The sequence below is a fragment of the Wolbachia endosymbiont of Onchocerca ochengi genome, assembly GCF_000306885.1.
Classification (GTDB): domain Bacteria; phylum Pseudomonadota; class Alphaproteobacteria; order Rickettsiales; family Anaplasmataceae; genus Wolbachia.
Genome location: NC_018267.1, coordinates 576713 through 634383, shown reverse-complemented (window position 1 = coordinate 634383; position 57671 = coordinate 576713). Strand labels below are relative to the sequence as shown.

Genomic DNA, 57671 nt, shown 5'->3' with positions numbered 1-57671 from the left:
TATATTTTTAGATGCTTATAACAGAAAAGGTTATACAGCTGATAATTTTATTGGCATCTTAGAATCAAGGTTAAGTGCTGTTTTATATCATTCTGGTCTTGTGCCAACAATTTACTCAGCAAAGCAACTTATATCTCATAAGCATGTTACAGTTAATGATAGAGTGGTTAACATATCAAGTTATCGAGTAAAACCTGGTGATATAGTGAAAATAAGAGAAAGCGCAGTAAAAATCCCTGTAGTAATAGAGACCATAGAAAAACAAGAACGCAAAGCTCCAGGTTATTTAGAAATAAATAGTAAAGAGCATTCAGTAAAGTATTTAAGAGTACCTCAGTATTCTGAAGTTCCTTACTCAGCAGATATGGAAGTTAATTTAGTAGTAGAATTTTACTCTAGGTAAAATAAAAGGGCCTGTGTGGCGGAATTGGTAGACGCAGCGGACTTAAAATCCGTGGGTTTTGCGGCCTTGGGAGTTCAAGTCTCCCCATGGGCACCAGTTTAGTTTATGAAAAGATACAAGAAATATGAAATGGCTCAATATAGAAAGCATCGTAGAAGCTTTAGAAAAAAAATTTCCAAACGAGGACATAATTAATATCAGATTTACTGAGCTTAAGAAAAAAGTCTTAGGTTTAGAAAAGTTTGATGATGATGAAAAACGCTGCAATGAAAAAATACTTGAAGCTATTCAAGCAGCTTGGATTGAGGAGAGATCTTACAAATAGAAATGGCAGCTACTATTAAATGATCTTGTTTACCATTTTAACATATAATCCATAGCTATACAAACATTGTGATTTGAACCTACCAGCAGGATATCGTGCAAGTAGCTAACACTAGTAGTCAGTTTGCTGTGCAAGCTTGTCAAAAAAATTTCTCTTAGTATAGTATAAAAAGCTGCTTTTATATTTAGCAGCAGCTCAGTGTGCTTACTTATAAGTAAAATTCCTGGATTTTAGTATAAAGTGTTGAATAACAACGAGAGGAAAAAATTCACTCCGGTAGTAATGATTAAACTAATTCTAATTAGAAGCAGAAAAGTTAATCAATTATGAAATGAGAGTGGCAGCATAGCATAACAAGTTTAGTAAATGGAATGATTGTAATATGCCTGACAGATTCTGTATCAGCATAGACTTTTCATAAAATATTATCTTTTACGGTATGAAGACAAGGAGTAAAGCTGCATTCCAGCACACCACTATAATGCAAGATTTTTAACCTATTGTAAGACGAAAGGATAATAAAAAGCTATTTTATAGTACAAAATATTTTACTACTATATTTATATAATCTTTGGATTAAGGAATACCTTTTTAATATTATTGATAACTAATTTACTTACTGGTTATTTTATAACAATTTTTTCAGTTCTACACAAACAATTTAAATAAAGTTAGTAAATGATGAAGGTGATTTAATAGAAAAGCTTAAATATATTGTACGTGATCTACCTTAAATAAGTCATCCTATCACACTTGATTCTAAGGTAGTAGTTTATTCAACGAGGTTGATTCTATTAAACTTACCGTGATGGACTAGTTTTATTATTGACGCGATCACTGAGGCTTGTGAATAATATTCATTACTACTATATTGTAACTATAGGAAGGAATTTAGTTTGTAATAAAAAGATGCTTAGACAAAGTGGTCCAAGGAAATTAAGATCTATAGTAGAAAGTTATACATTAAAATGCATGAAGGGCAGGATGAGCAAAAATGAAATATGTCTTATTTTAAACTGGAGGAACATAGTTGGAGCAGAAATAGCAGAGTGTACAAAGCCAAGAAAGATTTCCTATGCACAAAATATAAATACAGGTGTGTTACATCTCACAGTAGCAAATGGTAGTAAGGCACTGGAAATTCAACATATGATCTCTCTTATAATAGAGAGAATCACAATATTCTTTGGCTACAAAGTAGTATATAGTATAAAAATTAAGCAGGAAAGTGTTGATTATTTCAACATATAAGATAATCTTGGCACATAGAATAACTTGGTATATCAAAGTGAGTAGAGTTTGCGAACTAACAAACAGAAGGAAGTCTTTTGGTAATAAGGTATCACATTCAAACCGTAAAACAAAACGCACCTTTCTCTTAAATTTGCATAGTGTTACGTTGATGAGCAACATCTTAAATAAGAAATTTAAGTTTCGTGTGGCGGCGAGAACTTTAAGGACTATAGATTATAAAGGCGGCCTTGATGCTTTTTTGCTCAACACAAAAACAATTAAGCTAAGTGAGAAAGCACAGAAAATAAAAAGAAGGTTAAAAAAAGTTTTAGCAAGGCAAGAGGTAAAATTAGCCACTTCAGATGCATAGTAAGCCTCCATGGCTCAGGACAAAAGCTCCAGCTAGTAAAATATTTAATGAAACCTTAAACACTGTTAAACAGTATAACTTACATACAGTGTGCGAGAAAGCCGCTTGCCCAAACATTGGTGAATGCTGGAACAAACATCACGCTGCTATGATGATTCTTGGTTCTGTTTGCACTCGTGCTTGTGCGTTTTGTAACGTTGCAACTGGTACCCCTGATAAATTAGACCCTCACGAACCAGAAAATTTAGCAAGGGCAATAAAAAAATTAAACTTGAAATATGTTGTCATTACCTCCGTTGACCGTGATGATTTATTAGATGGTGGCGTAAGTCAATTCGTAAAGTGTATAGAAGAAATTAGAAAGATTACTCCAGAAACAACAATAGAAATTTTAACTCCCGATTTTTTAAATAAAAAAGGTGCATTTGAAGCAATTGCTGTTGCATCACCTGATGTCTATAACCACAATATTGAAACAGTGCCAAGGTTATATGCAAAGATAAGGCCAAGGGCACGTTATTTTCATTCATTGTATTTGTTGAAAATGGTAAAGCAGACTAATCCTAAACTTTTCACAAAATCAGGGCTCATGGTTGGTCTTGGAGAAACAAAAGAAGAGGTACTTCAGGTCATGGATGATTTACGAAATGCTGAAGTTGATTTTATAACAATAGGTCAATACCTGCAGCCAACTCCAAAACATGCAAAAGTTGATAGATATATTACCCCAGAAGAATTTGAGCATTATAAATATATTGCTTATTCTAAAGGATTTCTAATGGTTGCATCAAGTCCATTAACCAGGTCATCATATCATGCTGAAGAAAGTTTTAGTAAGCTCAAAGCTTATTATTTTCCAACATAGAAAATACTTGACGAGCTTTAGCCACAACATATAATATTAATCTTGGGTTTTATGTGATTTCCAGGAGTTTAGTAGTAGTATTATACGTATAAAGTTTAAGTTGTGTACATTAGGATAAATTTTTACCTAGTTAGCTGTTTTCAGTTTAAAATTAAGGAAGGAGTTACTATATATATTAGTAAATGTTAGCTAAACTTATATTATGGATTTGAATAAATTTACCGAAAAAGCAAAGAGCTTAATCCAAAGTGCTCAAATGAAAGCGTTGGGAGCTGGACATCAAGTTTTTATGCCTGAGCATCTACTAAAAGCAATGCTTGAAGATGAATCAGATTTAGTTCAGGATTTAATAGTAGCTTGTGGTGGGGATGTACAAAGTATTTCTGATGCTACAAATAGTGCACTAAAAAAGTTTCCAGTAGTTGAAGGTCCAGGAAGCAGTGGCCTTCAACTTTCAAGAGAAATGGCAAGAGTTTTTGAGGATTCAGTAAGTATTGCTAGGAGGAATAAAGATACATTTGTTACTGTTGAGCAATTACTGCAGAGTTTAGCTGCACAGAGGAGTGATACTGTGGGTAAAATTCTAACAGAAAACGGTGTTACACAGCAGAAATTGAACTCAGTTATTACAGAAACAAGGAGAGATAACAGTACGGGCGCGCCAAGAATAAGGGGAAAGTTGACTGTAGCAAAGAAATATACAAAGGATGTTACAGAGCTTGCTATGCAAGGCAAGCTTGATCCTGTAATTGGTCGTGATGATGAAATTAGAAGAACTATACAGGTATCGCTTAGGCGAACAAAGAATAATCCAGTGCTAATAGGTGAGCCTGGTGTTGGGAAAACTGCGATAGTTGAGGGATTAGCAAACAGAATTGTTACAAACGATGTGCCACTTGGTTTACGCGATGCAAAGGTCTTAGCATTAGATCTTGGCGCATTAATTGCTGGAACAAAGTTTAGAGGAGAGTTTGAAGAAAGACTAAAAGCAGTTATTAATGAGCTTTTGAAAACGGATGAGAAAGTTATTTTGTTTATAGATGAGCTTCATACTTTAGCCGGAGCAGGAGCAACAAGTGGTGCAATGGATGCTTCAAATTTACTGAAGCCTGCTCTTGCACGTGGAGAAATTCACTGTATAGGAGCTACAACATTAGATGAGTATCGTGAGCATATAGAGAAAGATCCTGCACTTGCAAGACGTTTTCAGCCTGTGTTTATCTCTCAACCAACTGAAGCTAATACTATTTCAATACTCAGAGGTTTAAAAGAAAAGTATGAAGTGCATCATGGTATAAGAATCACAGATGGTGCAATAATTGCTGCTGCAACGTTGTCCAATAGATATATAACAGACAGGTTTTTACCTGATAAGGCGATCGACTTAATTGATGAAGCAGCAAGCAGAGTAAGAATTGAAATGGATAGCAAGCCTGAAGTAATTGACGAACTTGAGAGGAAAATAATACAGTTGAAAATTGAGTCAGAAGCTCTAAAAAGAGAACACGATGAAAACTCTAAGCAGCGTTTAAAGAAGATAAATGAAGAAATTGAAAACCTAAACAGTAAATTTGCTGATTTGAACAGCAAATGGCAGATGGAGAAGAGTAAAATAGCTAGAATACAAGAGACAGCTGGAAAATTAGATAGCGCTAGAAAAGAGTTAGAATTGGCTCAGCGCAGTGGAAATTTAGGGAGAGCAGGGGAGTTGATGTATGGTATAATTCCTCAGCTTGAAAATGAGTTGAAAGATCAGGAGAAAGTTACTGATAGTTTCCTAAAAAAAGAAGTTGCTGAGAACGACATTGCAAATATTGTTTCGAAATGGACAGGTATTCCAGTTGATAGTATGATGCACAGTGAAAAAGAAAAGCTTCTTAGCATGGAAAATGAAATAGGGAAAAGGGTGGTAGGACAAAAAGATGCAATAGAAGCAATAAGTAATGCGGTTAGGCGCTCTCGCTCTGGCGTACAGGATACTAATCGTCCCTTTGGTTCATTTTTATTTTTGGGCCCAACCGGAGTTGGAAAAACTGAACTAGCGAAAGTTCTTGCTGAGTTCTTATTTGACAACCAAGGAACACCCCTGCGCTTTGATATGTCTGAGTATATGGAAAAACACTCCATCTCGAAGCTAATTGGTGCACCTCCAGGATACGTTGGCTATGAACAAGGCGGAAGATTGACCGAAGCAGTAAGAAGGAGACCATATCAAGTAATTCTATTTGATGAAATAGAGAAGGCAAATCCTGACATATTTAACCTATTGTTACAGGTTTTAGATGAAGGTAGGCTAACCGATAGCCATGGCAAATTGATTGATTTTCGCAATACTATACTAATTTTAACTTCTAACCTTGGCGCTGAGATAATGCTAAAGGGAGTTGCTGACTCTATAAAAAGTGAAGTAATGCAAATAGTTAAGTCAGCATTTCGTCCAGAATTTTTAAACAGACTGGATGAAATTATTATATTCCATAGTTTAACCAAGGACGACATTTATCAAATAATAGATGTTCAATTTTCTCATTTACAAAAAACGCTTGCTAAGCTTAAACTAAGTATAAGTTTGTCACAGGAGGCTAAAGAACTAATAGCACAAACTGGCTATGACCCTGAATATGGAGCAAGACCTCTAAAAAGAGTAATACAGGAATGTATTCAAAATAATCTAGCCAAGCTAGTTTTATCGGAAGAAGTAACAGAAGGTAGTGAGCTAATAGTGTACGCTCTTAATAATGAAATCTTAATTAAAAAGGTTTAAAGTGGCTGTGTGTTGCATAAAAAAATGCATATAGATAATAATGTTGACACTGAATCTTTATTCAAGCTGATTAATCAAGAGAACAAAAAAGAAAAAGAAAAAATTAAAGAATTTATAAAATACTTTTATAGTTTTATTTACAATAGTGATTTAAAGGTTAATGATAGGTTCCTTTTGTACATTGCAAAGGACGCATACAACTTCATCCTCAAAAAGGAAAAAGAAAAAAGCAAATTGAAGATAAATAATATAAATGATATACCAGGAATAAAAGGCAATTTTACTGTAGTTAAAATAACGAGTGACGACATGCCTTTTCTAGTTGATTCTATTGTTGCTACTATTAAATCGCACGATTTAACTATATGTTATTATAGTAATAGTATAATTAATATTAAAAGAAAAAGTGGACTGATTGATGAGATTTACGATTTAGAAGAGAATAATGGTGTAAAGGAGTCAGTAATATACGTAATTATTAAGGGTATAAGTGATAGTTTTGTTAACACTCTAAAAGAATCTCTACGAAAAACACTGAAAGCGGTTAATTGTGTTGTAAAAGATTGGCTTCTGATGCTCCAGAAGATAGACGAAGTGAAAAATGAACTTTGTTCTGTCGTTCAGGCAACAGGTATCAAGGTCCATATTCGATCGTCACACACTACTAATCAAGTTGTAGATTTTCTAAATTGGTTGCAAAATAATAATTTTTTATTTTTAGGTTACCAAGAGCGCATTGCTGATAAAGATGGCAAACTTGTTTCTAGTGATGAGAAAAATCTTGGTTTAATGAGAGTAAGCAAAGAATACCAAAGTTCTTCTGTTTCTTCTGAGAATTTGAATTTGTACATAGTAAGGTCAGATCTGATCTCAATAGTTCATCGACGTACATACATGAATTGTATAGGAATGAAAGAATTAGATGATCATGGTAACGTGGTAAAAGAGCGATATTTTTTTGGGTTATTTACTTCAGTAGCAGAGGTTCAAGACATTCGCATTATTCCGATAGTAAAAAGTAAAGTCAAAGCAATAGAGAAAAAAACAGGATTTGTGCCTGGTGGGCACAATAATAAGGCTTTAGTTTCTATTTTACAAGCATTCTCTTGTGACGAATTATTCCAGTTAAATGAAGACGAGTTATTTAAGATTTGTACTTCAATTATGTCCCTTGCAATTAGGCCAAGAGTTAAACTCTTTTTAAGAAAAGTAGGAAATTTTATTAGTTGTATAATACTAATACCAATGCGATATGCTAGTGCCAGGTTAATGTTCAAAATACGTGATATATTGAAAAATGAGACAAGTGCGGAAAGTTCAGATATTTACAACAACCACATTATCAATGAATATGATTTAATGAAATTACATGTAGTCCTAAAGACTAAAAATGTTAGTGTCCTTGACGATAAAATTTTGCACATCGAAAACAAATTAAGAAACATCACAGAAAAGTGGGAAGATCGTTTTATAGATAATCTATATAGCACTTTCAATACTGTCGAAGATATATTCATCCGTTACTGCAAAGCATTTCCAATAAGCTATCAGGAGAGTTTTGAACCTCACAGTGCATATTATGATATGAAGAAATTGGAAACAGTAAGAAGGAAAGGAATAAGTGAGGTTGATCTAAGGCTTACTCATGACAATCTTAATTATCAATTAAAGGTTTACACTCCAAGCAACGGGGGACTTGAATTATCGAAAATATTAAAAATTACTAAGAATTTGGGAACAAAGATCCTATCTCATAATAGTTATTACGTAGAAATTAATGATGGAATGTGGATACACCATTTTGTGTTATCAAGAGTCGATGAATTAATAAATAATATCACTCTAAAAGAGCAGTTCGAGGTGACACTTACAAAAGTATTCAGTAGAGAAATCAAAAATGACTATTTTAATAGCTTAATTATTATTGCTGGGCTGAAGTGGAAAGAAGTGCTTCTAATTAGAGCGTTAAGCGCTTACCTAAAGCAAATATCATTTAACTATAACCCTGGATATATTCAAAAAGTGGTCTCAGAGCATCCAAAAATAGTAAAGTATTTGATACAACTGTTTCATGTAAGATTTGACCCTAACATAGATATCGATAGAGTAGAAACTACTAATATCTTCAAAGAAAAAATTGAAGAACTTCTAAAGAAAGTCAGCAATGTTTCACATGATTATGTTTTACGTTCCATATTTAACTTGATAATGTCTATTTTGAGAACCAGTTATTATCAGAACGATAAACCTTACTTATCTACAAAGTTTGATTCAAATAAAATAAACGGTTTACCTAATCCGCACCCATACCGTGAATTATATGTTTACTCAAACCTCTTTGAGGGAATCCATTTAAGAGGAGGAAAATTAGCACGTGGTGGTCTAAGATGGTCAGATAGAACAGAAGATTTTCGCACTGAAGTTTTAGGGCTTATGAAAGCTCAAATGACAAAAAATGCAGTTATTGTTCCTGTTGGTGCAAAAGGTGGGTTTATAATAAAGAAAGTCTATAAAGACAGAAATTCTTTAAGAAAAAAAGGTATTGAGTGTTATAAGGATTTTATCAAAGGAATGCTTGATATTACTGATAATATAGTTGATGATAAAATAATTCCACCAAAAAATGTGATTAGGTATGATGAAGATGATCCATACTTAGTAGTTGCGGCAGATAAAGGTACTGCTTCATTTTCTGATTATGCTAACCAAATAGCCTCTGAATATCATTTTTGGCTTGGTGATGCATTTGCATCCGGTGGATCAGCTGGTTATGATCATAAAAAGATGGGTATCACAGCCAGAGGTGCGTGGATTGCAGCACAAAGGCATTTTTGGAAGATGAACAAAAATATTTATCAAGATGTCTCTGTTATTGGGATTGGAGATATGGCTGGCGATCTATTTGGAAATGGCATGCTGCTTTCAAGAAATGTGCGTTTGATTGGCGCATTCAACCATATGCACATTTTCATCGATCCAAACCCTGATGTAAAAAATAGTTTCACAGAGCGTAAGCGTCTTTTTAAGTTACCATTTTCAACTTGGATGGATTATAACAAAGGTTTGATCTCTCAAGGTGGAGGAGTGTTTGAGCGTAGCAGTAAACAGATAAACGTTTCTCAAGAAATGAAAAAATGCTTTGGTATAACAGAAAATGTATTATCCCCAAACAGCTTAATCCGATATTTGTTAAAGGCAGAGGTAGATTTGATATGGAATGGAGGAATTGGTACATTTGTTAAAGCAAAAAGTGAAAGCCATAACGTAGTTGGTGATAAAACAAACGATGAATTAAGAGTAAATGGCAGAGATATTAGAGCTTCTATGTTCATAGAAGGTGGTAATCTTGGTTGCACACAGCTTGGAAGAATAGAATATGCTAAAAGCGGTGGGTACATCAATGCAGATTTTATTGATAATTCAGCAGGAGTAATATGTTCCGACCTTGAAGTTAACATCAAAATTGCATTTGTTTCAATTATGAAAGAAGGTGGTATTTCTTTGAAAAAAAGAAATGAAATACTGGCTAGCATGGTAGATGAAGTTGCATCTAAGGTGCTTGAAGACCACAATAGAATTGAAACAAAAGCATTACTCCTTGAATGCTTGCAAGCTAAGGAAAGGTTGGAACAGCACCATAGGTTATTGCTCAATTTGGAAAAATCTGGATTGTTAGAAAGAAGTATAGAATTCCTTCCAGCTGATGAGGAAATAGCAAAAATGTTGACTGAAGCAGAGGGCTTTAGCTCTCCTCAACTTGCTATTCTCATGTCTTATACTAGAACAGCAATAAAAAGTGAAATTATACACTCTGACCTACCTGAAAAGGATTCCTTTTGTCATGATTACTTACTAAGTTATTTTCCACAAAAAATAGTAACAGAGTTCAGGAATTTCATATTGAAACACCAATTACGCAGAGAAATTGTTTCTACTTGCATTGCAAATGATGTAGTGAATAGGATGGGGTGTATATTTATTAATAATCTAGTTGAGAAAACTGGAATTAAGGTGTACGAAGCAGTTAATTTATATATTATTGTTAATCACCTATATGATTTAAGTAGCTTATGGCGAAAAATTGATGAATTAGATGAAAAAATTGATGTTAACTCATACTTGCAAGTGGTAAGAAGTGTGCAAAAGTTCATTGGCAGGGTATCATTTTGGTTAGTAAAAAATCTAGATAAACTTAGCTTTATAAATTTGGATGATGTTACAAAGTTTAAGAATGCAATTGAAACTTTAAGCCAAAACTTAACTCATGTTTTAGATGAACATCTGTTGGAAAACTATCGTTATGGATCCGTTTCTTTAATAGAACTTAATATAGATAAAGATCTAGCTAAGAAAGTTGCTGACTTATGCATTTTAGCCTATGCATTGGACATTATACTCATTTCTGAACAAACATCTTTATCTATTCTTGATGTTGGTAAAATATACTTTGAGCTAAAATCGCTACTAAGATTCGATCTGATTAGAACAATTGCCATTAAGATGAAAAATCGTTCTTCTTATTGGGATCGTAGCTTAATCAATGACTTATTGGATGATTTAAGCAATTATCACTATAAGTTAGCTATTAAAGTTATAAAATTTACTAATGACTGTGAAAATAAGGTTCAAACTTGGGCCCGTGATGATATAGGTTACATAGAACGTTACAATAGCTTCCTAGACGAAATGGTTGCTTCTAAACTTGATTTAAGCAGATTAATATTTATAATTAAAAGAATCAAAGTACTTGCCTCATAGGAAAAATGTTTAGCATAGGTCTTCCAGAAATTTTAGTTGTAGCTTTAGTGGGTATAATTGTTCTTGATAAAAGTAAAGTACCTGTATTTATTAGTTTTATTAGAAGTATATATAGATATTTTATAATTATAAAGTCAAGAACTAGAAATTTGTTAAAAAATACTGGAATCGAAGACTTATATTATAAAAAGCATGATATTGAAAAAGTGAATTACATAGTTGGTAAAAATGGCAAGTTTTATCCTAGTTACAATATAGATAATATATCTAAAGATAATGACAGCGAAGATACTGGTAGTAGATGATATACTATCCAATGTTCAGCTTTTAGAAGCTCGACTAAAAGCTGAGTACTATGCAGTTATTGTAGCTCATGATGGTAAAGAAGCTATAGACTTAGTAGCAAAGCAACAACCAGATATTATATTGCTTAATACCATGATGCCAAAAATAAATGGCTTTGAAGTTTGTAAGAACCTAAAGAGTAATCTCTTAATAACTCATATTCCAATAATTACGGTAACTGCACTGCATAATACTCACGATAGAGTGAAAGGTACTAACACTGGTGCAGATAACTTTCTAACTAAACCAATAGATGAAATTGCTCTGTCTGCACGAATTAAGTCTCTTACACACCTAAAGATAATAATAGATGAATTGCGTTTAAGAGAGAGAAACTAATGCTAAGATTAATCTGGCAGAAGGGAATAGTATCATGAGTTATTCCAACCTAATTTTTGATGCTAACATACTTGTTATAGATGAGGATATCTTTCAGACAGAGCAGATATATAATGTACTGAAACAACGCTTTAGGTTGATTAAAATACTAAATGATCCAACTGAAGCATTAAAGGTTAGTATTAAAGATAATTATGATCTAATCATTTCGGACATGCAATTTTCGAGAACCAATGGCCTACGTTTATGTTCCGAGTTTCGCAGTAAAGTAGAAACACGTTATACACCTATTCTGATTCTTTCTGAAGATCACGATAAAAGTAACTTAGTAAAAGCGCTCGACGTTGGTGCTAATGATTACTTAACAGTGCCTTTAGATGAAAGTGAATTGATAGCAAGAATTAATTTACAAGTGAAACACAAGAGGTATCAAGACGCTTTAAGAATGAACTTATTCAATAACGTGGAAATGTCCATAAAGGACCCATTAACTAACTGTTATAACAGGAGATATTTCGATACACACTTAAGAAACCTTGTTAAGAACTCTATAGAAAAGAATAAAAGGCTATCCCTTATGATACTTGATATAGACTATTTCAAGGTAGTAAATGACAATTTCGGGCATAGTGCTGGCGATGAACTTTTAAAGCAAATACAAAAAAGAATTTCTGAAAACATAAGAGTAACAGATTTGCTAGTTAGGTTTGGTGGCGAGGAATTTGTTGTTGTAATGCCAGATGCTAGCATATCAGATGCGTATGTTGTTGCTGAGAGGATACGTAAAATCATTGCTATGGAACCTTTTACGTTTTCAGACAAAAATAAAATTCATAATGTAACTGTAAGCATTGGAATTACAGAAATGCAAAAATCTGACCTTGATAATATCAAAAAATTTATAGTACGTGCTGACAGGTATTTATATAAGGCAAAAAATAATGGCAGAAATAAGGTAGTTACTGACTAATTCCTAAATGAGACATATGATTAAGGTAATGTAATGTACATTCACAGGTAGTGCTAATATTGTGATTTCAGTTTGTCAGGAAGAATGTCATCCAGGTGACTTCTTTCATCCCAGCGTTAAGCACTAAGATTTAATTCTACTTAATGTTTTTTTATATAAATTAGCTTAATATAGTTTTCCTTTCACAATTAAATCAATTTTTAATTCTCTTCTCCAGCTTTTTAGTAGTTTTCTCTATTAAAAGCTGAGTTCACGTTTTGAAATTCCTTAAAGGAAACTAATTTCCACACATCATACTTTAATGTAAAGCTGAAAATAACCTTGCTCTTATGTTCCCAAACTCCGTTGTGTAGAACTTTTTATTATGTTCATTTATAAATTATATAAATATAATAACTTTTCATACTAGACATCATCATCAGCTACTTAGATGATTCCATAAGAACAACTGAGATGACGTGATAGAAGTGCTAAAATGACTTCTCATTAGTAGGAATTGATTTTATGATTGCAACATTTATACAATTTTCAACTCTAAATATTAAGAATTTACTAAATAGAGAAAGAAGACAAAAGAAATCCCGTAATAGCTAGTTATTTCTTCTTACCCTATAAGGTGATGTTCTATACTGTCTTGAATACTTTATAGGCGTGCTTTAACTTATATAGTAATAAAATCATGAAACTTAATGAAGACATAAAGTATACATAGCATACAAAATTAAATGTAAGATACCAGCTATATAATACTTTCGTTGCTCAACTTATATAGATTGAAGATAATTAAATACTCTTATTCTCATAATAAAGAGAATGGCAGAGTTTGTTGAGCAGTTTTTAATCCTGCTCTTTATAACTGAAGCCCAACGAACGGTTACTTAAATGATACAACCTATAACTCTTCACTCGCACCTAAAAAGGTGCGAAGTAGGAAGCTATTACACCTAGTAGGTACATACTATTTGGCTAACAAAAGATTTGCAAATGTTTTTTAATTAACTAAGGAAAAATTTATTCGCATAAGAATTTTTCATAATATTCAATGTATCGTAATCTGTAAAATCTAGTTTTATTGGCGTAATAGTAATAAATCCTTCTTTGATTTTACCTACACTACCACTACCTGAATACTCTCGAGACCAATCTAAACTTAAAGAACCATCTGAATTTTCAGTAAAAGTCAAATCTCCATCAATATTATATTCGCCTTGTTCGGCAAATTCTACTCCTTTCACTTTTTCTGTAGCAGGAAAATTTACACTCATTGCTATATTTTTAGGCCAGCCAATTTCGACTAATCTAGCAGTAACTTTTGGTGCAAAAACCTTTGTATTATACCAATCTATCCCATTATGATAATATACTTGACTTAATGCAATAGAAGGTATAGATCTTGCAGCGCTTTCCATTACAGCACCAATTGTTCCTGAATAACAGACATCATCTCCAACGTTTGATCCAATATTTACTCCAGACAGTACTAAATCTGGTTTTTTATCCATAATCTTATTCAGTGCAATGATAACACAATCCGCAGGGGTACCAGATATACTGAACTCCTTTTCGCCATGTCGATTTACTCTAATAGACTGCCTTATTGGATAATCAAGAGACCTTGCTGCTCCACTCCTGTTAGTATCTGGTGCCACTACCCATATTTCTGAAGCAAGATCTCGTGCAACCTCTTTGAGTAATTTTATTCCTTCACTTTCAAAACCATCATCATTCGTTATTAATATAATCATACAAAATTTTATATAGCTCTAAAGTTATAATAAGTAATTCTGATCATTAGTTGCAAATAAATCTATTTTTCTTATCTACTTTTAGTATTTGCGGTTTTTCTTGATTCTCTAGCATTTTATTTTTACCATATATTAAACACGTGAAAATTTACAGCTGACAAAAACCTAATATAACACATTTTTGTGCACTAGTTTTAATATTTAAAGAGTAGTTTGAATATGATTAATTTAAAAAATTTAAGACGAGAGCTTGCTGAATTGCAAATTCAAGTAAATTATCATGATGTTTTATACCATCAAAAAAATAAGCCAGAAATCACTGATGCTGAATACGACGAGCTAAAGCGAAAAGTAACTAAAATAGAAGTACAACTTCCAGAAATTTATACAATACGAGAGAGTGTTGGTGCCGCACCTGATGAAAGATTTTCCAAGATAAAACATCAAGAACCTATGCTTTCTCTAGAAAATGCCTATGGCGAGCAAGGTGTAGAGAGATTTTTATCTAAGGTAAAGAGGTTTTTAATCGAGAATGAAATAAAAATATTATGTGAGCCAAAAATTGACGGATTATCGTTTTCTGTAGTTTATGAGGATGGGAAATTTGTTAAGGCTGCAACTCGAGGTAACGGCTTCGTAGGAGAAGATGTCACTCACAACGTTGCAACAATAAAAAGCTTCCCTAAACTTTTGCAAGGTGTACAAGGTAGGTTAGAAGTGAGAGGTGAAATATACATTAGTAACAGTGACTTTTTAAGGCTAAATAAAAATAATGAATTCGCCAACCCTCGAAATGCAGCTGCTGGTTCTCTAAAGCAGTTAGATGCAAACGTTACAGCAAGTAGACCACTTAAATATTTTGCTTATTCTTTAATCGGTGGAGCAGAAAAAAGCCAAAGTGAAGTACTAGAAAGGCTTGAAGCACTTGGTTTTTGTGTAAATGAACATCGATCTTTAACAAGTAGTTTGGATGGAATGTTAAAGTTTTATAACGAGATCTACGATTGTCGCTATAACTTGGATTATGATATTGATGGAATAGTTTATAAAGTTAATGATTTGATACTGCAAAATCGTCTAGGAAGAACTAATAAAGCACCGCGTTCAGCACTTGCATATAAATTTTCTGCAGTTTATGCAAAGACAAAATTGAAAAAAATATTTATACAGGTAGGTAGAACAGGAGTTTTAACTCCAGTTGCAAGTTTAGTACCAGTTAATATCGGTGGAGTGCTAGTTAGTAGGGCAAGCCTGCATAACCAAGATGAGATAAAACGCAAAGATATAAGAGAAGGAGATGTCGTAACAATCAAAAGAGCAGGAGACGTGATCCCTCAAATTGCTAGAGTAGATAGAAGTTCTCGTCATGTAGATACGCCTGAATTTGTGTTTCCTAAAGAATGCCCTGAATGTGGTAGTAAGGTACAGATTGAGAGAGTAGCAGTAAGATGCCCTGAAGAGTTTACCTGTAGAGCTCAAGTAATAGAAAAACTGAAGCATTTTGTATCAAAAGATGCGTTTGATATTGTTGGCTTTGGTGAAAAGCAGATAAAGTTTTTTTATAACCTTGGCCTAGTAAAGCAAATTCCAGATATTTTTGCCCTAGAAGAAAAATTAAATAAATTTAATCTGAAAGGTCAGTCTGGCTGGGGTAAGAAATCACTAACTAATTTATTAAATTCTATACGAAGCAGAAAGGTAGTCACTCTAGATAGATTTATATTTTCTTTGGGTATTAGATTTATTGGACAAGTTGCAGCAAGATTGCTTGCAAATTATTATATCTCTTATGAGACCTGGTACAACTCAATGATCAAACTGTCATCAAGTAGCGCTGAAATAGGTATAGGTGCTACAGAGAAGAAAACAGACAAGCCTTCTAGTGATGAGCTGATAGGTATAGATGGAATAGGAAAAAAAGCATTAGAGTCTTTGAAATCGTTCTTTTCCAAGAAATATAATATCAAAATGGTAAATGATCTGATCTCCTGTTTCCAAATCCTTCCTGTTACTTCTAATTCTAGCAATTCTATTTTGAACAATAAAATTATAGTATTTACTGGTAAGCTACTCACCATGAGTAGAGAAGAGGCAAAAGCAAGAGCCAAAGCTCTAGGAGCGAAAATCAGCTCAAGTCTCTCTACTAAAACTGACTACCTAATTATAGGAGAAAATCCAAGATCTAAATACAAAAAAGCAGTAGAGTTAGGCATAGAAATTTTAGATGAAGGTCAGTGGCATAGAATGATAAATTTGGAAGTGTCTAAGTAACAACTATCTATATCTTTTAGGTAGTTTATAGGTGCTTATATCTCTTGACATTAATAAGCTTATGAATAAACTAGAATAGCTTTGTTTAATTCAAAGAGTTATGGTAACGTTTATTCAATTACTTGATAGAGAGTTAAAAATAGTTTGTATTTACTGAAGGACCAGTTTTACCAATCATGAAAGGAAAGGGAAATTGAGTTGTGAATCCTACAAGTTTACATTATATTATGTTGCTGCATTTCTTTGTTACATTAGCAATGTACATTCCTTGTGTCAGAATCTAAAAATGCAACAGATTTTGTTTAACAGTTTAATGGAAGAAAAGCAAGATGATGAAAATCATCTAGAGTTACGTCAATGTTTTGCTGAAAGGTTTGGTGTTACATGGCCTGATCTTTATGGAAGTCGACAGATTTTCACTATTCATACAGCCACTGATGAATGGCATACTGATAAATATGCAAACTTTATCGTAGATTTAAACAAAGAAAAACAAGAAAAAGTTGTACAAGGCACTAAAAAGGGAATAAAACTTCTATATTATTTTTGGTGGTCTTTAAGAGAATGTAGGAGAGAATAGCAAAATATAAAGATGGAGATAAAGTATGAAACAACCTTTATGTAACCTTTTTGTCCAGGATCTACGCCTTTGGATTCATTTAGGACATAGTATGGAAGAAAAGTTTAATCTCCAACTAGTAAGCATTAGTGTTGATTTTATCTTTAAATCTCCTCCTTTAGGACTTATCACTGACCGACTTGAAGATACTATCTGCTATCTAGAAGTAGTACAGAACATTAAATCTCTTGCTCAAAGCAAGCAATTCAATTTAATCGAGCATTTTACCCATGATGTATACATAACTATTAGTAACCTCTTAATGCAGAAAAAGCATATTATTTCTTCTATAAAAGTAATTACTCACAAAGTTGTACCACCTATTCCCGATGTACACGGAGGTGTTGTCTTCACTTATTGCAATGCGTTGCAAAAACAGGAGAACAACTGATGATTTATATATCTATTGGCTCAAATTTAAGGAATCGCCTCTCTAATTTACAAAAGGCTACTCAGCTACTAAAAAAGCGCTATTTAAAAGATTTAAAATCTTCAATTATTTTAGAAACCAAGGCCATTTTACCAAATGGTGCTCCAGATGAGTGGAACAAGCCATTTCTCAATATGGTTGTATATGGAAGTTGTCTTGTTTCTCCTGAAGAGCTACTAAAAGGACTCAAGCAAATCGAATATGACATTGGTCGTACACAGGTCCACGAAAAATGGGCACCTCGCGTTATTGATTTAGATATTTTGTTATGGGATAACCTAATACTCAATACACCGTATCTTACAATTCCTCATCCAGAATTGATGAATAGGCCATTTTTGCTTCACTTAATGGCAATGCTGAGTCCTATGGATAATATTCCAGTAGTTAGCAAAACGTTTGATACTATTGCTTACAACAACCTTAATACCAAGGATTGCTTTTTAAAAAGCTTTACGCTTTCACCAAAATTTGTAGGAATTGTTAACATTACTCCCGATTCATTTTCAGATGGTGGCCTTTATTATGATTCTGATCAAGCAACTAAACAGGCACTAAAATTGATATCAGATGGTGCAAGCATAGTTGATCTTGGTGCTCAATCAACAAGGCCTGGATCTTCTATACAGCCTTCGAAAGTAGAATATGCACGCTTAAAGCCGGTACTTGATAATCTCAGTCACTATATGAAAGCTAATGATATTAAAGTTAGCATTGATAGTTTCTGGCCGGATGTTATTTTAAATGTTTTAGAACACTATAGAGTTACTTGGATAAATGATGTGAAAGGAAATCTAGATGATAATACCTTAAAAACAATTGCAAGTAGCGGATGTAGTATAGTTATCATGCATTCACTCTCTATACCATCACACAAGGATAATATTATTCCAAGTGATACTGACCCCATCAACACCATAAATCGTTGGGCAGAAAAGAACATTAACAAGTTACTTACCTTTGGTTTTAATGAAAATTCGATAATCATTGATCCTGGTATTGGCTTTGGAAAATCTCTATATCAAAATATCTGGCTGTTACGGAATATAGAAACATTGCAAAGTTTTGGCTGCAAAGTCCTAGTAGGTCATTCCAGAAAATCATTCATTTCTTCTTTTTCCACAGAGCCTGTCTTTAATCGAGATTTAGAAACAATTTCTATATCATCTGCATTATACAACAAAGTTGATTTCCTTCGCGTACATAATGTACGCGATCACATGCAGTTCTTTGTAGCTCAAGCTGCCTTACAAAAATGATGATTATCGGAATTATGGCTGTTGATCCAAATGGAGTGATCGGGGTAAATAACAAGTTGCCTTGGTATTATCCAAGTGAGTTAAAGCATTTCCATCAGGTAACCAACAAACAAGTCATTGTTATGGGAAGAAAAACATTTGAAACAATACCTAAAAGCATATTACAAGGTCGCACTCCCATTATTTTTTCTCGTAATAAGTTAAATTCGTGTTTTAATAGAGATATAAAATGTACAGTTGTCTCTTCTATGCGAGAATTTCTATCAACTCAGAATAATTCTAAAATCTACATGATCGGTGGAGCACAGATAGCACATCTTTTCTTAAAACATAATCTAATCTCAGAGTTTATCATAACAGAAATTCATGGGTCTTATAAAGGTGATGTATATTTCAACTTAATACTCCTTGATAGATGGAATAAAACTATCCTCACAAAAACGCAAGATTATTCTATATATAGAATAACAAATTAGATATGCATGTTGAAGCAATTTACACCCACCGTATTCAATGCGGTGAGGCATTAGAAAAAATCCTTGATTACTATATTCCAAAATTGTTAAGAGAAAAGGTTGTGCTTGCTATTACATCAAAAATCATTTCCGTTTGCCAAAAACGAATAATTCGCAAAAACGCTTATTCTAAAGAAGAGCTAATTAGAAAGGAAGCTAGTGCGATTGCTGATACACGTTACAATCCTTGTGGAATTCACTTAACAATTAAAGATGATATCTTAATTCCATCTGCCGGTATCGATGAATCAAATGGTGATAGAATGTATACTTTATATCCAAAAGATGTTCAGAAAACAGCTGCATCAGTGTGGAGCTACCTTAGAAGAAAACACTGCATAGAACATCTTGGTATTTTAATTACAGATAGTAATATAACACCTATGCGCCTTGGGGTTACAGGGATTGCTCTTGGTTGGTGCGGGTTTGAACCACATTATTCTTATATAGGCAAACCAGACCTTTATAATAATCCACTCCAGGTAACACAAGTCAATCTTCTTGACGCGTTGGCAACATCTGCTGTTTTAGTTATGGGAGAAGGTGCAGAACAAACACCACTAGCAATAATTAGAAATGCACCAAAAATTCGCTTTCTTACCCGTCTACCAACTATAGAAGAGGAAAAAAGCGTTAAGATATCAATGCAAGAGGACCTTTACTCTCCTCTCTTCATGGGAATTAGGTGGTTAAAGAACGGAGAATAAATTTAAAAAACTTACAAAACTAAGTACATATAACCTAGCTTTTCCTTTTATATCATAAATTATTTATTATTAAACCTTTTGATAATATTTCTTATTTTTGCTGCCTCTTCAAACTCTAGATTCTCAGCATGCTTTAACATCTGCTTCTTTAAGTTTTTTAGATCAACGTTATTAATATAATTAATACCTTCCTCAGCTACTACTTTATTTTGTAGGGTATTAGATATATTCTTTATTATAGTTTTTGGTGTAATATTATGCAACGCATTATATTCTTGTTGTTTCTTTCTTCTTCTTTCAGTTTCCTTCAACGCACGGTCCAAAGAACCAGTTATTTTATCTGCGTACAAAATTGCCTTACCTTCAGCATTACGTGCAGCACGCCCTATCGTTTGAATAAAAGAAGTTTCCGATCGCAAAAATCCTTCTTTATCAGCATCCAAAATTGCAACTAAGCCACACTCCGGAATATCAAGACCTTCACGCAGTAAGTTAACACCAACTAACACATCGATTTCTTTTGATCTTAATTTACATATAATGTCAACTCTCTCTAACGCACCAATATCTGAGTGTAAATAACTCACCTTTATATTCATCTCACTCATATGATCAGCTAGCTTTTCAGCCATTTTTTTTGTTAATGTGGTAATTAGAACACAAAATCCATTATTTATTGTCAGTTGTGCTTCATGGATTACATCATCAACTTGATTTTCTGTCGATTTTATAATACAGACTGGGTCTGTAAGCCCTGTTGGACGAATAACTTGCTCTATAAATACATTATTGGTCTTTCCTAACTCATATTTTCCAGGGGTAGCTGAAATGTAAATAGTCTGCGGTCGTACCGCTTCCCACTCTTCAAACGTCAACGGACGGTTATCAAAAGCGGAAGGAAGTCTAAAGCCGTAATCAACCAATTTTTTTTTACGTGCCTCATTACCACTATACATTGCACCAATCTGAGGAATGGTAACATGACTTTCATCAACAAATAAAATTACACCTTCAGGCAAATACTCAAATAAAGTAGGTGGCGGGTATCCAGCTTCCATCTCATAGAGATAACGTGAATAGTTTTCAATACCTTTACAAGTTCCAGTTGTAACCATCATTTCGATATCAAAATTAGTACGCTGCTCAAGACGTTTTGCTTCAACAAACTTATTTTGTGAGTAGTAATAATCCAAGCGTTCATGCAGTTCTTTTTTAATCAGCTGAATTGACTGTAATAGAGTCTTACGTGATGTAATGTGATAGCTATTTGGAAAAACAGTGATTTTATTTATATGTTCAATAACATTGCCAGTCATAGCGTCAATTTGAGAGATTTTTTCTATTTTATTGCCAAACAACGATAAACGCCAAGCTTTATCTTTATGACAAGCAGGGAAAATATCAATAATATCTCCACGTACTCTGAAATATCCTCGTTCAAATCTAATATCGGAACGCTTATATTGAAGATCAGCTAAATTACTCAGAAAATCATCAACACAAATTTTATCTCCAACACTTAATGATATAGTCATATTAATATAGCTTTTAGGCGAACCAAGACCATATATACAGGAAACACTGGCAACTGTAATCGTGTCCTTGCGCTCTAAAAGAGAGCAAATAGCAGAATAACGTAGCATATCAATTTTTTCGTTGATTGTGGAGTCCTTTTCAATATAAGTGTCAGTCTGAGGTGAATAAGCTTCAGGCTGATAATAATCATAGTAAGAAATAAAATATCCAACAGAATTATAAGGGAAAAATCCTTTCATTTCCTCATAGAGCTGTGCCGCTAAAGTTTTGTTATGTGCCATAATTAATGCAGGCCTGTTTGTTCTTGCAATAACATTTGCCATAGTGAAAGTTTTTCCGGAGCCAGTAACTCCAAGCAAAATCTGATCCTTTTTATTATTGTTTAGCCCTGTAACTAAACTATCAATTGCTTGCGGCTGATCTCCAGCTGGTTTAAAGTGTGTAACAATTTGAAACTCCATAACTCCTATGCTCTTATAACACTTTATTATTAATATATCCGCTATGGTAAAAAAGATATAAGAATAAATGCCCAAAAAGCCTATTTTTTATTTTTGTAAAGTTCACTCCAAACCTTATTGTTAGTTAATACAAAAAATACCGTCAAAATTATGAAATACGCTACTACTTTAAATCCAAGCTTGTGCCTACGCTCTAATTCTGGCTCTGCTGTCCATTGCAAAAAATTTACTACATCATACGCCATATTTTCAACTGTTGCGTGTCTTGCATCATCATATTCCACCATCCCTTCAGAGAGAGGTGGTGCCATAGCTAACTTACCTGTTGGAAAGTACGGATTAAAATATAAATCATTCCCATCGTGTTCACCATTTTGATAGCCGGTCAAAAGTGAATAAACATAATTCGCACCGTCGTGCCTTGCTTTAACAATTAACGATAAGTCTGGCGGAACTGCACCATTGTTGCTTACTGCAGCTGCTTCCTTTGTACTAAAAGGTGCAATAAAATAATCTGAAGATATCCCAGGTCTATAGAACATTTCGCCTAGATCATTTGGACCATCTTTAACTTGATAAGAGGCTGCAATCTGTTTCACATCTTCTTCAGAAAAACCAACATCTTGTAAATTACGGAACGCCACCCTATTCATTGAATGACAAGCAGCACAAACTTCCTTATATACTTTATAGCCACGCTGAATTGACTTTCTATCAAAAGATCCAGTAATTCCATTGAAACTCCAGTTTATTTTTTTATTGGGTAATGGCTTGAATTCTTCTGCATACACAAAATTAACAAGAAACAATAAACAAAACACAGCAAATATATTTTTTACTAGCACTATTTCATCTCCAGCACAGAATCACTTATGGCTTTTGGCAGCTCTCTTTGCTTCTCGTATTTACTAAGTAGCGGCAAAATTACTACAAAGTATAAAAAATAGTAAAGAGTGGAAAGCCTACTTAAGGTAATGTAAGGTTCTTTTACTTCCTGCCCTCCAAGCCAAGCAAGGAATGCAAAATTTACTGTAAAGACCCAAAAAAAAACTTTAAATAATGGACGATAAGCACCACTTTTAACTTTTGCTTTATCAAGCCAAGGTAATAGGAACCATACTAAAATAGACCCAAGCATGGTAAACACACCAATAAGCTTATTTGGAATTGAGCGTAACATCGCATAAAAAGGTAAAAAATACCATTCCGGTACTATATGTACTGGAGTGACCATAGAATCAGCCTCTATATAATTATCCGGATGTCCAAGATAATTAGGGGCATAGAAAACAAACATAAATAAAACTATAAAAAATATACTAAGAGCTATACAATCTTTAACTATATAATATGGATAGAGTGGAATGGTATCTTTATTTGATTTCACTTCTATTCCACTTGGATTACCAGAGCCAAACCTATGCAAAGCAATAATATGTAGAGTAGCTAAAGCGATAATAACGAAAGGCAGAAAATAATGCAGAGCAAAAAAACGATTAAGCGTTGGATTGTCAACAGAAAAACCACCACATAACCATATGACTATTTTATCACCAATTAAAGGTATAGCTGAAAATAAGTTAGTTATAACTGTTGCACCCCAAAAACTCATTTGTCCCCAGGGAAGAACATATCCCATAAAAGCTGTCATCATCATTGTAAAAAATATGAGTATACCAATAAACCACACCATTTCCCGCGGCTTTTTATAAGATCCGTAATATAATCCACGCATTATGTGAATATAGACCACCATAAAGAAGAGCGAAGCTCCAATAGCGTGAGTATAGCGTACTAGCCATCCATAATTTACATCACGCATTATGCGCTCTATGCTGTTAAACGCATAATCAACATGTGGAGTATAGTGCATAGCGAGAAATATGCCTGTTATTATTTGCAAAATCAGCGCTATACCAGCTAAAGAACCAAAATTCCAAGCATAATTTAAATTTTTTGGCACTTGGTAAGAAGCAGTATGTTTTAAAAAAGAGAATATGGGTAATCTATATTCTATCCAACCTAATATGCTTTTTTCTTCCTTCATTGTTGTATCTTTTTTAATATCATCTTGCATAACTCAAAATTTTCTTTACCTCTAACTTATCTAGTATAGCAGCTTACCTCCTGTAAACAATAAAAACTTTAAACTAGGGAATTAGATCTTACTGCATCAAAAATTGTAAGTTTGATAGACTATTCCTTATTCTGTATGATTTTCTTTTCTTTTAGCAGGCTTTGCAGCTCACCTTTTTCATACATCTCACGAGTGATGTCACAACCACCAATAAACTCTCCTTTTATATATAATTGTGGAATCATTGGCCAGTCGGAAAACTCTTTTATGGACTGACGTACTTCATTATTTTCTAATACATTAACATATTTAAACTTAACGTTTAATTTTTTAAGAATCGAAACAACGAGCGCAGAAAACCCACATTGAGGAAAATCAGAAGTACCTTTCATATACAATACTACATCATTTTCCGTTATATCTTTTTTTATTTGTTCAAAATCATTCATAAATATCACCCCAAAATTAAGCACTAGTTTCTAGTTGTAACGCATGTATAGACTGGCCTTCTAGAGCCTTATATACCATTTTATGCTGTTCCACTTTTGTCTTCCCGAGAAAATACTTGGAAATTATTTTTAAATGATAATGATCACTATCTCCAACAAGGTCATTAATTTCTATATCAGAATCTGGAAATGACTGTTTGATGATTTTCTCTAATTCATGAACTGTAATAACCATTAATTCACCTTGAATATACAATATTTTTATTATAAATCTAAAACAACTATATGCAATTAGTTACTACGAAGACATTAAATTTAGTGTGTTAAGAGCATTCGCAAGACGAGATTTTAATTGGCTTTCATATCTACTCCAATCTTGTATTGCCTTCCTAGCAACATCTGAGTGTACTGCAGCTTTTGCAACAGCAGGAGAGACTACCGAAATTAACCTTGGGTCAAATGGAGTAGGTATTATATATTCACGCCCATAGTTCATTCTACGATTACCGTAAGCTGCGGATATCTCATCAGGCACTGGCTCATGTGCGAGCTTTGCTATTGCATCTGCAGCTGCAATTTTCATTTCGTTATTTATCACCGTTGCATGTACATCAAGCGCTCCCCTGAATATATAAGGAAATCCCATTACATTATTCACTTGGTTATTGTAATCTGATCTACCAGTTGCGATTATTGCATCTGGCCTTACAGATTTCGCAAACTCAGGCCTTACTTCTGGGTCAGGATTAGCAAGAGCAAAAATAATCGGATCTTTACTCATGCTCTTTAACATCTCTTCATTAAGCACATCTTTTACAGACAATCCGATAAATACGTCAGCATCTTTTATTGCATCGAGTAAAGAACGTTCTCTAGTATCAATCGCATATTTTTCCTTCCATTTGTTCATATACTCTTTTCTATCTTTGTATACTACTCCTTTTTTATCACACAGTACTATATTTTTAGCACCCATGGACCTCAGTATTTCTAAACATGCAATACCAGCCGCACCAGCACCATTCATGATAACCTTAACGTCCTCTAATTTTTTTTTTGCAATATCAAGAGCATTTTCTATACCTGCTGCAACAACCACTGCAGTTCCATGCTGATCATCGTGAAACACTGGAATATCCATCAATTCGTTTAGACGCCTTTCTATTATGAAACAGTCAGGTGATCTTATATCCTCTAAATTTATTCCTCCCCAGCTTGGCCCAAGGTATCTTATTGCATTGATAAAATCTTCTATATCTTCCGTATCAACTTCTATATCGATTGCATCAATATCAGCAAAGCGCTTAAATAAAACAGCCTTACCTTCCATAACAGGTTTCGAGGCAAGAGGACCGATATTACCAAGCCCAAGCACTGCAGTACCATTTGAAATAACAGCGACGCAATTGCTTTTTGTTGTATAATCATAGACAGCTTCAGGATTTTTAGCTATTTCAAGGCATGGAGCTGCAACTCCAGGTGAATAAGCAAGCGACAAGTCATGCTGAGTAAATAAAGGTTTTGTTGGCAAGATAGATATTTTACCAGGATTGTTTTCTCTATTGTGATACTTAAGTGCTTCTTGTTTTGTAGTACTATCTAAATCATCGTTCATCATTACATCCTTATATTTTAAGTTCATAGTTAATAAATTTTTAAGTATATAGAGTTTTTATAAATGTTCAATCGTAAACTATTAGCTTGTGAATTGCACCCCACTTCTGTATAAGTTTACTGTACTGCATTAAAATTACATTGCATGCTTAAGAAAAACCTGCCTAATTTGTTGACAATTTCTCGTGCACTTGCAATACCAGCAATAATATTAAGTTTTTACGTAGAAAACAAATATGCAAACCTGATAACAATATCAATCTTTATATTTGCATGCATTACAGACTTTTTTGATGGTTACCTAGCACGTACATGGAAAGTTCAATCAAAATTCGGCAGGCTATTTGACCCAATTGCTGACAAATTAATAGTAGTTTCAACAATAATTATGCTAATTTATAAGCACAAAATAAATGATTTTACAGTCATACCATCAGTTATAATCGTTTGTAGAGAGATATTAGTCTCTGGTTTACGAGAGTTTTTAATGGCTACAAATGCTAGCTTGCCTGTAAGCAAAGTTGGGAAAATCAAAACATTTTTACAGATGGTTGCTGTTATAGCGCTAATAGTAAACAATTATGAGATAGCCCAACGTATAGGTACAACTTGTCTGTGGATTGCAGCTATCATAACCGTATGGTCAGGCTACAACTATGTTTTAACTGGTATTAAACAGACTAGCTGAATTTTTCAAGAAACAATTAATATATAAATAATTAAGACTTCAATAAACTTAATTAAGTAATCGAAATCCTGTATGGTGTATTATGTAAGCCAATAGGATTTTAGTATGACTAGTAGCTTTAGGGCTAAATTTTCTACTGAAGATTTTTTTTCTGGGCTTTTAGCTAACAGTTGATGAAGAAATTCGAAAAAAAGACTTAAACAAGAAGTTATTAACACTAAAAGAAGAGCTTGAACAAGAACTATTAACGTTGAAAAAAAAGAGAGTTATATAAATAACAATACATATCGTTAATCATAATGGTTCTATTTGTATTGTTGATGGCTAATATGTAGCAGTCAGGCACTGCTGATGGTATAGATAGTGCACTAAACTACACTATATTAGCCTTTCTCAGGCTTATATCTTATTTATATGCTAAACTTAATTTATAATAATAGAAAGATAGCAAAAAAGAATAAGGGTTAGAAATATCGAAAATGGGAAAAGAAGCAAAAAGAAAAGAGTATAATACATTAATGTAAGTGAGTATTTAATCTACATCGAAGGCATAACAACTGTACTAATTATTGTAAGTATAGCAACGAGTAAAGCACCTTTATTTGAAAGAACAAAGGATACAATTTTACTTCTTTCTAATACAATCTCTTTTTCTTTTACACTTCTTTAAGTGTGAAAAAAATAAGAAAAAGGAAACAGGAAGCATGATTTTAATAAGAAGTCCAGAGTGAACAACTAGCAAATAATACCTACTGTCGGATTAGCGCTTACTGATGCTTCTGTATTCTTAATAAGAAGGCCAATGTTAATGGCATTGGCACCTCCGTTAAGCCATATGCTGTTTGGATCTACTTTAGGTTTGGTAGAGGTATTGGCTTTTTATGGTTATACAGTAAGTATTAATTATATATTTTTCACAGTAAGACACTAAAGAATCTAAAAGTAAAAGGAAAAAGTTCTTTAAATGGCAAACAGCACTGTCTTAAATTTAGAAGGTAACAATGGTGCACAAGAATTAATTATACAATTTTTCTGCTACTTAATGATTTTTGAGAATCTCAAAAATCTATTTATTTAACTGGTATTTAGTCTATACTGTGTTTTGATTAAAAAAAATCTTATGTGTAAGACTTTAATCACGTGTTTTATTTTTTTTATTTGCTCCTTTATGCAATCTTATGCGAATGATTATGAAAGAACCGAAGCTGAGCTATACAAGGAGGCAGTTAAACTTTTCGACCAGAAAAAATACAAACAGGCTATCAGGGCATTTCAAAAAATTGAAGACTTATATCCCCTCTCTTATGGGGCAATGAAAGCCGGGTTATTATCTAGTGTTTCTCACTATAACATGGGTGATTATGCCAGTGCCGCAAGTAATGCAGATGGTTACATACAGACTTATCCAAATGGTGAAGATTTACCGTATGTATATTACTTAAGGATATTATCTTATTACATGCAAATTCATAAAGTGCAACTTGAACAACAAACTGCATACAAAACTTTAGACTTAGCTACCGAGTACATTAATCTCTTTCCAAACAGCATATATACAGAAAAGGTAAAAAGAAAAATAAAGCTAGTCACAGAGCACATATTAGCAAAAGAATATTCTATTGGTAGGTTCTACTTAAGACGTGGTGAATATTTAGCAGCGATTAAACGTTTTCAAAATGTAATAAGCAATAAGGATTCTAGCTATTCTCCTAAATCTATTAGCTATTTAATAACAGCCCATTTAGCTCTCGGCCTTGATTTGGAAGTTCAGCAATATGAAAACCTGTTAGCAGAAAACCCTAAAAAGTAAAAATAAAGTTCACATAAAAATAATAATAGCAAGTTTAAAAATTTGCTTTAGTTTTTTCTATACCTTAGTATATAATGAAGTCTTTAATTATTCAAATGTGGCTGGTCACTCACAATTTTCAAACATAAAACATCGGAAAGGCGCTCAGGATGCAAAACGCTCTCAAAAATTCACAAAGCTCATTAGAGAAATAATGGCTATTGCAAAGCAAGGACTACCTGATCCTGAACTTAATCCACGCCTTCGCTCTGCTGTATCTACTGCACGCAAAGAGAATCTACCAAAAGACAAAATAGAAACAGCAATAAGAAACGCAACTGGTAGTGTTATAGGAAAAAATTATGAGGAAATACAATATGAAGGCTATGGACCCTCTGGTACTGCACTCATTGTTCATGCTTTAACGAATAACCGCAATCGAACTACCTCTGAGGTGCGTCATATTTTCTCTCGCAAAGGTGGAAGTTTAGGAGAAATAGGGAATGTTAGTTATCTTTTCGACCACATAGGGTTAATCATCTATAAAGCAGAGAATGTAAATTTTGAAAGTCTATTTACTCATGGAATCGAATTAGAAGTATTGGATGTTGAAGAAAATAATAAAGAAGGATTATACATCATAACTTGTAAAGTAAAAGATTTTAGTAGAGTACGCGATGCTTTTTATGCAAAATTTGGAAAGCCAGAGCTTGTTCGCCTTTCATGGCAACCAAAGGACCTAGTGGAAATTAGCGATAAAGAATTAATTAAGAAATTATCTACGTTAGTTAAAGAGCTAGAAGATAATGATGATGTACAATACGTTGATGGTAATTTTACTTTTGCTGATTCTATTTAAACTATGAGGCTAATAATACTTATATTGCTTTACACTTTACCAATGTTCAACTTACATGCCTCTAAAACACCAGGTAACAATAGAGAGATCTTGTTAATATCCAGTAACATAAAATCTTCCTTTTTTACCACTGGGATCGAACAAGGATTAGCGCCAAATACAGTAATGGAGTTAATCAACATATATGAAAATTTTGGTACAAACTTTGAAAAAGACATTGTACCAGAAAGCAATTTGAAGGTTCTCTTTGAGAGATCGTTTAATGACCAAAAGACCGAAGAAAATATTTTATACACTTCACTGACAACAAACAAAAAAACTACTTGCTTGTATCATTATAAGCCACAAAACGGTAAAAAAAGGTATTTTAATAAAGATGGAATAAGCTTAAGAGGTGGCAAAATTTTCGTAAGCCCTTTAAACGGAGATTTTCACGTATCCTCGAAATTTGGTAATAGAAAACACCCTATTCACGGTAAAGTTATTTTTCACAAAGGAGTAGATTATGCAACTAAATTTGGTGCTCACATACATGCCGCTGCAGATGGTGTAATAGAATATATAGGAAATAATGGAGAGTATGGTAAATATATCAAAATAAAACATAAAAATAGGTATTCAACCTGCTATGCTCACATAAGTAAATTTAGCTGCGATATAAAATTAGGCTCTAAAGTAAAGCAAGGGCAGGTCATTGCTTATGTTGGTAGCACTGGTGTTTCAACAGGGCCACATTTACATTACGAGATCATATACAACGGTAAATATATTGATCCACTTACAATAGCACATAAAAGCAAAGTAAAGTTAATTGATCATGAATTAAAGGAGTTTAAACTATTCGTAAATAAGATAGACAAAACGGTCAATAAAGAGAATTTCAGTGAAAAAAAGTTTAAAAGGTACGTGGAAAGAGACGATAAATAATAAAAATTTAAGTCAATTCCGTTTTTTCTCGTACTTAATAGTATTAAGTTAATCTTATTGTACTTTTAACCTATGATAATATAGTTGCGCTTGAAGCTGTTCTTGTTTCAATACTGATTCTTTTTTAAAAATTTTTGTTAATAATCCTAACAAAGCAAGAGTGACAAAATTTCTTGGATATTATATTGAAGCTTATTTTAAATCTAGAATATCTATTACAGTTTCACCTACAAACAAATATGTTATTTTTTTAAAATTTTTAAGCATTAACGTAGAAAAATTAAGGTGAATGATGCAAAACGGGAATTCAATAGAAATTTTAGTAGTAATTATCTGAAAAGTAAGCAGTCCTGCAAAGGCATATTATAATGCTAGTAACTATTGTAAGTTCGTTTTTGTGCAAAGCAACTCAATGACAAGAGAACTAATAAGCAATTACCTATGTGCAGTAAAAATGACAAAGAATTTTTGCATGAAAATTGCTAATAAAATTTCAGATGAATTGCTTTCAATATTACAAAAAGGATTAAATATTGTAGAAACTAAAATTATAAAAGCTATAATATTATGTTTTTATATTTTACATATTTATCTGAAATTACACGAGTGATGCTGAGACGCAAACAAACATATACTGCTACCTCTACAAGAAAATATATAGTGCAAAACGAACGAAAACCATTGAGGAGTAACAGCTAATTCAAAAAAATAAAAGCGCACAATTGAATGGCAAACAAAAGGTTCAACTGTCAATAGTTTTACCGTTTGTCCTAATCTCCAAGCAAGACGCATATCTGACAAACAAGTTAGACTATAATTGACATAAAATACAACAGATGCGTGAACTGGCAACTAAGTAATATTATTAAAACATGTACGTTAGAGATGTTTTAAAAAGCTGAAAGTAAGAAAGTATAACCCTTTGACGTAATTTTAATCGTTAAAACAAAGTAGAAAAATACATGTACATAAATATTAAAGAATTCTTCGTTTCATTGTGATGATTACAACTTAATTGGATTTTCCTCAAGGATATAGAGCATGTGTAGCTAAACTTCTGTGCTGCTTAGCAGCATTGCTAGATTAGTAATTATCATCACATCAATTACTCAAAATATTATTATGATCCAAAATCTACACTAGAATATCATAACCATATACTACACTGCAACACTGTAATATACAATACCAATACTATCCTGCTCAATAGAAAAATACCTGAGTTAATTATTTTTAAAATTAGGTAATACCACCTATTTTTGCTATAGAATGGAGGAGTAAATAATTTATATAACAGGAATCTTGATAGCACAAATCCAAATTTATGTACTAGGTTAAGCACAACATATTTACTTGATCAAAATTACTATAACTTTTCCAAGTAATAGCTAAAACTTGAAAATAATGGTTACTGCCATTAATAATAACTGGTATTACTAGAAGAACTATTGATCCTAACACCTTAGGCATTTTCTCGATGCAACAGGTAGTATCTTTTACACATCTACACTTCCTAAAAGGACACACCTTTAAAAAGAGGTATTACCTGCTTTTCTTTACTGAGAAATACCAAAATATCTCTACTTAGCATACTAAAAACTCAAACACATTAACTAAAGATTAAATAGAAACTACATCTCAGCTTACTTTTCTAAAAAAGAGTTCTTGCTTTAATTGAAGTCTAGGCCGACAGGTTATTCATAAAAGTACATAATAGTATATATCTGTTATAGGTACTTCTGTTATCAAACTTAACGCTAACATAGTTTCTATTGCTACAGTAGATATAGAGATAAAACATCTTGACTTTGATACACTAGCTTATGGCAAAGAATTACAGGAACAAAAACATTCATTACTAATCCTCTACTTACCAGTAAGAAAATTGATTGCAATTAATCACTAGCTCTTCTAAGACATAGTTATTTAGAATGATCGTTAATGTACTGGAACATTTCTCTAAAAACTTTTTTGTAATTTAACGATAATTCTTGCTTTCATTTACTCTTGTTCTTAATAAAAGAAACTGTTCTTCACTGCTGTAAAATTCTTTTCCGCGTGTATCAGCGCTAGTTAAATTTTGCTTAAATCCTATCCATGCATATTGCTTTCAAGATTTTCCTATCAACAAGTTAATTGAAGTTTTGTCTATATTTTCGTCATTAATAATGAAATTCACTTTATAAAAATCATCATATACTGGTGTTCAAGGATTTTGTTCCTTTGTTATTCCTTTACAACTCTTAATTTACTAAAATTGAAATCTTCGACTTAAGCTTTCAATATAACCATTGGACTTTTCTTTGCTTCTACTATAGCAGTATCCTACCAAACCTTAACTATACTATAAAAATTAATAATAATCTGATAACGGTGCCTGTTGTATAGACTAAGATTCTCCTTTGGTTTAATATAGATGTATAATAGAAGAAGTTTATGATGAAAGAATCATTAGCAAAAACTAATGTAGTGCAAGTTGAAGATAAAAAAGCAGCAAAAGGCTTTTTAAAAATACTAGGTGAAGTAACAGATGCTGTAAGGTCGTGGATTGGTAACATTGGCACTGATTTAGATAATAGTCGTGATATTAATAGTCTAGTTTCGAAGATGAATGAGTGCTTAAATCCAAAAGGAGGAGAAGTCTCAGCACGTAAGAATACTGTATCTCTCGGTAACTTGTATTTAAGTTTATCAGAGAAAGGTAAAATAAGGTTTTTACAAACTCTGGCAGAGAAATTTAATACAAGCAAGGCAGAAATAGATAAGAAAATAAAAGGATACAAGGAAAATAAGAATCCTGAGTTAGACTATAAATTTGAACAGGACTTGATAAAAGTCCTTGAATCACCGCGTTCTAAAATATTGAAGCAATTTATTTCTTTACCAGAAGGCCTCAAGTTTATTGTTGATATGCGTTCTGATGTACTTAAGTTAAGAAATCAATATAAAGAGCTTAACCGATTAGAAAGTGAATTAAAAAGCATACTTCTCTCCTGGGTTGACGTCGATTTACTTGATCTTCGTCAAATTACCTGGGGTTCACCTGCATCATTATTAGAAAAACTTATAAAGTATGAAGCTGTGCATAAAATTTCTTCATGGAGTGATCTAAAAAATAGACTAGACTCTGACCGTCTCTGTTTTACCTTTTTTCATTATAAAATACCAAATGAACCTCTGATTTTCGTAGAGGTTGCATTAATGAATAAGATTGCAGATAGCATTCAATACCTCTTAGATGAATCAACGCCCTCAAGTGATCCAAGCAATGCAAATACTGCTATATTCTATTCAATATCAAATACCCAAACAGGATTGTCTGGAATTAGCTTAGGTAATTTCTTGATCAAAAGGGTTGTAGAAAAGCTATCACAGGAGTTTAAAAGTATAAAAACATACGCAACACTTTCTCCGATACCTGGCTTTACAAAATGGCTAAAAGGAAATCTAAGGCAGGATACTATTTTATTAGGAAAATTAGGTATAAAACAGTCTATTACAAAGATTTTAGAAAGCATAGAACAATTAAAAACTAACACTGAATACGAAAAACAATACTTGCTGAAACTTTGTGCATATTACTTACTAAAGGTTAAAAACAATAATGGCAATGCCTATGACCAAGTGGCACACTTTCATTTAAGCAATGGTGCATCAATAAAGCAACTAAACTGGATGGCAGATACTTCTGAAAAGGGCATTAGTCAATCTGCTGGAATGATGGTGAATTACTTATATGAATTGTCTAAAATAGATAATAATCACGAAAATTATATGATTAATAAAATGATTTCTTGCGCAAAGCAGGTATCATCTATATTAAAAGGATAAGTAAATAATTGTCCTAATAATACTTAAAATACAAAATAGTTTTACTTAAATAAGTAGATTAATGAATAAAATAAGAAATTTTGCAATAATAGCACATATAGATCACGGAAAATCAACTCTTGCTGATCGTTTAATAGAGTGGTGTAATGCCCTTGAAGCAAGAGAAATGACCAATCAAGTGCTCGATTCAATGGAGATAGAACGTAAACGTGGAATTACAATCAAAGCACAGACAGTGAAACTCAGCTATACTGCAAATGATGGTAATCAATATTGCTTAAACCTTATAGATACCCCAGGTCATGTTGACTTTTCATATGAAGTAAGTCGAAGCTTAGCTGCGTGTGAAGGTTCGCTTTTGATAGTGGATAGTAGCCAGGGAATTGAAGCTCAGACCCTTGCAAATGTATACAGAGCAATTGAAAATAATCATGAGATAATAGTTGTACTCAACAAAGTCGATCTTCCTGCTGCAGATCCAGAGATGGTAAAACTTCAAATTGGAGAAGTAATTGGCATTGATACAAGTAACTCAATTTTAATATCGGCAAAAACTGGACTCGGAATAAGGGATGTATTAGAAGCAATAGTGACGAAGCTTCCAGCTCCACGTGGTGACATAGATGCTCCGCTACAAGCAATTTTGATTGATAGTTGGTATGATACTTATCTGGGAGTGGTAATTTTAGTACGAGTTAAAAATGGAATACTAAAAAAAGGCATGAGAATTATCATGATGTCTAACAATGCTACATATCAGGTAGATAATATCGGTATTTTTACCCCTAAAAAGGTCATGACTGGTGAACTTTCAACAGGTGAAATTGGTTTTATAACTGCTTCAATAAAAAAAGTAACAGACTGTAAAGTGGGAGACACTATTACCGAAGAGATAAGACCATGCAGTAAGGCATTGCCAGGTTTTAAAGAAGTCCACCCTGTGGTATTTTGTAGTATTTTTCCTGACAAAACAGATAACTTTAAATATTTAAAAGAAGCGCTAGAAAAATTACACTTAAATGATGCAAGTTTTACTTTCGAGACTGAGACTTCGAATGCGCTAGGTTATGGATTTCGTTGTGGTTTTTTAGGAATATTACATCTTGAAGTTATTCAAGAAAGGCTTGAAAGGGAGTTTAATTTAAGCTTAACAGTAACCGCACCAAGTGTTATATATAAAATTACAACACAAAATGGCAAAATTCTGAACACTCATAACTCTAATGAAATACCAGATCTAACAAAAATTAAGATAGTTGAGGAACCGTGGATTACTGCAACCATAATAACACCTGACCAATATTTAGGAGAAATTATATCTTTGTGTGAAGAGAGAAGAGGAAAACAGAAGGACTTATCTTATATTGGTAACACATCAACAACACTGCTAAAATATAAGCTGCCACTGTCTGAAGTTGTTTTTGACTTTTATGATAGACTGAAATCAATTTCTAAGGGGTACTCAAGTTTGGATTGGAAAGTTTCCGATTATCAGGAAAGTCAAGTAGATAAACTAACTTTTTTAGTCAATGGGAAACTAGTTGACGCATTAACCTGCATTATTCATAAAAGCAGAGTAGAAAAAAGAGGAAGAGAAATATGTTCTCGTTTAAAAGACTTAATACCGCGCCAGCAATACAAAATTATAATTCAAGCAGCAGTAAGTGGTAAAATTATTGCCAAAGAGATAATTAATCCGTACAGAAAGGATGTAACAGCTAAACTTTATGGTGGAGATGTAACGCGGAAGATGAAGCTTTTAGAAAAGCAAAAGAAAGGTAAGAAAAAGCTATATTCTATAGGAAGAGTAGTAAATATTCCACATAATACTTTTATTCAAGCTTTGAAAATAAATGACTAGTATATGGATTATAACTAAAGACACTCAGATTTATTAATAAAATGTTCCTCACATAATTATCAATAATTGTCTTAAATTCCTCGGATATGTTGTTGATTTGTAAAATCTTAAAATACTTACCATCTTTATAAACTGCTGAAACTGACTCTTCTCCATATCCAGGTAAACTAATTCCTAAATTAATATATTTACTCTCTCCGAAACCGTTTACGACGCAACTCATAACAGCAATATTTATATGTTCTACATCTGTTTTTTCTTTCAGGCCGGCATGTAAATTTTTATGTAATCATTTACTTCTTTAGTCAATACACGGAAACAATCGCTACTTATGCGCGTCCACATCCTGAACATAAGCTAACTTGAGGTTAAAGTGGTGTAAGCTATGGATTGCAATATTTCTTAACACACTCTCACCTCATTAATTCGCGATTCACCAAGACATTAAGTTAAAAAAGTACGTATCATAGTATCATATCTCCAGCGCCATTTTGTAATAAATAAGCAAGCCCTGCTATAGTACTTATAACACCCCTTATTACTTGCTGGTTTATGTAAGAAAGCATAATTAGAAATCCTTGCAAGTGCCAGGCAAACTAGAATTAGATATTGCACCTACTCATTTTACAAGAAATAATTATTTTGTCTGAGCTGAGTCCAATTTTTCAGCTTTTTTTGCACTGCTAAGACAGACATTATAAGTACTTCACGTAAATAGAAAGACCATGTTTTACTCATATTCTATAACTCTTTCAAATTTCTTATCACGTTTATTGCTAAAACCTATATTACCTAGATTTATCTTAATTTTATCTAGTATTTTGATGTTTTCTGAATAGTTTTGAATTAACCTATCAATTCATATTGTCCGCAACCTACTAATACCTATCAAAACCCTCTTTATTTATCTCTTCTAGTATATAAAGTATTGCTCTTGCCATTTATACTTCTTATGAGCTTTAAGCAACTCGTACTAGCTCTAAACCCGCATGAGCTAGTTCTATTATTTCTTTCGAATATTGCCCAGCACTGTTTTTTTACGCTGCTAGGATCTACATGCACCATAGATTGCACAACTATGGGGTTACCCCGCCTATCTTTATTCGCTAAACTTTTACAACATGAGTCTTGTCTTATGTCGAGAAGATTCGTGTAGTTTGTTCCATAGATCTTTATCCAGCACATCATTAAATCTACCCTGTAGTATCAATTACACTCTCAAATGAATCCAAACTATTTAAATTATGGTGTGCCTCATTATTAAGATCATTACCGGAATCATGTGAGCACGTTTTTTTTAATGGCATGTTTTTTATAGTAACATTCATAGGAAAATTTTTTTTCTCTTGTGCCGCTTTAACCTTTTTTTCCTCTTGCCGTTTATCTTCGAGCTGCTCGTTTTTATATTTAGAAATCTGCCCTTGGTCTATGAACGTAGCTCCTTTCAGACGTGCAATATCGATACCATACCGGTTTATCATAGCCTCCTTTCCATCATCAACTATACAAGCTTCTAAAGCACTTAGTCTATTATTAAGAATAGCAATTTTTCTTTTCTCCAACTTTTTAGCTAAATTCTCTTTACTTACGTCAGCATTAACCCTACTCTGCAACTTTTTCTTCTTTAGAAGTTCTCTACGCTTCTTATACAGTTTATACGACTCAACAAAATTCTCATCTTCATGAAAGTTTACACCGCCAGGGTTACCTGGAGGTTTATATTTCTCACTAAGCTTTAGTTTAGACTTAGCTTCAGTACTGCATACAATAAAAAAGCTAAAAACCAAAAATATTAGTATAAATAAAACTCGAGAAAAAATCTTAAGCATATAGTGTCATAAATGTTATGCTCTTTAAATAGCAACTAACAAACTTTAAGTAAACCAGAATTTTACTAATCTTCTAATGAAGAGTAACTTATATTTGATTAACGCAAGTGAGTCTTTCAAGTATTTATATATAACTTATTTCATTTCTCTTCTTATTACTGTTTCTTATTAATATATTTATAAAGTAGCTGACTTTTTAGTCACTGTAATATAAAATTAAATAACAGTTAGTGAAAAAATGATGTTAATTTTCAAAAAAACCTAGAAGATATTTAATAGGAAAACATAAATTAGCATTAGAGAAATGAAAGAAATGCTTACCAGAAAACTTAAATACCCTATTAGAGAATTTAGCAAAGCTAGTACCGAGATCTGATCACCAAACAGCATCAAAAGAAACAACAATTTCCTATTAATTTAGGTAACAAAAAGATTCTCATTGAAAGTAAGGCTTTATATTAAGTAAAGCCACACATTCAAACATCTTTTCCCCCAGTTTATTACTACTCTCCAGAGATAGGAACTAAAGAAAGAGAGATTTATGAAAGTAATTCAAGAGTTAAATATTTTACTTTAAATAAGTAAGCTGACTAAACAAGACTCATTAGCAAAGAAAATTGAGAACGGAAATTATATAGCTTAAGTCACACTTAACAGAAAGCTAATAATTCACAAATATATTAACGCTAATAAAGATGGATTAGCTTACTGTAATTCACCACTTATAGTTAGTAACCGGTTTCATGTTCTACTTTAATGAAGGTAAAGGGAAGTAAAATAACTTATATAGATAATAACAGCAGGCATTATAAACCGACATTAGTAAATTTATACAATATAGTAAAAAAGCTAAAATTAGAAGACTTATTTCCAAAAAATGCAGTTGTCTATCTGATATATTAGATTAATTCTATAGGGTAAATTCTGTTTATGCATAAAATCATCCCAGCAAAACAAGAACCAATGAAGAAATTTTAGGAAAACGGAAAAAAGAAAAAATAGATTAACCAAGTATGGAAGCATTTTATTAAAACAAAAGAGCACAATGAATAGTACAATTTCTTGCAAGTTACAAACTACCAGTGCCTGTTTTAGATTAAGAACATCGATAAGAAAGCTTATTGAAGCAAATTACACACCATAAGCTTATAATTGCGCTTGCTAAAGCATAGTGGCTAAAGATAAAAAATTACAAAAAACAGATAAAATAGTGGTGCAAGTATAATTTCTTATTATGGAAATGACTGCAACGGCTTAATTAAATTTCTAGATCTCAAAAATCATAGCTATATTCACCGAGCTCATCTAAAGGATAAAGAAAGTGATGAACTTCTCAAATTACATGACGGAGAAATTAGAACCACTGTAAAATGTTGAATAATTAAACAATATAGCAGCTGTAAAAAACCGCCTAATAACTACCTAAAACTCTTATTTCCCATTCAAGTTCAACGTTGAACTTATTTTTCACTGCACCTTTTACCCTATTACCAAGAGTCTCTAAGTCAGATGCAGTTGCATTATTATAATTGAGCAAAAAATTGCAGTGCTTCTCAGAAATTTTAGCTCTACCATTATCTAACCCTCGGCAACCAGACTCATCAATTAGTTTCCACGCTTGATAGTTTTTTGGGTTTTTAAATATACACCCAGCAGTTTTCCCTCTTATTGGTTGGCTTTTGCTTTTTTCGTCAATAATTTCCTTCAGTTTTTTAAGTATAATCTTATACTCTGAACTTACTCCTTTAAACTCAGCTTCAACAAAAATCCACCTACCGTTTAAACTATGCCCACGGTAAACATAATCCATCTTTTTACTTGAGAATTCATACAGGTTTCCATCCTCTAAATTTACTGCTTTTACAGATTGTACAACACTTGCGATATCACTACCATATGCACCTGCATTCATTTCTATTCCACCACCAACTGTTCCTGGAATTCCAACCAGAAACTCTAGTCCACTAATTTGTTGTTCCATCGCAAAGTAAGCTAAATCACTAAGCAGTACAGCACCACCTGCAACTATAGAGTTGTTACCTCTATACTTAATATATCCAAACTCCTGACCTAATTTTACTGTTATTCCTCGAATGCCACTATCTCGTACTATTATGTTAGACGTTGCACCAATAATATTAATTGGTAGCTCAGTATTTTTAATCAAGCATGTTAAATCTCCAATATCACGTGGCTTAAATAATACATCAGCTTGTCCACCGACATTTAACCATGTTATTTTAGACATTAAAGTATTGTATCGATATGTTCCACGCACCTTAGGTAAACTTATAAGCATCTTGATTTCAATTCTAATCCTGCATCCATACCCATTTCCTCTGCATCTTCTACAAATGAAGTACGCTCAGCAAAGTATATACCTTTTTCGTCTGCTAACATACAACAAAGACGTAGCATGTTTTCACTTACATATTCTGCTAAAGCTGCAAGCGGTGTAAAGCATGAACCATTTACTGTCTTCATGAAGCTGCGCTCTGATCTCACCCTTATAAAAGACTTGTTATCATTAATTTTCTCTAAAAGATCGATAGCTTTTACATCATTTTTCCGACATTGAATACAAATTGCCCCTTGTCCCACTGCACTTAACATGGTTTTTGGCGGCAATACCTCTGTAATTAAAAGGTGTTTTTTTAATCTCCTCAGCCCAGCTTCAGCTAGAATTATTCCATCAAAACTATGGTTTTGCAGTCTAGTTATTACATTTCCACGTAACGGCACTATATTCAAATCCGGTCTAAAATTTAGCAGCTGTACTTTTCTTCTTATTGAAGAAGTTGCAATTGTAGCCTGCCGCGGTAAAGTCTCAAGGCTGTCATGTTTATTAGAAATAAACGTATCGTGCGGACTTAACCTTTCTAAAATACAGGGAATTATTAAATCTTTCGAAAAAAATGCAGGGACATCTTTTACTGAATGAACTGCCATATCTATATTATTCTTAAGCAATTTAATCTCAATTTCCCTGAGAAACAGTCTCTTACCACCTATTTCGGCAAGGTTTACATTGGCATATTTATCACCAGAAGTTTTTATCTTAATAATCTCAACAGATAAATCAGGAAAAAAGTCCATCAGTTTTTGTTTTGCTTCCAAAGCTTGAGCAATTGCAAGACTACTTCCTCTGGTACCTATTCTAATTAACATGTATCTAAATTTCAACTTAAACAGTTTACACAATTAGTCTACAATCAATATTTTATATTTACAACTCATGCACAATAGGATTATAGTCAAATCTTTTTTGGTACTGTGTATCTTTCTACTTGCTTTATATATAATATTGCCAAACTACTTTAATAATAAATTCCTTATTTCAAAAAAAAGAATAAACCTAGGGCTTGACCTAAAAGGTGGATCGTCTTTACTTCTTAATGTAGACTTAAATTCTTTTTTAAAAGAGAAATTAAGCATATTAGCCGATGAAATAAAAGAAAGTTTGCTAATAAAAGATATTGAATCCAGCGTACAAAGCGATCAACAAGTAATTGTAACTTTAAATAACATCAATAACTATAAAAAAGTTTCGTTATTAATCCATAAAATAAACCCAAATTTAGAGCTAAACAGAAAAGGTACCTCAATTTTCATCTCATATAAACCTCATTACAAAAATTCTCTAATCAATGAAGTAATCTCAAAATCAATAAGTAATGTTCAGAGACGCTTGGATAAACTTGGTACTAAAGAAGTAAGTGTACAAAAACAAGGACAGAATAAGATATTAGTCCAAGTACCTGGAGTAGAAAACATTGAACAAATAAAATCTCTGCTTGGCAAAACTGCTAAGCTAAGCTTTCATTTGGTAAACAGTAACATAGCCAAGATTAAGGATATAGATCACGAAACTACCATCATGCTCAAAGACACTTCTGGTAATTTCTATCCAATATCCCGCAAAACTGAAATAGGTGGCGATTCATTGGTTAACGCATCAGTTAGATTTGATCACTTAGGCAGACTAACAGTACATTTTAAATTTGACGGTATAGCAAGTAAAAAATTCGCAAAAATCACTAAAGAAAATGTAGGAAAGCCCTTTGCAATTGTTTTGGATAACACAGTCTTAACTGTGCCAATAATACGTGAACCAATTCTAAATGGAGAAGGAGAAATCAGTGGTAAGTTTACTAAGAAACAAGCAAACGAACTTGCAATACTTTTAAAATCTGGAGCACTGCCAGCACCACTTAAAATAATAGAAGAGAAAAATATCGGTCCAAGTCTTGGAGAAGAGTCAATAAAAGCAGGAGAAATAGCAGCGATAATCTCTATTACAGCAGTTACTTTGCTTATAATTATCATTTATGGTAAGTTAGGTTTGTTAACCTCCGTTGCACTGCTTTTTGATGTGATTTCTATATTATTAATTCTTACTCTACTTGAAGCAACCTTAACTCTACCAGGAATAGCTGGTATTGCGCTAACTGTTGGTATGTCAGTGGACGCAAATGTTTTGATATTTGAACGTATTCGTGAAGAAATAAGATTAGGAAAAAGAACAGCTCGCGCTATTGAAGAAGGCTTCAAAAGCGCAATAAAAACAATTCTTGATTCAAATATCACTACATTAATTGCTGCAGGAATAATGTTTATAGTTGGCAGCGGAGCAATTAGAGGTTTTTCCGTTACTTTGTCAATAGGGGTTTTATGCTCAATGTTTTCTGCAATCATAGTTACAAAACTTCTAATAGAAGTGTGCGTGAACCCAGAAAAGCTGGTACTTTAATTTACGGTACTATTAACTCCAAATAACAAAATTGTTATATAATATTTATCTTGAGTTTTTGCCTTAATATATAAGTTTACAATACTTTTTCTACGTTGCTTGCAAAGTTATTTACTATTAAACAACAAAGTTAAATTTAAATAGCAAAAGCTATTTTATGATATATTTATTAGCTGACTCAACTTAATAAGTTTAATTTCAGTTTTCCTATCTATACTATACAGTTCCTAATTTTTTGGCTTTGAAGGGGCTCAATTAAAACTTTAGCTAAGAAAACACTATTTTACACACCACCTACAACTATTATAGCCATGTTTATTACACTATTTTTGCTTACTAATAAATCCAGCGAAAGAAGATTTCATAAGTAACACAATAGCAAAATATAAATAATGGAATTATAATTGCTTTTTTCATATTCGAAATCACTCATTCTTTTCAAAAGAAAAACAGGATATATTAAATTAAGTTTTCTCTACACGGATTAAAAAAATAGCAATGAGTTCTATAGCCTCTGTAGTGTTTTATTTATGTAATGCATAAATCTATAAATTTCATGAACAAGCGTCTCTGATTTTACCACTGCTTATGTAGTAAAGGCATATTACCAATTCAAATGCTGAAAGGAGTTATGATAAACAATAACATTAATGCTTGCATCTTTTTCTAAGTTACACAAGTAATATAAAACATTCTAATAACTTTAGACTGTAAGCAAAAAAGCTAAAAGTACCAAAAAATTAGTGTCCTTTATTTTACTAACACGTACAACAGTTAATACAAAATGTATGTACGTTGTTTATTTTGATTACAATAATGTTTGTTGTAGAGGTGAATGAGCATTATTTTCCTTAGACAAAATGTTTATATGAATTTTTTTGGCAACTAGTTACCTTGTCTTAAGAAAGATTCCTCTGTATATTATGAAACTGGTTTTATCTATTTATACAATTATCGATATGTGCGAAACTGCAGTAAATATATAGTCTAATATTTGCACAGATTAGATAATAATTAATCAAAGAACGCGAAGGTGAAACTTTAAAAATGACACTAGATAAAGATAATCCAATAATAAGAGAACTTGAGAAAGCTGGGGCAATTTTACACGGGCACTTTGTTTTATCCTCTGGACTGCATAGTAGCATATATATACAGTGTGCTAAAATTTTTGAAAATCCAAGCAAAGCCATGAAAATTTGTGCATTACTAACACATAAAATAAAAAAAGAATTAAATAGTTCTATAGATTTAATACTATCTCCTGCAATTGGTGGAATACTTGTGGGTTATGAGATTGGCAAACAGCTTAGAATTAAGACGATGTTTTGTGAACGTGTTAACAGCAAGTTTGAATTGCGCCGTGGATTTGAAATTAAACAAGGTGAAAAACTATTATTAGTTGAAGATGTAATAACTACGGGTAAATCTTCACTTGAAGCTGCAGAATGCGCAGAAGATATGGGAGGCAAAGTCGTTGCTGGAGCTTCTATAATCAAGAGAAATAGTGAAACGCAATTGCCCTTTCCTGTTATATCTTTGCTTGAGCTAAATATTAAAAACTACAGCGAGCAAGAGCTTCCTGAAGAATTAAAGCGATTACCAATAACTAAACCAGGAAGCCGGGAATACTTAATAAAATAGTCTTATTTTTGATATGTAATTTGACAAAAACGGAAAAACACTTAACAAATCTTATCAACTTCTTACTATATAATATTGAAGTTCTTATTTATCTTCAATCTATACAAGTTAAATAACAAAAGCACTGTATAGTTGGTGTCTTTATTATAGAAACTACTTCTAAGGTCTAAAATGAAACAACTTGATAAATTATCTAAAGTAATGGGTGCTACTTCAGCACGTGATACTAGAATCTATATCTCTTTTTCTTTCTGAATCCCTGTATCTACTACTTGGATGATAGGAAAAAAGACACTCAAACGATATCAAGAAGTACTAATGTTTTCTATACAAGAAGCAGTTATGTGAAAAGTTGTTATCAAAAAATTAAAAGCTTAATGGTTAATGCTATAATTATAGACCACAATAAAAAGTAATTTTTTACATTTGACTTAATCTTAACTTGAATATTCTCTAGCTTTTGGTCAGCTATTAGGTTTAATTTCTCTATAAGACTAAATATTTCTTGAATTGCTTTTACAAGACAAGAGCTTTTTATTTTTTCTTTATAGTCCATTTTATCTTTATGTTGATTCTTCATCCATGCTTCAACTACTTTCCACATATTGATTTTTGGATAGATTTTTCTGCAAGTTCCCTCTAACAAAATCATAGTTTTTTGCAGCATTAGCAATTGTGTTTGAACTTTCATATCAAAATCACTAGTTATTTTAAATAATTTGGCAAGTAAATCAGCAAAAGAAATTTTCTGTATAGGCTGCCCTATAATAGGTTCACCTATTGCTCTGCACGCTGTAACAAAATTTTTGTGCTGTGGTGAAACATAACCAGCTCTAAAGTGTGCCTTTGCAACGTGATCATAATTCCGACTTAAAAAACCTTTCAGTATCTCTACCACACAGTAGCACGTCTCGCGGTCTATTCGGCCCATAATTCCACAATCTAGAGCAATAATATTATTGTTAATATCAATCATTAAGTTTCCAGGATGCATATCCGCATGAAAGAAGCAATCTCTGTATACTTGATTGCAAAATGATTCTATAAGATTGATAGCTATCTGCTTACGATTATTTAGTTTTTCAACTTCGTATATTGGTGTTGCTTCTATCCATTCTGATGTCAAAACTTTCCTTGAAGTCCTACTCCAATCTACTTCAGGTACATAAAAACCTTTATCATTTCTTGTATTTTCTCTCAGTTCTGAAGAATAAGCAGCCTCAAAACGTAGATCTAGCTCTAATCGGCAAACTTCAGCAAAAGTTTTAACTAATTCAATAGGTTTTAGTCTCTTTGATTGCTCACTAAATCCTTCTATAATCCCTGCAAGCCAAAAAAGCATTTTTATATCCTTTGAGAATATCTTCTCAATATCTGGCCTTAAGACTTTGACCGCAACTTTTTTACCTTCTGTTGTAGTTGCTTTATGTACTTGAGAAATTGATGCTGCTGCAATTGGCTCTTCAGAAAAGCTTAAAAAAATATCGCTTAACTTACAATTAAATTCGCTCTCTATCGTTCTAACTGCTATCTTATAGGAGAAAGACGGTAATTTATCACATATTAACAATAAGTTGTCTGTTATATCTTCATTTAAAATATCAGTACGTGATGAAATAGACTGCCCAAATTTAATAAATACTGGACCTAACTTTTCAAGAGCACATTTTAATTTATAGCCACGTATTTTATTTATTGACTCCTTTGAAGGAAAGAGTAAACGATACAATATGCTATAACGAGTTAACACTGCAGTTATATACAAAAGGCGCAGAACACTTCGAATCATTTTGTTATATGACTGCTAAATATCTCGCTTAAAGTCTTATTCTTCATGATTTCTTCAGGTTTACCTTGGCAATATATAATATGATTTATATAGATAATGTAATCTGAACATGGCACTATGGAGCTTAAATCGTGAGATGTCATGAGAATCGAAATTAATCTTTTTTTTGCTATTTCACCTATTATATTATAAAATTTAGTTCGAGCATTAATATCCATTGCGCTAACTGGTTCATCCAAGATAATCAAGTCAGGTTCTGCAATTAAGCAGCGCGCAAGTAACAATAATTGTGTCTGCCCCGCAGAAATTTCCAACACCTGCCTTTTCAAAATATTACTAATACCAACTAATCTCACCACCTCTGTAATAATCGATTGATTCTTCTCTAATCTTTTTGAAAAGCTATTTAAAAGAAGATATTCAACTGTTATCGGCATCAAACTGCTAATACTAAAATTTTGTGGCATATAACTAATTCTCATATCATCAGCAAATATAATACTACCAGTATAGTTCTTATTTATACCAGCAACCACCTTTACTAAGGAGGTTTTACCTCCACCATTTGGACCAAGTATAGTAACTACATCCCCTTTTTTCATTGATAAGTTGATATCATCAAGAATTTTCTTATTATTATATGCAAGAGTAAGGTTCTCTATTTTTAGAACACTACTATTGACATTATTTAACTTTTTGACAAGACTTAACTCTTTCTCAATGTTTTCATGAGACATTTACTAGCTTCTTTTCTATTACTTTTGCTTACACTATACCACAGTACTGTCTTTTCATCCACTTTAAAAGTTATAGCCACAATAAAACCTGTACACTCGCTTGTAGCTTCTGTTACAGACAGAATTTTAGAACCAGTCTTACTAGACTATATAACAACTTCTACACATGATTACATATTGAAACCATCTGACGCAAGTAATTTGGAATCAGGTAATGTTATATTTTATATTGATGATAATCTAGAAACATTCGTTAAGACCTTTGCTAAAAACAATAAGAAACTTGTACAGTTATCAAAGGCAGTTAGTCTACTTTCTATTCGACCACATTCATTCTCCAGGCATGTCACTCGTATTCAAGACGAAAAAGACCTACATATCTGGCTTAGTCCAGAAAATGCAAAAAATATGATATTCTCTATAAGTGCAACATTATCTAACATAGATAAGAAGAATGCCCATCGATATAACCATAATGCAATAAAAACCGTAAAAAGAATAGAACAGGAAACAGAGAAAATTGCAAGCGAATTGAGTAACTTTAAAAACAAAAAATACATAGTTACTCATGACGCTTATCAATATTTTGAAAAACATTTTAGCTTAAGTCACCCAAGTGTCATTCTATCTGTAGAAGAAGATACTTATATAGGCATGAGAAGTTTAATGAAACTAAAGAAAATAATGAAGAAAGAAAACATTAAATGTATATTTTCTCCTTCACAAAAAGATAGTATAAAGCCTAAAGCTCTTTCCAGTGATGCAAAAACAGCAATTTTAGACCCTATTGGGTCAAATATAAAACCTGGAAAAGACGCATATTTAACCATAATCAATAGCATCACACAAAGCTTTAAATCTTGTTTTGTTGAATAATGCTACTTTTAGTAAAAATTACGGTATCTATTCAGAAGTGTGGTTGATGCACAAACATTAAATTAAAAGTGATATTATTCAAAGTTTCTCTCCCTTCTCAATCTAATGCTTAAGATTAAAACACAGTTGATTAAATACTTTTAACACAATACAAGAATGTCGCATAGTTGATATTAGGATAAAAAATCATCTGTATTTGTTATAAACTCATTTCCACTCTACGGTTATCTTTTTGCATTACCTAATCCACCTTATTTTGTCACTTTCCTGAATAAATAAGATTATAGAATAAAGCGGCTATGTATTTATTTTCAGTTAACTTTAAAGCTACACTAACTCACATTCAGCAAAAAAGAAAGCTATTTCCCTACGAGTATTTTCTGGACTATCTGAACCATGAACCCTGTTTTCACTAATATTATCAGCAAAATCACCTCTGATTGTACCTTTATCTGCACGTTTTGGATCTGTAGCTCCCATGATTTGCCTATATTTACTTACTGCGTTTTCACCTACTAAAACCTGAACTATTACAGGATCAGAAGTCATAAATTCCACTAACTCCTCAAAAAAAGGTCTATCTTTATGAATTTCATAGAGCAGCTCTGCCTGCCTTCTTGTCAACAACATCATTTTTTGTGCTATAATTTTCAGCCCAGATTTTTCGATATAGGAATTTATATTACCTGTAATGTTATTTCTTACTGCATCAGGTTTTAATATCGAGAGCGTTCTTTCAATTGCCATATTACTTCCTTGTATAGGATATTATATTTATAGATTTATTTTATTACAAATTTTTTATTTTATCAAGTTAGTTTTTTATTTATAGTTAAAAATAAGCTACCAAAGATAGTATTTATTATATGGGTAAATGCCGTTATATCAACAAACAAGACGAGTCCACTTATAAACAACCAGTTAAAACTGGACTTACTACTAAAGAATTAGTTAATAACTTAAAGTTATCGATTTTTTGTGCTACAAAAGGATTTTTAACTTTCAGCTTGGCTTTTTTAAGTTATTTGGAGTATGGCTCACATCACAATACAAAATTACAAAAAGATGCTGCTTTCATAATAAAAAAAAACATTATTCCATCTCTTGAAATGACAACCATAGTACCGCTTATTTGTTTTGCACCGCCAGCTATGATAGACAATATAAACACTATAAAGTGTGCACTTATATGTGCTATGTTGATGACAGGAGCATGCTTTTTTGTAAAAAGCTTTCATGTACGTGAGTGGTTATTAGAAAAAATTACTGATTACAGTAAAGAAATAATAGACGCAGAATTTAAGAAAGGTACTATAAGGTTTCCAATTTCTAATCAAAGTAGAAAATACAAAGTTACATTATGTTATTTTTAGCTACTGTTAAACTTCTTGAAGCAAAATCAAGTTTTTGCGTTGATTTGAGTTTCGGTGAAAGTTCTTTTGCATCTACAGGAAGTAATCTACAGAGGTCTGGTCACTTATTGTATGCTAGTATGAGAAATTTAGTAGCTATATCTAGACTTAATGAACTCATAGCTAAACGTATAGGCATCTCAAAAGCAACTTGTTGTAATACATAAGTGAAGAAGGCAATTATCTTATTTAATCTTGGCGGACCTGATTCACTCAGTGCGGTCCGTCCTTTTTTGTTTAATCTCTTTTATGATAGAAGAATAATAAATCTACCAAATCCTTTTCGATTTCTTTTAGCAAAGTTTATATCTGCAAAACGAGAAAATACTGCACAAAAAATATATAAGCAAATTGGAGGCAGATCACCAATCTTGGAGAATACAAGAATGCAAGCTAAAGCGCTTGAGCAGGAGCTTAACAAAGCTGTATTTTGTCATCCAAGTAGCACGATACTAGAATCTAGAAAAAAGCACCTGATTTCATCATCATGTGATGAAATGACACCAAAGCTTGCCAAAGTATTCATCTGTGTGCGTTATTGGCACCCATTTGCTGATGAAGTTGTTAAAAGTGTAAAGCAGTTTAATCCTGATGAAGTAATTCTACTGCCTCTATATCCTCAATATTCAACTACTACAACTTTGTCATCCATCGAAAATTGGCAAAAAAGTGCTAAAAAACATGGTTTAAAATGTAGTACAAAAACAATCTACCATTATTACGATAATCAAGACTTTATTGAAGCTCATACCCGCTTGGTAGCCAAGTATTACAAGTTAGCTAGCAGAATTGATAAGCCAAGAATTCTATTCTCGGCCCATAGTTTACCTCTGAGTGTTATTAAAAAAGGCGACCCTTATGCTTTACAAATAGAAGAAACAGTAAAATTAATAGTAAAAAGATTAAATATTAAAGACCTTGATTGGGCGATATGTTACCAGAGCAAAATTGGACCTGTAAAATGGCTGGAGCCTAGCATAGAAAGTGAACTATTGCGTGCAAAAGCTGATAGTGTACCTGTGGTTTTATCGCCTATATCTTTTGTTTCTGAGCATTCAGAAACGCTTGTTGAACTTGATACGGAACATAAAGCAATAATTAAAAGCGGATATTATTTTCGCGTACCAACTCTCAGTACTGATTCCTTATTTATTAAATGTTTGGCTGATTTATGTAAAAGCCATTATTAAAGTCCTGATTCACAGCACTTTCTTTTTGAGATTTTTGTGATAGAATAACAAAAAACTGTTATTTCATTAGCTATTATGCTAAATGAGCTAAAAAAGAAACCAAACACGTTTGCACAAAAGGTACATGATGCTTACAATCATGATATCAAAAAGGTAATTTGTATCACAACAGGTTTAACAGCCTTGTTATGTAAGGTTTCACTACAATTTTGTTGCGAATTTATTGATAATAATAGGTCAAACATCCTCCTTATACGTGAGATTGCTCAATGGGTAAAATTTCCAACATTCATTCTATTGATTGTTCATTCTACACTTACTTTACGCGATCTAATCAAGGATTACAGGAATCATAATAGTAAAAAAGAACTATTAAAAATAGTAGGCAAATTAGCTAGTCTTTCAAGTAACGCCATAGAAGTGTTAATAATGTTACAAGTTTTCCATTTCTTAACTAAAGGTAATACGAATGCAATAAGTCGTATTCAATTAATATCAACAGCCCTATTCTTATTTACTTCAGAACCAGTAGGCTGCTATTATATATACAAAAAATATCAAGAGGCACATAAAAAATATCAGGATAAAAAAGGTACTAGTGAATTTATTAAATGCAAGAAAGAGCTTACTAAGTGTAAGAAGGATCTTACTATTAATACATTAACTTTATCACTAGGATTATTAAATTTCATATTTAAAAGGGTGGATACTGCAACTACACCGATAAACTTAGGTAATGGTGTAGTTTATAGCTTCAACTTAAGTGTAACAGTTAGTATAATATGCAGCACAGTATTACTATTAGTCTGGCTTGACAAATTGCTTAATCAGCCTATCAATGATAATCTTTCCACTGAACTTGACAGGGATTACCATATTCAGCAAGGTAGCAATTTACCAAATGGCCACTCTATATAAAGGTAAAAAACTAAATATGAAAAGACCTCATCTCTACTGACAATGCTAGCACTGCTAATTTGCCAACCATATTCCAGAGTAGTAAGGTTTTATTTTCTACAATTTGGCTAATGTCATGAAATTCACAATCAGTGGAATTTAAGCTAGAATATATATTTTTTCTACTATTACACCGATATAAATAGCATGTTGGTGTATTTCCTATATAATATATTAGTGGCTCTGCAGGACTATGTTCGAGTATATCTATGGTTGGTATACCTTCCTGTATAATAACGCTATTGATTTCTACACCTTCCTTTATTTTTTTCATTTTATGACGCTTTTTTTTATTGAGAGTTAATATTTCCTCTCCACTTATTGCTGTTATAATACCCATTCCGTATGTTCCATTGTTTGCTTTAATAAAAACATAAGGTTGAGTTTTTATTTTATATTCCTCATATTTTTTTTGCACTAGAGACAACACTTGATCAACTTTGGCTGCCACTGTTTCCAGCGATAAAGCATCATCAAAATAGACCCCTTTACAGCTCTCTGTAAATACAGAAATAAGCCAGGGGTCTATTTTAAATTCGCCGCAAAATTCGGACACCAATTTTTGATAGATTTCAAAGTATCGAAATTTCTGTCTACTGTGCCAACCATATAGTGGACTCGGTACTGTTTCCTGCTTTACGTTTTCTAATACGTCTGGAATATGGCTTGTCATATCCCGATTCAATACAACAACATCGGGCACGAATCCTGAGGTTGTCTTCAATAGAGAGTTATCTTTCACAATAGCTTCATACGGTCCTATTAAATTATAGGCTTCATCATGAAGGAGACCAATTTTAGTTTCGAAACCTGCTAGTCGTAGTATCTTTTCTATAGCAAATACGTTTTCTATATACATTTTATTTCGTGTATAGTTTTCTGGTATCACAAGAGTTTTTTTATATCGTTTTTTTTTAAAGTACCTTTTTATCAGTTTTGCCGCTATTATTTTTGATGCCTCACTTAAATTATTGAACCCTGCAGGGAACAAATTAGCGTCTATTGGAGCAATTTTATAACCGGAGTTTCTAAGGTCGACAGAGCTATAAAATGGCAATGCAAAATCGTCAAATTTTACCTCAAACCAATCATTCATATTTTTTTCCAAATTTGGATGAATTATGTTTTGCATCTACACTTTAAATGTTATAAGGAAAGTACTATATTATACGCTATAGCTAAGCCATATTTAATTAATGGTTACAGTATAATGAAATTACTATTTAAAATTATAAAAAAATGATTCAACATGACAACAGTAGAATGTATGGAACTACTATATTATCAATTAGAAGAGGTAAAAGTGTAGTAGTAATAGGTGATGGACAGGTTTCACTGGGTCACACCATTATAAAATCAGGAGCAAAAAAAGTCAGACGCCTTTCTGATGATTCTGTAATCGCTGGTTTTGCTGGAGCAACAGCTGATGCATTTACTCTTTTTGAAAGATTGGAATCAAAACTTGATAAACACCCAGGACAATTAATGAGAGCGTGTGTTGAACTTGCGAAAGATTGGAGGATGGATAAATATTTAAGAAGGCTAGAAGCTATGATGATAGTTGCAGATGAATCTATTTCATTAGTGATTACAGGAATGGGTGACGTCCTTGAACCTGAAGATGGAATAGCAGCTATTGGTTCAGGAGGGAATTTTGCTCTATCTGCAGCAAGAGCTCTAGTTGAGGTTAAAGGGATGTCAATAGAGGAGGTTGCAAAAAGAGCTATGAAGATAGCAGCTGATATATGTGTTTATACAAATCATAATGTAATTATTGAAAAGGTAGAGGGGTAGTATGTATTCTGAACAAAAATTTTTATGCACTAATTTCTCTAATCAATCCGTGACTCTTTCAGAAGAGCAGACTTATAATAAGGATGCCTATAATGAAAAAAGTAATCCTTGTAAAGATACTAAGAGTAGTTGTGATTCAAATGAAAATGATAGCAGTGCTCAAGTTAACAACAGTACACAAATTTTATTAGATGATCTGCCACCACAAAAAATAGTTAAAGAGCTAAATAGATTCATAATTGGACAGAACGATGCAAAGCGTGCTGTTGCTATTGCGCTCAGAAACCGTTGGCGTCGTAACAAAGTTCCTATTCCTTTACGTGATGAAATCATACCTAAAAATATACTGATGATTGGTCATACGGGAGTCGGTAAAACTGAAATGGCTCGTCGTCTAGCAAAGCTTGCAGGTGCACCATTTATAAAAATTGAAGCAACAAAATTTACTGAGATAGGATATGTTGGGCGTGACGTTGACTCGATAATACGTGATCTAGTTGATGCAGCAATAGTTTTAGTCAAAGAAAAAGCACGCAAAGCTTTGGCTAAAAAAGCTTTAGATCTGGCTGAAAAGATAATAGTTAATTCTATGGTCGGTGAAGATGCAACCGAAGAGAGTAAAGAGATTTTTAGAAAAAAGGTTAAAAATAAGGAATTTGAAGATGGAGAAGTTTCCATTGATGTCAGAGAAAGCAAGAGCATGTTACCGGCTTTTGATATACCAGGTATGCCAGGCGGGCAAGTCGGCATAGTAAATGTAACAGAACTAATAGGTAAAATGTTTAATGGGGGCAAAAAAACAAAAACCATTACGGTTAAAGTAAAAGAAGCCCGTGAAATATTGGTTAATGAAGAAAGTGAAAGGTTAATAGATGAAGATAAGATAATCAAAGAAGCCCTTGATCTTGTTAGCAATGAAGGTATAGTATTTTTAGATGAAATAGATAAAATTGCAGCATGTACAGAAGTAAAAGGTGAAGTCAATAGAGAAGGAGTACAACGTGACTTATTACCACTGCTTGAAGGAACAACCATTTCGACCAAGTATGGTCATGTAAAAACAGATTACATATTATTTATTGCATCTGGTGCTTTTCATCAATCTAAACCATCTGATCTTTTACCAGAATTACAGGGAAGGTTACCAATCAGAGTGGAACTTAAAGCACTTACTCAAGAAGATTTAATAAAAATATTAAAGGAACCAGAATCTAGTTTATTGAAGCAGTATATAGCTCTAATGAAAACAGAGAATGTAACGCTTGAGTTTACTGATGACGGCATCGAAACCATAGCTGAAATAGCGTTTACAGTTAATAGGCAAGTGGAAAACATAGGTGCAAGAAGGCTACATACCATCATGGAAAAGCTTTTAGATGAAATAAGCTTTATCTCTTCTGAGAAAAATGGTGAAAAATTTGTTATAGATAGCAAATATGTGAAAGATAGACTAGGATCGATTTCAAAGCAGCTTAATTTATCTAAGTTTATACTTTAATAAAATATACTAATTTATTAGTATTTCCTGTTTAGGAAAAAAGCTGAAGCAAAATTTGCGGGTATATTAATGTAGCGTTATTAATTATATATCAATTCATCAAGATCACTGTAATAACAATAGTAGTCTTCATACGAGAATAATATTGAAAGATAAGAGTACAGGTATTGAAATAAGCAAACTTTTAGATAGTAAGCTTTACGAAAATAATAAGATCATAGGTTTTTCAATGTTAGGTGATGATACTAAAAAAAAGATATAATTACTATATTGCAAAGATAAGAATGATAAAAAAATTATATATTATGAATTAGTTAATTTCTTACATAAATATGAATTCAAGCAGGTACATCAACGAAAAAGAATGTAGCGTTACACTAAGCTCTAACAATAATAGCACTACTAAAATAGTAGGCAATAAACCAAATCATAAAGACTTAAAGAAAAATACAAACGTTAAAAATCAAACTCCATGATAAGGAATTAAGTTTTATTAACAATATAAGAGAACTGGAGCAACAAAGAAAATTTAATAGCCCAAGAATAATCAATAAAGTTAATCACAATAATTACAATAGGATTAGGCGATCTTGCTATAAGATAACGAAAATAGTTTATATTAGTTGTAGCCATTGTTTTGTGTTTTTTACATTAAATCTTAGATCTTTTCTCCAGAAATTTGATATCTGTTACAATAGTTACACTGTTTGTATAGATTCCATGATTGAACCTAATGACACGTTTCTATTTTCCTAATCTATTAATACATTGATCATTTTTAAAGTTAAAGTTTTTTCCGTTTTTACCTATTTCGTTCTTTAAAACTTAATATATCTCTTTTAAATTTTTCTCGCATTTTTCTTTTATGTTACTACTTTACAATAGAGCTTTAACTTGATGCATCATATCTGAGGGCTGGATCTATTTACTTTCATATGTAAAGAATTAGCTTTTTAGTATTTCTTGAAGAGCTTTACATACTAGAGACATTGAATTCAAAAAAAACCATCACAGCTATTAGCACACATATAACACCTATACCATTTTATCTATTCATTTTTTAAATATTTATTTGTTAGGGTTACTTATATCGCAAGATCCATTTGTAGAATCCAAAATTCTAAGCTTTTATCATTTTAAAATTTTCTACTAAGCTCTCAACTCTCCATTTAGCTTTCTCTCTTTAGTTTTATGCTCTTTTACTTTTATAAGTATAAATGACTTCCTCTACTCGATTAGGCTTAGCAAGCTTCTATTGCAAATTATTTTGCTACTCTACAGAGCTTTAATTTGATCGTCAAGACTAGTAGCCTGCTTAGCCTCTTTTTGAGTTTACTTAGGTTTACTCTTTATCTGAGATGATCTTTTCCCAGTGTAACAAAATCTCTTAGTGTTAGCATTCCAGAAACGCTAACTTTTTTAATTTTTCCTGAATAAGTGATTTTCCACTAATCACCGATCTTGATTAATGGTGATCTTTTGCTATTAAGTTAGCCAGTATGTTTAACCAGATAACACTTTATTTTGATGCTACAAGCATTTCGCTGTCATTTATTATACTAGAGCTTAACAATATTCCGCTATCATTTGATACTAACTCTACACCTGAATTAAGGTGAATGGTTAACAAAAAGTGAGTTCTATCTTTCTCAGAGATTTGATTATTTTTCTTTAATCCTAAATCTTACTTTTATTAACGTTGCTCTACCGATTACTTTGAAACAGAGTTAAGAATAATCAAGCTGCCAGTATCTAATTTACTGAATTTACGCCTTGCTTTTATAGTTCAGCTAGATGACTTGATCCTTTTAGCTCTCTTTTTTGTCCATTTTAAGCTTTCAATTTGCTAGCATACAACTTAATTTAAAATGTTAACTATTAACTATGTATTAATATTGTTCTAAATAAAAATCTCTTGTAATGATCAAAAGCAGAAAACAAAGACTTGATTTTTACATCCAAATAATAGAGTATCAAGGACACATGTGAATACTCAGAGTGCAAGAAAAAACTTTCACAATTATTGATGGTTACGGCTTTCTTTTCAGAGCTTATTACGTTTTACATCATTTAACTACCACAACCGGTACCCCAATAGGGGCTGTGTATGGTTTTCTTAATATGATTCTTAAATATATTACATATTCAGATTACTTAACTATAGCATTTGACTCTGGCAAGAAAAATTTCAGGCACGATTCATATCCTGAGTATAAAGCGAACAGAATAACACCCCCTAAGGATTTAACTCTACAGTTTGCAATACTGAGAGAGGCAGTAGAAGCTTTTAACCTTAGCTACGAAGAAATTGAAGGCTATGAAGCAGATGACATAATTGCAACACTAGCTATAAAATATGCCAACCGCCAAGACTTTAAAGTAGTAGTAGTCTCATCAGATAAAGACTTATTTCAGCTGTTGAATTACAACATACTAATATTTGATCCTATTAAAAATATATACATAAATGAAAAACAAGTAATAGAAAAATTTGGCGTAAATTCAAACAGGCTTCTTGATTTATTTTCTCTAACTGGAGATGCATCTGATAACATTCCTGGCATTCCAGGAATAGGTCCAAAAACTGCAGTTAAACTTCTGGATGAATTTGATTCGTTAGATAATATTATGGCAAATATTAGTTGCATCAAGCAAGTAAGGATTCGTGATATTTTCACTGAACATAAGGAAAAAGCATTCATTTCAAGAAAGCTTCTATCGCTATGTGAAAAAGTGAATCTTCACTGTGATATTGCAAAGCATAAGGTCTACCCTCCAAATATGAAGAAATTATTATTTTTTTTAAAGAAATATGAATTTAATTCATTAATAGGCAAAGTAGAAAAGCTTTTTCCTTATAGTGAACCTAGCATTAAAAGGAAAATAGAATATAGAAACAAAGAATTAGAAAAATTTTTGGAGCATTGCAGATATGAGGGTAAAATTGCAATCTATTGCCATTTTGAAAATAACGTGTTAAGTAAAGTTTCCTTATCTTGCAGTGAAAACAGTATTTTTTACATAAATCAAAACTGCCTACAAGATTCGCTCATTATAGTGAACTCAAATTTACTTGCAAATGGGATGTTGAAAATAATACACAATATTAGAAAGATCAAAAAAATATTTCCTGCAATAGAGAAAGCATTATGCTCAGTTGATGATTTGATGACGATGTCGTATAG

The 57671-nt window shown here is 32.4% G+C and carries 44 protein-coding genes, 1 tRNA gene and 1 pseudogene (2 of these 46 running past the window's edge); 31 read left to right on the top strand and 15 right to left on the bottom strand.

The genetic code is table 11. The features are described from left to right. The 10 genes and pseudogenes from rpsD to WOO_RS02305 all read left to right on the top strand — a co-directional run. Positions 1–403, top strand: the 3' portion of a protein-coding gene (gene rpsD / locus WOO_RS02350; protein ID WP_014869080.1) for a 30S ribosomal protein S4. 212 nt of this gene lie to the left of the window's left edge; only the last 403 of its 615 coding nucleotides appear in the window; its start codon lies off the left edge, out of view; the stop codon is at positions 401–403. A gap of 9 nt (positions 404–412) precedes the next feature. Further along, positions 413–499, top strand: a tRNA-Leu gene (locus tag WOO_RS02345). A 28-nt stretch (positions 500–527) separates the two neighbouring features. Beyond that, positions 528–728 carry a Fe-S cluster assembly protein IscX gene (iscX, locus tag WOO_RS02340; RefSeq protein WP_014869079.1) on the top strand — a complete coding sequence of 67 codons (201 nt, stop codon included), beginning with the start codon at positions 528–530 and terminating at the stop codon, positions 726–728. Between the two features lie 909 nt (positions 729–1637). Continuing rightward, positions 1638–1979, top strand: a complete 342-nt coding sequence (locus WOO_RS02335; RefSeq protein WP_044135419.1) for a DciA family protein — start codon at positions 1638–1640, stop codon at positions 1977–1979. A gap of 37 nt (positions 1980–2016) precedes the next feature. Continuing rightward, positions 2017–2331 carry a 50S ribosomal protein L28 gene (gene rpmB, locus WOO_RS02330; protein WP_025264050.1) on the top strand — a complete coding sequence of 105 codons (315 nt, stop codon included), beginning with the start codon at positions 2017–2019 and terminating at the stop codon, positions 2329–2331. Further along, a complete protein-coding gene (gene lipA / locus WOO_RS02325; RefSeq protein ID WP_014869076.1) occupies positions 2324–3196 on the top strand; it encodes a lipoyl synthase in 873 nt (290 codons plus the stop codon). The genes rpmB and lipA overlap by 8 nt, the downstream gene beginning before the upstream one ends. Before the next feature lie 202 nt (positions 3197–3398). Continuing rightward, positions 3399–5960: an ATP-dependent chaperone ClpB gene (gene clpB, locus WOO_RS02320; protein WP_014869075.1), complete on the top strand. Its 2562-nt coding sequence runs from the start codon at positions 3399–3401 to the stop codon at positions 5958–5960. A 24-nt stretch (positions 5961–5984) separates the two neighbouring features. Beyond that, the gene (locus WOO_RS02315; protein WP_014869074.1) at positions 5985–10718 is read left to right on the top strand and encodes an NAD-glutamate dehydrogenase; all 4734 of its coding nucleotides are present in this window, start codon (positions 5985–5987) and stop codon (positions 10716–10718) included. A 5-nt stretch (positions 10719–10723) separates the two neighbouring features. Continuing rightward, positions 10724–11023 (top strand): Sec-independent protein translocase subunit TatB, encoded by a 300-nt coding sequence (tatB, locus tag WOO_RS02310; RefSeq protein WP_014869073.1) that lies wholly within the window; start codon positions 10724–10726, stop codon positions 11021–11023. Then, positions 10995–12372 (top strand): annotated as a pseudogene (locus WOO_RS02305) (PleD family two-component system response regulator). Before tatB ends, WOO_RS02305 begins: the two are co-directional and overlap by 29 nt. A gap of 995 nt (positions 12373–13367) precedes the next feature. Here the strand turns inward: WOO_RS02305 and surE are convergent. Next, positions 13368–14117 (bottom strand): 5'/3'-nucleotidase SurE, encoded by a 750-nt coding sequence (surE, locus tag WOO_RS02300; RefSeq protein ID WP_014869070.1) that lies wholly within the window; start codon positions 14115–14117, stop codon positions 13368–13370. Positions 14118–14336: 219 nt separating this feature from the next. Between surE and ligA the strand changes: the two genes are divergently transcribed. The 6 genes from ligA (at position 14337) to WOO_RS02270 (ending at position 19918) form a co-directional block, all read left to right on the top strand. Further along, positions 14337–16388 (top strand): NAD-dependent DNA ligase LigA, encoded by a 2052-nt coding sequence (gene ligA / locus WOO_RS02295; protein ID WP_014869069.1) that lies wholly within the window; start codon positions 14337–14339, stop codon positions 16386–16388. A 298-nt stretch (positions 16389–16686) separates the two neighbouring features. Next, positions 16687–16968 carry a hypothetical protein gene (locus WOO_RS04195; RefSeq protein WP_232500360.1) on the top strand — a complete coding sequence of 94 codons (282 nt, stop codon included), beginning with the start codon at positions 16687–16689 and terminating at the stop codon, positions 16966–16968. A gap of 25 nt (positions 16969–16993) precedes the next feature. After that, a complete protein-coding gene (locus tag WOO_RS02285) occupies positions 16994–17398 on the top strand; it encodes a dihydroneopterin aldolase (protein WP_014869068.1) in 405 nt (134 codons plus the stop codon). Further along, positions 17398–18696 carry a dihydropteroate synthase gene (folP, locus tag WOO_RS02280; protein WP_014869067.1) on the top strand — a complete coding sequence of 433 codons (1299 nt, stop codon included), beginning with the start codon at positions 17398–17400 and terminating at the stop codon, positions 18694–18696. The genes WOO_RS02285 and folP overlap by 1 nt, the downstream gene beginning before the upstream one ends. Beyond that, on the top strand, positions 18693–19172 hold the full coding sequence (locus WOO_RS02275) for a dihydrofolate reductase (protein ID WP_014869066.1): 480 nt from the start codon (positions 18693–18695) through the stop codon (positions 19170–19172). The genes folP and WOO_RS02275 overlap by 4 nt, the downstream gene beginning before the upstream one ends. A 2-nt stretch (positions 19173–19174) precedes the next feature. Next, a complete protein-coding gene (locus WOO_RS02270; RefSeq protein ID WP_014869065.1) occupies positions 19175–19918 on the top strand; it encodes a putative folate metabolism gamma-glutamate ligase in 744 nt (247 codons plus the stop codon). Between the two features lie 59 nt (positions 19919–19977). Here the strand turns inward: WOO_RS02270 and uvrB are convergent, their stop codons facing one another. From uvrB to WOO_RS02240, 6 genes are all read right to left on the bottom strand, one after another. Next, positions 19978–21915 carry an excinuclease ABC subunit UvrB gene (gene uvrB / locus WOO_RS02265; protein WP_014869064.1) on the bottom strand — a complete coding sequence of 646 codons (1938 nt, stop codon included), beginning with the start codon at positions 21913–21915 and terminating at the stop codon, positions 19978–19980. A gap of 80 nt (positions 21916–21995) precedes the next feature. After that, positions 21996–22763: a cytochrome c1 gene (locus WOO_RS02260; protein WP_044135416.1), complete on the bottom strand. Its 768-nt coding sequence runs from the start codon at positions 22761–22763 to the stop codon at positions 21996–21998. Then, positions 22760–23992, bottom strand: coding sequence for a cytochrome b (locus WOO_RS02255; RefSeq protein WP_014869062.1), 1233 nt, complete (start codon positions 23990–23992; stop codon positions 22760–22762). The genes WOO_RS02260 and WOO_RS02255 overlap by 4 nt, the downstream gene beginning before the upstream one ends. A gap of 119 nt (positions 23993–24111) precedes the next feature. Next, positions 24112–24441, bottom strand: a complete 330-nt coding sequence (grxD, locus tag WOO_RS02250; protein WP_014869061.1) for a Grx4 family monothiol glutaredoxin — start codon at positions 24439–24441, stop codon at positions 24112–24114. A 16-nt stretch (positions 24442–24457) separates the two neighbouring features. Next, positions 24458–24676 (bottom strand): BolA/IbaG family iron-sulfur metabolism protein, encoded by a 219-nt coding sequence (locus WOO_RS02245; RefSeq protein ID WP_014869060.1) that lies wholly within the window; start codon positions 24674–24676, stop codon positions 24458–24460. 63 nt (positions 24677–24739) lie between these two features. Further along, complete coding sequence (locus tag WOO_RS02240) at positions 24740–26056, bottom strand: malic enzyme-like NAD(P)-binding protein (protein WP_083848119.1); 1317 nt, start codon at positions 26054–26056, stop codon at positions 24740–24742. 144 nt (positions 26057–26200) lie between these two features. Between WOO_RS02240 and pgsA the strand changes: the two genes are divergently transcribed. The 6 genes from pgsA (at position 26201) to lepA (ending at position 36010) form a co-directional block, all read left to right on the top strand. Next, on the top strand, positions 26201–26743 hold the full coding sequence (gene pgsA / locus WOO_RS02235) for a CDP-diacylglycerol--glycerol-3-phosphate 3-phosphatidyltransferase (protein ID WP_014869058.1): 543 nt from the start codon (positions 26201–26203) through the stop codon (positions 26741–26743). A gap of 1120 nt (positions 26744–27863) precedes the next feature. Then, positions 27864–28553, top strand: coding sequence for an outer membrane protein assembly factor BamD (locus WOO_RS02230; RefSeq protein ID WP_025264036.1), 690 nt, complete (start codon positions 27864–27866; stop codon positions 28551–28553). Positions 28554–28650: 97 nt separating this feature from the next. Then, positions 28651–29391: a YebC/PmpR family DNA-binding transcriptional regulator gene (locus tag WOO_RS02225; RefSeq protein ID WP_014869056.1), complete on the top strand. Its 741-nt coding sequence runs from the start codon at positions 28651–28653 to the stop codon at positions 29389–29391. A 3-nt stretch (positions 29392–29394) separates the two neighbouring features. Then, a complete protein-coding gene (locus WOO_RS02220; protein WP_014869055.1) occupies positions 29395–30318 on the top strand; it encodes a M23 family metallopeptidase in 924 nt (307 codons plus the stop codon). A 2436-nt stretch (positions 30319–32754) separates the two neighbouring features. Continuing rightward, positions 32755–34149 (top strand): malonyl-CoA decarboxylase, encoded by a 1395-nt coding sequence (locus tag WOO_RS02210; RefSeq protein WP_014869054.1) that lies wholly within the window; start codon positions 32755–32757, stop codon positions 34147–34149. A gap of 61 nt (positions 34150–34210) precedes the next feature. Further along, the gene (lepA, locus tag WOO_RS02205; RefSeq protein WP_014869053.1) at positions 34211–36010 is read left to right on the top strand and encodes a translation elongation factor 4; all 1800 of its coding nucleotides are present in this window, start codon (positions 34211–34213) and stop codon (positions 36008–36010) included. On the opposite strand, the gene WOO_RS04190 is transcribed toward lepA, so the two are convergent. The 4 genes from WOO_RS04190 to hemC all read right to left on the bottom strand — a co-directional run bounded on the left by WOO_RS04190 (position 35982) and on the right by hemC (position 41007). Beyond that, positions 35982–36233, bottom strand: coding sequence for a hypothetical protein (locus tag WOO_RS04190; RefSeq protein WP_232500359.1), 252 nt, complete (start codon positions 36231–36233; stop codon positions 35982–35984). The two genes, lepA and WOO_RS04190, sit on opposite strands and share 29 nt — an antisense overlap. A 970-nt stretch (positions 36234–37203) precedes the next feature. Then, positions 37204–37839, bottom strand: coding sequence for a TRP75-related protein (locus WOO_RS02195; RefSeq protein WP_014869051.1), 636 nt, complete (start codon positions 37837–37839; stop codon positions 37204–37206). Between the two features lie 1411 nt (positions 37840–39250). Next, positions 39251–40138 carry a UDP-N-acetylmuramate dehydrogenase gene (gene murB / locus WOO_RS02190; protein WP_014869050.1) on the bottom strand — a complete coding sequence of 296 codons (888 nt, stop codon included), beginning with the start codon at positions 40136–40138 and terminating at the stop codon, positions 39251–39253. Further along, positions 40129–41007, bottom strand: coding sequence for a hydroxymethylbilane synthase (hemC, locus tag WOO_RS02185; RefSeq protein WP_014869049.1), 879 nt, complete (start codon positions 41005–41007; stop codon positions 40129–40131). Before hemC ends, murB begins: the two co-directional genes overlap by 10 nt. A 67-nt stretch (positions 41008–41074) precedes the next feature. On the opposite strand from hemC, the gene secD reads away from it, so the two are divergent. Then, positions 41075–42589 (top strand): protein translocase subunit SecD, encoded by a 1515-nt coding sequence (gene secD, locus WOO_RS02180; protein WP_014869048.1) that lies wholly within the window; start codon positions 41075–41077, stop codon positions 42587–42589. Between the two features lie 1047 nt (positions 42590–43636). Next, positions 43637–44233: an orotate phosphoribosyltransferase gene (pyrE, locus tag WOO_RS02175; protein WP_014869047.1), complete on the top strand. Its 597-nt coding sequence runs from the start codon at positions 43637–43639 to the stop codon at positions 44231–44233. A 358-nt stretch (positions 44234–44591) separates the two neighbouring features. Here the strand turns inward: pyrE and ubiB are convergent, their stop codons facing one another. Further along, the gene (gene ubiB / locus WOO_RS02170; protein WP_014869046.1) at positions 44592–46022 is read right to left on the bottom strand and encodes a 2-polyprenylphenol 6-hydroxylase; all 1431 of its coding nucleotides are present in this window, start codon (positions 46020–46022) and stop codon (positions 44592–44594) included. Further along, positions 46019–46759 carry a metal ABC transporter ATP-binding protein gene (locus tag WOO_RS02165; protein ID WP_014869045.1) on the bottom strand — a complete coding sequence of 247 codons (741 nt, stop codon included), beginning with the start codon at positions 46757–46759 and terminating at the stop codon, positions 46019–46021. The genes ubiB and WOO_RS02165 overlap by 4 nt, the downstream gene beginning before the upstream one ends. Between WOO_RS02165 and WOO_RS02160 the strand changes: the two genes are divergently transcribed. Beyond that, positions 46751–47635 carry a zinc ABC transporter substrate-binding protein gene (locus tag WOO_RS02160; protein ID WP_044135412.1) on the top strand — a complete coding sequence of 295 codons (885 nt, stop codon included), beginning with the start codon at positions 46751–46753 and terminating at the stop codon, positions 47633–47635. The genes WOO_RS02165 and WOO_RS02160 overlap by 9 nt on opposite strands. Before the next feature lie 327 nt (positions 47636–47962). On the opposite strand, the gene ndk is transcribed toward WOO_RS02160, so the two are convergent. Then, on the bottom strand, positions 47963–48382 hold the full coding sequence (gene ndk / locus WOO_RS02155; protein ID WP_014869043.1) for a nucleoside-diphosphate kinase: 420 nt from the start codon (positions 48380–48382) through the stop codon (positions 47963–47965). Between the two features lie 119 nt (positions 48383–48501). Between ndk and WOO_RS02150 the strand changes: the two genes are divergently transcribed. The 3 genes from WOO_RS02150 (at position 48502) to WOO_RS02140 (ending at position 51155) form a co-directional block, all read left to right on the top strand. Next, entirely contained in the window at positions 48502–49008 is a 507-nt protein-coding gene (locus WOO_RS02150; RefSeq protein WP_232500358.1) for a hypothetical protein, read from the top strand. A gap of 206 nt (positions 49009–49214) precedes the next feature. Beyond that, a complete protein-coding gene (gene hemH, locus WOO_RS02145; protein ID WP_014869042.1) occupies positions 49215–50237 on the top strand; it encodes a ferrochelatase in 1023 nt (340 codons plus the stop codon). Between the two features lie 75 nt (positions 50238–50312). Further along, positions 50313–51155 (top strand): hypothetical protein, encoded by an 843-nt coding sequence (locus WOO_RS02140; protein ID WP_014869041.1) that lies wholly within the window; start codon positions 50313–50315, stop codon positions 51153–51155. Positions 51156–51165: 10 nt separating this feature from the next. On the opposite strand, the gene gshA is transcribed toward WOO_RS02140, so the two are convergent. After that, complete coding sequence (gene gshA, locus WOO_RS02135) at positions 51166–52326, bottom strand: glutamate--cysteine ligase (protein ID WP_014869040.1); 1161 nt, start codon at positions 52324–52326, stop codon at positions 51166–51168. Between the two features lie 107 nt (positions 52327–52433). Here gshA and hslV point away from each other — a divergent pair, with 107 nt between their 5' ends. From hslV to polA, 3 genes are all read left to right on the top strand, one after another. Further along, positions 52434–52988, top strand: coding sequence for an ATP-dependent protease subunit HslV (hslV, locus tag WOO_RS02130; RefSeq protein ID WP_014869039.1), 555 nt, complete (start codon positions 52434–52436; stop codon positions 52986–52988). A gap of 1 nt (position 52989) precedes the next feature. Beyond that, a complete protein-coding gene (gene hslU / locus WOO_RS02125; protein ID WP_014869038.1) occupies positions 52990–54486 on the top strand; it encodes an ATP-dependent protease ATPase subunit HslU in 1497 nt (498 codons plus the stop codon). A gap of 1998 nt (positions 54487–56484) precedes the next feature. Then, on the top strand, positions 56485–57671 hold the 5' end (the start) of the coding sequence (gene polA / locus WOO_RS02120; RefSeq protein WP_014869037.1) for a DNA polymerase I. The gene runs 1402 nt beyond the window's last position; 1187 of the gene's 2589 nt are visible here — the first part of the coding sequence; it begins with the start codon at positions 56485–56487; its stop codon lies beyond the right edge, outside the window.

Bases quoted from the DNA above. Each gene is read 5' to 3' on its own strand.
- uvrB (WP_014869064.1), bottom strand. From the start codon at position 21,915: ATGGAGTTTCAAATTGTTACACACTTTAAACCAGCTGGAGATCAGCCG.
- murB (WP_014869050.1), bottom strand. From the start codon at position 40,138: ATGCTTATAAGTTTACCTAAGGTGCGTGGAACATATCGATACAATACT.
- WOO_RS02220 (WP_014869055.1), top strand. From the start codon at position 29,395: ATGAGGCTAATAATACTTATATTGCTTTACACTTTACCAATGTTCAAC.
- secD (WP_014869048.1), top strand. From the start codon at position 41,075: ATGCACAATAGGATTATAGTCAAATCTTTTTTGGTACTGTGTATCTTT.
- WOO_RS02270 (WP_014869065.1), top strand. From the start codon at position 19,175: ATGCATGTTGAAGCAATTTACACCCACCGTATTCAATGCGGTGAGGCA.
- WOO_RS02315 (WP_014869074.1), top strand. From the start codon at position 5,985: ATGCATATAGATAATAATGTTGACACTGAATCTTTATTCAAGCTGATT.
- WOO_RS04190 (WP_232500359.1), bottom strand. From the start codon at position 36,233: ATGAGTTGCGTCGTAAACGGTTTCGGAGAGAGTAAATATATTAATTTA.
- hemC (WP_014869049.1), bottom strand. From the start codon at position 41,007: ATGTTAATTAGAATAGGTACCAGAGGAAGTAGTCTTGCAATTGCTCAA.
- WOO_RS02210 (WP_014869054.1), top strand. From the start codon at position 32,755: ATGATGAAAGAATCATTAGCAAAAACTAATGTAGTGCAAGTTGAAGAT.
- iscX (WP_014869079.1), top strand. From the start codon at position 528: ATGAAATGGCTCAATATAGAAAGCATCGTAGAAGCTTTAGAAAAAAAA.
- surE (WP_014869070.1), bottom strand. From the start codon at position 14,117: ATGATTATATTAATAACGAATGATGATGGTTTTGAAAGTGAAGGAATA.
- WOO_RS02150 (WP_232500358.1), top strand. From the start codon at position 48,502: ATGGGTAAATGCCGTTATATCAACAAACAAGACGAGTCCACTTATAAA.
- tatB (WP_014869073.1), top strand. From the start codon at position 10,724: ATGTTTAGCATAGGTCTTCCAGAAATTTTAGTTGTAGCTTTAGTGGGT.
- clpB (WP_014869075.1), top strand. From the start codon at position 3,399: ATGGATTTGAATAAATTTACCGAAAAAGCAAAGAGCTTAATCCAAAGT.
- hslU (WP_014869038.1), top strand. From the start codon at position 52,990: ATGTATTCTGAACAAAAATTTTTATGCACTAATTTCTCTAATCAATCC.
- WOO_RS02245 (WP_014869060.1), bottom strand. From the start codon at position 24,676: ATGGTTATTACAGTTCATGAATTAGAGAAAATCATCAAACAGTCATTT.
- ubiB (WP_014869046.1), bottom strand. From the start codon at position 46,022: ATGATTCGAAGTGTTCTGCGCCTTTTGTATATAACTGCAGTGTTAACT.
- WOO_RS02230 (WP_025264036.1), top strand. From the start codon at position 27,864: ATGTGTAAGACTTTAATCACGTGTTTTATTTTTTTTATTTGCTCCTTT.
- WOO_RS02140 (WP_014869041.1), top strand. From the start codon at position 50,313: ATGCTAAATGAGCTAAAAAAGAAACCAAACACGTTTGCACAAAAGGTA.
- pyrE (WP_014869047.1), top strand. From the start codon at position 43,637: ATGACACTAGATAAAGATAATCCAATAATAAGAGAACTTGAGAAAGCT.
- WOO_RS02160 (WP_044135412.1), top strand. From the start codon at position 46,751: ATGAGACATTTACTAGCTTCTTTTCTATTACTTTTGCTTACACTATAC.
- WOO_RS02195 (WP_014869051.1), bottom strand. From the start codon at position 37,839: ATGCTTAAGATTTTTTCTCGAGTTTTATTTATACTAATATTTTTGGTT.
- ligA (WP_014869069.1), top strand. From the start codon at position 14,337: ATGATTAATTTAAAAAATTTAAGACGAGAGCTTGCTGAATTGCAAATT.
- WOO_RS02255 (WP_014869062.1), bottom strand. From the start codon at position 23,992: ATGCAAGATGATATTAAAAAAGATACAACAATGAAGGAAGAAAAAAGC.
- WOO_RS02275 (WP_014869066.1), top strand. From the start codon at position 18,693: ATGATGATTATCGGAATTATGGCTGTTGATCCAAATGGAGTGATCGGG.
- pgsA (WP_014869058.1), top strand. From the start codon at position 26,201: ATGCTTAAGAAAAACCTGCCTAATTTGTTGACAATTTCTCGTGCACTT.
- grxD (WP_014869061.1), bottom strand. From the start codon at position 24,441: ATGAATGATTTTGAACAAATAAAAAAAGATATAACGGAAAATGATGTA.
- ndk (WP_014869043.1), bottom strand. From the start codon at position 48,382: ATGGCAATTGAAAGAACGCTCTCGATATTAAAACCTGATGCAGTAAGA.
- gshA (WP_014869040.1), bottom strand. From the start codon at position 52,326: ATGCAAAACATAATTCATCCAAATTTGGAAAAAAATATGAATGATTGG.
- WOO_RS02240 (WP_083848119.1), bottom strand. From the start codon at position 26,056: ATGAACGATGATTTAGATAGTACTACAAAACAAGAAGCACTTAAGTAT.
- WOO_RS02165 (WP_014869045.1), bottom strand. From the start codon at position 46,759: ATGTCTCATGAAAACATTGAGAAAGAGTTAAGTCTTGTCAAAAAGTTA.
- lepA (WP_014869053.1), top strand. From the start codon at position 34,211: ATGAATAAAATAAGAAATTTTGCAATAATAGCACATATAGATCACGGA.
- hslV (WP_014869039.1), top strand. From the start codon at position 52,434: ATGATTCAACATGACAACAGTAGAATGTATGGAACTACTATATTATCA.
- folP (WP_014869067.1), top strand. From the start codon at position 17,398: ATGATTTATATATCTATTGGCTCAAATTTAAGGAATCGCCTCTCTAAT.
- WOO_RS02285 (WP_014869068.1), top strand. From the start codon at position 16,994: ATGAAACAACCTTTATGTAACCTTTTTGTCCAGGATCTACGCCTTTGG.
- lipA (WP_014869076.1), top strand. From the start codon at position 2,324: ATGCATAGTAAGCCTCCATGGCTCAGGACAAAAGCTCCAGCTAGTAAA.
- WOO_RS02335 (WP_044135419.1), top strand. From the start codon at position 1,638: ATGCTTAGACAAAGTGGTCCAAGGAAATTAAGATCTATAGTAGAAAGT.